This window comes from Streptosporangium sp. NPDC050148, assembly GCF_055586505.1.
On record NZ_JBVJIA010000051.1, the window covers coordinates 1 to 45476 of the forward strand.

Annotated in this window: 43 protein-coding genes and 1 riboswitch; of the genes, 18 read left to right on the forward strand and 25 right to left on the reverse strand. The window is 72.6% G+C overall.

The window, feature by feature from the left end:
• Window positions 1-147 precede the first annotated feature (147 nt).
• Window positions 148-1248: a sensor histidine kinase gene (locus tag ACZ6RT_RS35030; RefSeq protein WP_470158297.1), complete on the reverse strand. Its 1101-nt coding sequence runs from the start codon at window positions 1246-1248 to the stop codon at window positions 148-150.
• 157 nt (window positions 1249-1405) lie between these two features.
• On the opposite strand from ACZ6RT_RS35030, the gene ACZ6RT_RS35035 reads away from it, so the two are divergent.
• Together ACZ6RT_RS35035 and ACZ6RT_RS35040 are read left to right on the forward strand one after the other, a co-directional pair.
• Window positions 1406-2092, forward strand: a complete 687-nt coding sequence (locus ACZ6RT_RS35035) for an ABC transporter ATP-binding protein (protein ID WP_470158299.1) — start codon at window positions 1406-1408, stop codon at window positions 2090-2092.
• Window positions 2089-2823, forward strand: coding sequence for an ABC transporter permease (locus ACZ6RT_RS35040; RefSeq protein WP_399195873.1), 735 nt, complete (start codon window positions 2089-2091; stop codon window positions 2821-2823). The genes ACZ6RT_RS35035 and ACZ6RT_RS35040 overlap by 4 nt, the downstream gene beginning before the upstream one ends.
• Window positions 2824-2932: 109 nt before the next feature.
• On the opposite strand, the gene menD is transcribed toward ACZ6RT_RS35040, so the two are convergent.
• Both menD and menB read right to left on the reverse strand, forming a co-directional pair.
• The gene (menD, locus tag ACZ6RT_RS35045; protein ID WP_470158300.1) at window positions 2933-4591 is read right to left on the reverse strand and encodes a 2-succinyl-5-enolpyruvyl-6-hydroxy-3-cyclohexene-1-carboxylic-acid synthase; all 1659 of its coding nucleotides are present in this window, start codon (window positions 4589-4591) and stop codon (window positions 2933-2935) included.
• 118 nt (window positions 4592-4709) lie between these two features.
• Window positions 4710-5597 (reverse strand): 1,4-dihydroxy-2-naphthoyl-CoA synthase, encoded by an 888-nt coding sequence (menB, locus tag ACZ6RT_RS35050; protein WP_470158302.1) that lies wholly within the window; start codon window positions 5595-5597, stop codon window positions 4710-4712.
• A gap of 77 nt (window positions 5598-5674) precedes the next feature.
• Between menB and ACZ6RT_RS35055 the strand changes: the two genes are divergently transcribed.
• The 3 genes from ACZ6RT_RS35055 to ACZ6RT_RS35065 all read left to right on the forward strand — a co-directional run bounded on the left by ACZ6RT_RS35055 (window position 5675) and on the right by ACZ6RT_RS35065 (window position 8992).
• Entirely contained in the window at window positions 5675-6874 is a 1200-nt protein-coding gene (locus ACZ6RT_RS35055) for an AMP-binding protein (protein WP_399195947.1), read from the forward strand.
• 43 nt (window positions 6875-6917) lie between these two features.
• Window positions 6918-7280, forward strand: coding sequence for a hypothetical protein (locus tag ACZ6RT_RS35060; protein WP_344905892.1), 363 nt, complete (start codon window positions 6918-6920; stop codon window positions 7278-7280).
• 278 nt (window positions 7281-7558) lie between these two features.
• Window positions 7559-8992, forward strand: coding sequence for an RNA polymerase sigma factor (locus ACZ6RT_RS35065; protein ID WP_470158304.1), 1434 nt, complete (start codon window positions 7559-7561; stop codon window positions 8990-8992).
• Between the two features lie 179 nt (window positions 8993-9171).
• Here the strand turns inward: ACZ6RT_RS35065 and ACZ6RT_RS35070 are convergent, their stop codons facing one another.
• Both ACZ6RT_RS35070 and ACZ6RT_RS35075 read right to left on the reverse strand, forming a co-directional pair.
• The gene (locus ACZ6RT_RS35070; protein WP_399195884.1) at window positions 9172-9381 is read right to left on the reverse strand and encodes an MbtH family protein; all 210 of its coding nucleotides are present in this window, start codon (window positions 9379-9381) and stop codon (window positions 9172-9174) included.
• Window positions 9382-9786: 405 nt separating this feature from the next.
• Window positions 9787-10188 carry a hypothetical protein gene (locus ACZ6RT_RS35075; protein ID WP_399195886.1) on the reverse strand — a complete coding sequence of 134 codons (402 nt, stop codon included), beginning with the start codon at window positions 10186-10188 and terminating at the stop codon, window positions 9787-9789.
• 190 nt (window positions 10189-10378) lie between these two features.
• Here ACZ6RT_RS35075 and ACZ6RT_RS35080 point away from each other — a divergent pair, with 190 nt between their 5' ends.
• Window positions 10379-10969, forward strand: coding sequence for a TetR/AcrR family transcriptional regulator C-terminal domain-containing protein (locus ACZ6RT_RS35080; protein ID WP_470158306.1), 591 nt, complete (start codon window positions 10379-10381; stop codon window positions 10967-10969).
• A 542-nt stretch (window positions 10970-11511) separates the two neighbouring features.
• Window positions 11512-11703: a DUF5999 family protein gene (locus ACZ6RT_RS35085; protein WP_344908614.1), complete on the forward strand. Its 192-nt coding sequence runs from the start codon at window positions 11512-11514 to the stop codon at window positions 11701-11703.
• A 143-nt stretch (window positions 11704-11846) separates the two neighbouring features.
• Here the strand turns inward: ACZ6RT_RS35085 and ACZ6RT_RS35090 are convergent, their stop codons facing one another.
• The gene (locus ACZ6RT_RS35090; RefSeq protein WP_399195891.1) at window positions 11847-12440 is read right to left on the reverse strand and encodes an alpha/beta hydrolase family protein; all 594 of its coding nucleotides are present in this window, start codon (window positions 12438-12440) and stop codon (window positions 11847-11849) included.
• 145 nt (window positions 12441-12585) lie between these two features.
• Between ACZ6RT_RS35090 and ACZ6RT_RS35095 the strand changes: the two genes are divergently transcribed.
• On the forward strand, window positions 12586-12933 hold the full coding sequence (locus ACZ6RT_RS35095) for a hypothetical protein (RefSeq protein WP_399195893.1): 348 nt from the start codon (window positions 12586-12588) through the stop codon (window positions 12931-12933).
• A gap of 57 nt (window positions 12934-12990) precedes the next feature.
• Here the strand turns inward: ACZ6RT_RS35095 and ACZ6RT_RS35100 are convergent, their stop codons facing one another.
• The 8 genes from ACZ6RT_RS35100 to ACZ6RT_RS35135 form a co-directional block, all read right to left on the reverse strand.
• On the reverse strand, window positions 12991-13800 hold the full coding sequence (locus ACZ6RT_RS35100) for a tetratricopeptide repeat protein (RefSeq protein WP_470158308.1): 810 nt from the start codon (window positions 13798-13800) through the stop codon (window positions 12991-12993).
• A gap of 215 nt (window positions 13801-14015) precedes the next feature.
• On the reverse strand, window positions 14016-16871 hold the full coding sequence (gcvP, locus tag ACZ6RT_RS35105) for an aminomethyl-transferring glycine dehydrogenase (RefSeq protein WP_470158310.1): 2856 nt from the start codon (window positions 16869-16871) through the stop codon (window positions 14016-14018).
• A 173-nt stretch (window positions 16872-17044) separates the two neighbouring features.
• Window positions 17045-17136: riboswitch (glycine riboswitch) on the reverse strand.
• A gap of 15 nt (window positions 17137-17151) precedes the next feature.
• Window positions 17152-17772 carry a MerR family transcriptional regulator gene (locus ACZ6RT_RS35110; RefSeq protein WP_399195900.1) on the reverse strand — a complete coding sequence of 207 codons (621 nt, stop codon included), beginning with the start codon at window positions 17770-17772 and terminating at the stop codon, window positions 17152-17154.
• 144 nt (window positions 17773-17916) lie between these two features.
• Complete coding sequence (locus tag ACZ6RT_RS35115) at window positions 17917-18387, reverse strand: bifunctional nuclease family protein (protein WP_362808356.1); 471 nt, start codon at window positions 18385-18387, stop codon at window positions 17917-17919.
• A gap of 77 nt (window positions 18388-18464) precedes the next feature.
• Complete coding sequence (gene ftsR, locus ACZ6RT_RS35120; protein ID WP_344908555.1) at window positions 18465-19115, reverse strand: transcriptional regulator FtsR; 651 nt, start codon at window positions 19113-19115, stop codon at window positions 18465-18467.
• 26 nt (window positions 19116-19141) lie between these two features.
• Window positions 19142-19654 carry an FHA domain-containing protein gene (locus ACZ6RT_RS35125; protein ID WP_344908558.1) on the reverse strand — a complete coding sequence of 171 codons (513 nt, stop codon included), beginning with the start codon at window positions 19652-19654 and terminating at the stop codon, window positions 19142-19144.
• A 319-nt stretch (window positions 19655-19973) separates the two neighbouring features.
• Window positions 19974-22475, reverse strand: coding sequence for a sugar phosphate nucleotidyltransferase (locus ACZ6RT_RS35130; protein ID WP_470158313.1), 2502 nt, complete (start codon window positions 22473-22475; stop codon window positions 19974-19976).
• Window positions 22476-22478: 3 nt separating this feature from the next.
• The gene (locus tag ACZ6RT_RS35135; RefSeq protein WP_344908563.1) at window positions 22479-23075 is read right to left on the reverse strand and encodes a CDP-alcohol phosphatidyltransferase family protein; all 597 of its coding nucleotides are present in this window, start codon (window positions 23073-23075) and stop codon (window positions 22479-22481) included.
• A gap of 271 nt (window positions 23076-23346) precedes the next feature.
• On the opposite strand from ACZ6RT_RS35135, the gene ACZ6RT_RS35140 reads away from it, so the two are divergent.
• The 3 genes from ACZ6RT_RS35140 to ACZ6RT_RS35150 all read left to right on the forward strand — a co-directional run bounded on the left by ACZ6RT_RS35140 (window position 23347) and on the right by ACZ6RT_RS35150 (window position 25915).
• On the forward strand, window positions 23347-23964 hold the full coding sequence (locus ACZ6RT_RS35140) for a class I SAM-dependent methyltransferase (protein ID WP_399195907.1): 618 nt from the start codon (window positions 23347-23349) through the stop codon (window positions 23962-23964).
• Between the two features lie 272 nt (window positions 23965-24236).
• The gene (locus ACZ6RT_RS35145) at window positions 24237-25418 is read left to right on the forward strand and encodes an acyl-CoA dehydrogenase family protein (RefSeq protein WP_399195909.1); all 1182 of its coding nucleotides are present in this window, start codon (window positions 24237-24239) and stop codon (window positions 25416-25418) included.
• 68 nt (window positions 25419-25486) lie between these two features.
• Window positions 25487-25915 carry an SRPBCC family protein gene (locus tag ACZ6RT_RS35150; RefSeq protein WP_399195911.1) on the forward strand — a complete coding sequence of 143 codons (429 nt, stop codon included), beginning with the start codon at window positions 25487-25489 and terminating at the stop codon, window positions 25913-25915.
• Between the two features lie 146 nt (window positions 25916-26061).
• Here the strand turns inward: ACZ6RT_RS35150 and ACZ6RT_RS35155 are convergent, their stop codons facing one another.
• From ACZ6RT_RS35155 to ACZ6RT_RS35165, 3 genes are read right to left on the reverse strand one after another with little or no spacing between them, the layout of a single operon-like run.
• Window positions 26062-26844, reverse strand: coding sequence for an enoyl-CoA hydratase/isomerase family protein (locus tag ACZ6RT_RS35155; protein WP_470158316.1), 783 nt, complete (start codon window positions 26842-26844; stop codon window positions 26062-26064).
• Window positions 26841-27755: an alpha/beta hydrolase gene (locus ACZ6RT_RS35160; protein WP_470158318.1), complete on the reverse strand. Its 915-nt coding sequence runs from the start codon at window positions 27753-27755 to the stop codon at window positions 26841-26843. Before ACZ6RT_RS35160 ends, ACZ6RT_RS35155 begins: the two co-directional genes overlap by 4 nt.
• Window positions 27756-27787: 32 nt before the next feature.
• The gene (locus tag ACZ6RT_RS35165; protein ID WP_470158320.1) at window positions 27788-28474 is read right to left on the reverse strand and encodes a gamma-glutamyl-gamma-aminobutyrate hydrolase family protein; all 687 of its coding nucleotides are present in this window, start codon (window positions 28472-28474) and stop codon (window positions 27788-27790) included.
• A 489-nt stretch (window positions 28475-28963) separates the two neighbouring features.
• On the opposite strand from ACZ6RT_RS35165, the gene ACZ6RT_RS35170 reads away from it, so the two are divergent.
• A complete protein-coding gene (locus ACZ6RT_RS35170) occupies window positions 28964-30079 on the forward strand; it encodes a globin domain-containing protein (RefSeq protein WP_399195918.1) in 1116 nt (371 codons plus the stop codon).
• A 503-nt stretch (window positions 30080-30582) separates the two neighbouring features.
• Entirely contained in the window at window positions 30583-30891 is a 309-nt protein-coding gene (locus ACZ6RT_RS35175; RefSeq protein WP_399195919.1) for a hypothetical protein, read from the forward strand.
• A gap of 51 nt (window positions 30892-30942) precedes the next feature.
• Here ACZ6RT_RS35175 and thyX read toward each other — a convergent pair whose 3' ends face one another.
• The 3 genes from thyX to ACZ6RT_RS35190 all read right to left on the reverse strand — a co-directional run bounded on the left by thyX (window position 30943) and on the right by ACZ6RT_RS35190 (window position 36147).
• The gene (gene thyX / locus ACZ6RT_RS35180) at window positions 30943-32610 is read right to left on the reverse strand and encodes an FAD-dependent thymidylate synthase (protein WP_470158322.1); all 1668 of its coding nucleotides are present in this window, start codon (window positions 32608-32610) and stop codon (window positions 30943-30945) included.
• A gap of 103 nt (window positions 32611-32713) precedes the next feature.
• Complete coding sequence (locus ACZ6RT_RS35185; RefSeq protein WP_470158324.1) at window positions 32714-33847, reverse strand: amidohydrolase family protein; 1134 nt, start codon at window positions 33845-33847, stop codon at window positions 32714-32716.
• 158 nt (window positions 33848-34005) lie between these two features.
• On the reverse strand, window positions 34006-36147 hold the full coding sequence (locus tag ACZ6RT_RS35190; protein ID WP_470158326.1) for an anthranilate synthase component I: 2142 nt from the start codon (window positions 36145-36147) through the stop codon (window positions 34006-34008).
• 276 nt (window positions 36148-36423) lie between these two features.
• Here ACZ6RT_RS35190 and ACZ6RT_RS35195 point away from each other — a divergent pair, with 276 nt between their 5' ends.
• On the forward strand, window positions 36424-37425 hold the full coding sequence (locus tag ACZ6RT_RS35195) for a helix-turn-helix transcriptional regulator (RefSeq protein ID WP_470158328.1): 1002 nt from the start codon (window positions 36424-36426) through the stop codon (window positions 37423-37425).
• Window positions 37426-37546: 121 nt separating this feature from the next.
• On the opposite strand, the gene ACZ6RT_RS35200 is transcribed toward ACZ6RT_RS35195, so the two are convergent.
• The 5 genes from ACZ6RT_RS35200 to ACZ6RT_RS35220 all read right to left on the reverse strand — a co-directional run bounded on the left by ACZ6RT_RS35200 (window position 37547) and on the right by ACZ6RT_RS35220 (window position 40517).
• Window positions 37547-38461, reverse strand: a complete 915-nt coding sequence (locus ACZ6RT_RS35200; RefSeq protein WP_399195927.1) for an SDR family oxidoreductase — start codon at window positions 38459-38461, stop codon at window positions 37547-37549.
• A gap of 281 nt (window positions 38462-38742) precedes the next feature.
• Complete coding sequence (locus ACZ6RT_RS35205; protein ID WP_470158330.1) at window positions 38743-39171, reverse strand: SRPBCC family protein; 429 nt, start codon at window positions 39169-39171, stop codon at window positions 38743-38745.
• Window positions 39164-39520, reverse strand: coding sequence for an ArsR/SmtB family transcription factor (locus ACZ6RT_RS35210; protein ID WP_470158332.1), 357 nt, complete (start codon window positions 39518-39520; stop codon window positions 39164-39166). The genes ACZ6RT_RS35205 and ACZ6RT_RS35210 overlap by 8 nt, the downstream gene beginning before the upstream one ends.
• Window positions 39513-39902, reverse strand: a complete 390-nt coding sequence (locus tag ACZ6RT_RS35215; RefSeq protein WP_470158334.1) for a VOC family protein — start codon at window positions 39900-39902, stop codon at window positions 39513-39515. Before ACZ6RT_RS35215 ends, ACZ6RT_RS35210 begins: the two co-directional genes overlap by 8 nt.
• A gap of 99 nt (window positions 39903-40001) precedes the next feature.
• Window positions 40002-40517, reverse strand: coding sequence for a MarR family winged helix-turn-helix transcriptional regulator (locus ACZ6RT_RS35220; protein ID WP_470158336.1), 516 nt, complete (start codon window positions 40515-40517; stop codon window positions 40002-40004).
• 50 nt (window positions 40518-40567) lie between these two features.
• On the opposite strand from ACZ6RT_RS35220, the gene ACZ6RT_RS35225 reads away from it, so the two are divergent.
• The 4 genes from ACZ6RT_RS35225 to ACZ6RT_RS35240 all read left to right on the forward strand — a co-directional run bounded on the left by ACZ6RT_RS35225 (window position 40568) and on the right by ACZ6RT_RS35240 (window position 45288).
• Entirely contained in the window at window positions 40568-41593 is a 1026-nt protein-coding gene (locus ACZ6RT_RS35225) for an EamA family transporter (RefSeq protein WP_470158337.1), read from the forward strand.
• Window positions 41594-41808: 215 nt separating this feature from the next.
• Window positions 41809-42024 (forward strand): DUF3311 domain-containing protein, encoded by a 216-nt coding sequence (locus ACZ6RT_RS35230; RefSeq protein ID WP_470158339.1) that lies wholly within the window; start codon window positions 41809-41811, stop codon window positions 42022-42024.
• A gap of 4 nt (window positions 42025-42028) precedes the next feature.
• Window positions 42029-43624, forward strand: a complete 1596-nt coding sequence (mctP, locus tag ACZ6RT_RS35235) for a monocarboxylate uptake permease MctP (protein WP_399195941.1) — start codon at window positions 42029-42031, stop codon at window positions 43622-43624.
• 494 nt (window positions 43625-44118) lie between these two features.
• Window positions 44119-45288 carry a serine hydrolase domain-containing protein gene (locus tag ACZ6RT_RS35240; protein WP_470158341.1) on the forward strand — a complete coding sequence of 390 codons (1170 nt, stop codon included), beginning with the start codon at window positions 44119-44121 and terminating at the stop codon, window positions 45286-45288.
• The last annotated feature ends 188 nt before the right edge of the window (window positions 45289-45476 follow it).

Sequence of the window (45476 nt, forward strand, 5' to 3'; positions counted from 1 at the left end):
CCCCCCCCCCCCCCCCCCCCCCCCCCCCCCCCCCCCCCCCCCCCCCCCCCACTCCCCCCCCCCCCCCCCCCCCCCCCCCTCCCCCCCCCTCCCCCCCCCCCTTCCCCCCCCCCCCCCCCCCCCCCCCCCCCCCCCCCCACGGGCGGCTCACGCCGGAACCCGCAGGAGGACCTCGAAGCCCTCCGCGCCCGGCCGGGCGGCCAGCGACCCGCCGATCAGCTCGGCCCGCTCACGCATCCCCACCAGCCCGTACCCTCCCTCCGAGGGCACCGGCCGGTCCGGCGCACCTCCCGTGTCGCACACCCGCAGCTCGCACCAGTCGCCGGTACGGCGCAGCGCCACCGAGACCGCGGCGCCCGGCGCGTGCCTGCGCACGTTCGTCAGCGCCTCCTGGGCGGTCCTGGCCACCGCCAGCCGGGCCCCGGCCGTCAGCGAGCCGAGGTCGCCGGTGACCGAGACCGCGCAGGGCGCCCCGGTCGTCGACCGGAACTCCACGGCCAGCCGTTCCAGCCGCTCGGCCAGCGGCAGTTCCTGCCCGCGCAGCGCGTCGAGCGCCCGGCGGGTCTCCTCCAGCCCGGCCCGGGCCAGCCGCACGGCCCGGTTGACGCGGTCGAGGGCCGCGGCGGGGTCCTCGCCCCGCTCCAGCAGCAGCCGAGCCCCTTCCAGGTGGACGATCTGCGCCGACTGCGAGTGCGCCAGGATGTCGTGAACCTCCCTGGCCAGCCGTGCCCGGTCGGCCAGCACCGCCTCCCCCGCCCGCGCCTCGGCCAGCGCCGCGCCCTGCCTGCGGATCACCCTCATGTGCCGTACGAGGAACATGATGACGGCCGCGTAGGCCATCCCGAAGACGTTGCCCATCACCTCCCAGCCCTGCAGGCCTAACAGCAGGCCCAGGGCGGCCGTACCGGCGACCGCGACGACCACCAGCAGCACCGCGGGTCCCGTGCGGGCCCTGACCGGTGCGGCGAACAGCAGGGGGTAGAGCAGTCCCAGGCCGGTGTAGTGCTCGATCGCGTTCAGGGCGAGGCCCGCGGCGAGCGGGACCGCCAGCAGCAGGGCGGCGCGCCGCGGGTCGTCGTCCCGGAGCGCCCACAGGAAACAGCCGGTGGCGACCGCGCCGAGCACGAGGACCGGCGGTGCCCACGGCAGGCCGACCTGGACCGCGACCATGACCGGGCCGTACAGCAGGTACGCCCCCAGCAGGACGACAAGGAACCGGCGCACCGCGGGGCGACGGAGAAGGGTCACGAACGACAAGCTACCCGCGGCCTCCCCCGGGCGGCCATCGGCCCCGGGGTGGAGATCGTCTCCACCCCGGGCCCCCGGCCGCCTCCCCCGGGTGGACATCGCGCGGTCCACCCCCGGGACCGTGTGCTCCCACCCTCCTGGGGGCCATCGTCGAGGTATGTCAGCGATCAGTGTCACCCACCTCGGCAAGTCGTTCGGCGCGGTCCGCGCCGTGGACGACCTGTCGTTCACGGTGGAGCGGGGAACGCTCACGGCCTTCCTCGGCCCCAACGGAGCGGGCAAGACCACCACTCTCCGCATGATCCTCGGCCTGGTCACCCCCACCGACGGCACCACCGTGATCGGCGGCATGGCCTACCGCGACCTGGAGCGCCCCGTCTCGACGGTCGGGGCCGTCCTGGAGGCGACGGCCTTCCATCCCGGGCTCAGCGCCCGCACCCACCTGGAGGCGCTCCGGATCGCCGCGGGCCTGGAGGCCGGGCGCGTGGCGCACGTGCTGGAGCAGGTCGACCTCACCGACGCGGCCGACCGCAGGACCAAGGGGTTCTCGCTGGGCATGCGCCAGCGGCTCGCCCTGGCCTCCGCCATGCTCGGCGATCCGGAGATCCTCATCCTCGACGAGCCCGCGAACGGCCTGGACCCGGCCGGCATGCGCTGGCTGCGGGGCTTCCTGCAGGCCTGCGTCCACCGGGGCCGCACGGTCCTGGTCTCCACCCACGTCCTCGCCGAGATCGGGCAGATCGCCGATCAGGCGATCATCATCGGGAACGGCCGGCTCGCCTGGCAGGGCCCGCTCACCTCCCGGACCGACCTGGAGGAGCTCTACCTGGAGGTGACGCGATGAACCGCCTGATCCGCGCCGAGCTGCTCAAGGTGCGCGCGAGCCGCGTCACCTGGATCCTGGCCGCCCTCGCGCCCGTGATGTGCGTGGCCTGGGCGGCGCTGATGGTGGCCCTGCCCGGGGCGGAGGGCGCGCCGGCCGGCCGTCGGGCCGAGTCCGTGTACAGCATGGCCCAGCAGGCCTACGTCTTCGCCCTGCTGCTCGGCGTCCTCGGCATGGCCGGGGAGAACCGCCACCGTACGATCACCTGGCAGTTCCTGGTCAGCCCCCGGCGCGGCCGGGTGGTGGGCGCCAAGCTGGTCGTGTACGGGATCGTCGGGCTGCTGATCGGCGCCCTGTCCGCACTGGTCACGCTGGGAGCGGGCCTGCTCATGCTCGGGGCGGCCGACCAGCAGGTGTGGTCTTCCCGGGCGCCCGCGATCCTGCTCGGCTCGATGCTGGCCGTCACCCTGTACGGGACGTTCGGGGTGGCGCTGGGCGCGCTGATCCGCAACCAGGTCGCGGCGGTGGCGGTGGCGCTGATGTGGTTCATGTACGCCGACTACGTGCTCATCAGCCTCCTTCCCGCCCTGGGCAGGTGGCTGCCGACCGGGGCGGCCCGCGCGCTGAGCGGCATGCCCCTGCAGGGCGCCGAGCTCCTGCCCGTCTGGGCGGGCGGGCTGCTGTTCGCCGGCTACGTCGCGGTGCTCGTGCTCGCCGCCCGCGCCCTGACGCTCCGCCGCGACGTCACCTGAGCGGTGACCCCGCCCCCCGCGTCCCCGCGTCCCCCGCGTCCCCCGCGTCCTCGCCGTCCCGTACCGGACCCGGCGGGGACGTTCAGGACGTTCAGGACAGTCAGGATGTTCAGGACAGGGTGGCGCGGACGGCCGCCTGGGCCGCGTCGCGCATCGCGACGTGCAGCATCGCGTTGGACTCCCGGTCGGTCCGCACCTCGACCAGCCGCGGCCCCTCCCCGCGCAACGCCCGCTCCAGCCGCCCGGGCTCGTCCACGAACGTGTACGGCGTGCCGGTGGCCGCGGCCACGTGGCCCAGGTCCACCCCGTGCGCGGTGCCGAAGAGCCGCTCGAAGGGGTCGCGCAGCGCGGCCTGGGGCAGCAGCGAGAAGATCCCGCCGCCGTCGTTGTTCACCACCACCAGGCACAGGTCGGGGCGCGGCTCGCGGGGGCCCAGCAGCAGGCCGTTCTGGTCGTGCAGGAAGGTCAGGTCGCCCATCAGGGCGTAGGAGGGCCCGGTGTGGGCCAGCGCGGCGCCCATCGCGGACGACACCACGCCGTCGATCCCCGCCGCCCCCCGGTTCGCCATGATCCGCAGCCCCCTGCGGGGCCGCATCGCCTGGTCCAGGTCGCGGATCGGCATGGACGAGCCGGAGAACAGCAGCGACCCGTTGGGCAGCGTCTCGGCCAGGTCCCGGGCCAGGCGCGGCTCGCTCAGCCCGGAGGCGTCCATCACCTCGTCGATCGCGCCCCTGGCGGCCGACTCGGCGCGCCGCCAGGAGTGCAGCCAGGCGTCGTCGCCCGCGGCGACCGGGATCTCCACCACCTGGGCGACCTGGGTGGCCGAGCGGGTCGGGTCGGGCCAGCGGGTCAGGTCGGCGGCGACCACGATGTGCTCGCCGGCGTGCTTGAGCCAGTTCAGCAGGGGCCGCGACAGGCTCGGGCGGCCCAGGGTCACCACCACGTCCGGGCGGTGGGCGTCGGCGAACTCCGGCGTGCCGAGCAGGAAGTGGTAGGCCGACACGGCGTGGTCGCCGTAGCGGGCGCCGCCGCTGGGCTCCGACAGGACCGGCCACCCGGCCATGCCCGCGGCCGCCACGTACCGGCGCGTCCCGGTCGCGCCGTCGCCGACGACCAGCACGCCCCGCCGGGTCGGCGGCAGGTGCAGCGCCACCGGCGGCGAGGCCACCCGGGCGCGGACCCACGGGCCCTGGGCGTCGCCCTCCAGGGACTCGCACCAGGACTCGTCGCCGTCGGGGATCAGCGGCTCGCGGAAGGCCACGTTGAGGTGGACCGGGCCGGGGTCGTAGGGGCCCAGCGCGCGCTGGTAGGCCCGGCAGGCCAGCGACCGCCAGTAGGCGACCTGGCCGGGGCGTTCCTCGGGCACGCCGATCTCGCTGAACCAGCGCACGGCCGTGCCGTACATCTTGACCTGGTCGACGGTCTGGCTGGCACCGGTGTCGCGAAGCTCGGGCGGGCGGTCGGCGGTGAGCACCAGCAGCGGCACCCCCGACTCGTGCGCCTCGACGACGGCCGGGTGGAAGTTGGCGGCGGCCGTGCCGGAGGTGCAGATCAGGGCGACCGGGCGGCCGCCGCGGCGGGCCAGGCCGACCGCCAGGAAGGACGCCGAGCGCTCGTCCACCCGCACGTGCAGCCGGATGCGGCCGTCGGCGTGCACGGCCAGGGCCAGCGGCGTCGAGCGCGATCCGGGGGCGAGCACCACGTCGGTGAGACCGCAGCGGGCCAGCTCGTCGACCAGCACGGCCGCGAGCGCGGTCGCGGGATTCACCGCACCGCCTCCTTAACCCCCGTCCGGGGCGAGTCGCATCCGAAGGGCGCGCCGGGCCGGTCTCGTCCACCCGGGACGGCGCGCCGCAGGAGCGCGCCCTCCCGGATGCCCGTGACCGCTACGGACGGCGCGGGAACCTGCCGAAGTCGGGGGCGCGCTTCTCCTTGAACGCGTCGCGGCCCTCCTGCGCCTCCTCGCTCATGTAGTAGAGCAGGGTGGCGTCCCCGGCGAACTGCTGCATCCCGGCGGCACCGTCGGTCACCGCGTTCAGCGCGCCCTTGAGCATGCGCAGCGCCAGCGGCGACTTCTCCAGCAGCTCGCGGGCCCATTTGACCGTCTCGGCCTCCAGCTCGGCCAGCGGCACGACGGCGTTGACCAGGCCCCAGTCCAGGGCGGTCTTCGCGTCGTACTGGCGGCACAGGTACCAGATCTCGCGGGCCCGCTTGAGGCCGACCGTCTCGGCCAGCAGCCAGGAGCCGTAGCCGCCGTCGAAGGAGCCGACCTTGGGGCCGGTCTGGCCGAAGACCGCGTTGTCGGCGGCGATGGACAGGTCGCAGCAGACGTGCAGCACGTGGCCGCCGCCGATGGCGTAGCCGGCGATCATCGCGATGATCGGCTTGGGACAGCGGCGGATCTGCACCTGCAGGTCGAGCACGTTGAGGCGGCCGACGTGCGGGGTGGACTTGTCGACGTAGCCGTCGTCGCCGCGGATCTTCTGGTCGCCGCCGGAGCAGAAGGCCCGCTCGCCCGCGCCGGTGAAGATGATCACACCGACCTCGGCGTCCTCCTGGGCGACGTTGAAGGCGTCCTTGAGCTCGAAGAGCGTCGTCGGGCGGAACGCGTTGTGCCGCTCCGGACGGTTGATCGTGATCTTGGCGATGCCCTCGGCGGTCTCGTAGACGATGTCCTCGTACTCGCCGGACCTCTTCCAGTCGACCGTGACGCTCTCCCCGAGGGGCGTCCCCGCCCGCTCGTCCGCGCCCGGCCCGACCCGCTCCGTGCCCACGATCGCTTCACCCTCTCCGCTGCGCCGGGACCGTCCCCGGCCGTCGTCCGGCTTCCGGCACTAACCTTACGACCGTGATGACCGTTCCTGTGCACGAGGAGTGGCTTTCCGTGCCACGGGAGCTGCACGCCGTGGTCTCGGCGCCCGGACCGGAGCTGCTGCGGGCCGTCCGCGCGGCCCTGGACGGCGACGGCCCCGCCGTCCTGCCCCTGCCGCCCACCCTTCCGGCCCCCGCGCTGCGGGCGGCACTGGAGGCGCTGCGCCCCACCCACCTCGACGGGGTACGCCGGGCGGACGGGATCGGCGTCCCCGCCGGGGTGGCGGTGGTCATCGCCACCAGCGGCTCGACCGGCGCCCCCAAGGGCGTGCAGCTCTCCGCCGCGGCCCTGCGCGCCTCCGCGTCGGCCTCGCTGCGCCGCCTGGGCGCCCGGCCCGGCGAGCGGTGGCTGTGCTGCCTGCCGCCCTCCCACGTGTCCGGCCTCCAGGTCCTGGTCAGGTCGCTGCTGGCCGGGAGCGAGCCGATCGTGCACGAGGGCTTCTCCGCCGAGGCGGTGCTCGACTCCGGGGCCGACCACGTCTCGCTGGTGCCCACCCAGCTGCGCCGGCTGCTCGGCGCGGGGCCGTCCGGCCCGCCGGACCTGTCGAGGTTCGCGACCGTCCTGCTCGGCGGGGCCGCCGCGCCGCCGGACCTGCTCGCCGAGGCCCGCGCGGCAGGGGCCCGGGTGGTCACCACGTACGGCATGAGCGAGACCTGCGGCGGGTGCGTCTACGACGGCGAGCCCCTGGACGGGGTGGATCTGCGCGTCGGCGGCGACGGCCGGATCCGGCTGGGCGGGCCCGTGCTGTTCTCCGGCTACCGCCTCCGTCCCGACCTGACCGAGGCCGCCCGCGACGGCGACCTGTTCCTCACCTCGGACCTGGGGGTCGTGGAGGGCGGGCGGCTGCGCGTGCTGGGACGGGCCGACGACGTGATCAACACCGGGGGCGAGAAGGTGGTCGCCGCGGTGGTGGCCGAGGCGGTGGCCGCCCACCCCGCGGTCGCCGAGGCCGTGGTGGTCGGCCGCCCCGACCCCGAGTGGGGGCAGCGGGTGACGGCCGTCGTGGTCGCGGCGGACCCTCCCTCCCTGGCCGAGATCCGCGCCTTCGTCAAGGAGCGGCTGCCCGCCTACGCCGCCCCCGCCGAGCTGGTCGTCGTGCCCGGGATACCGCTTCTGGCCAACGGCAAGCCCGATCTGGAGGCCCTCCGTCATGGTCATGATCGGGAACCGTGGGGGTAGGGTCACACGTCCAAGGGACAGCCGAAGCAGGAAGGACCAGCCGATGAACGTCACGCACAGGACATGGGTCTCGGCCGGAGTCGTGGGCCTGGTCCTCGCCGGCGGCATCTCCGTCACGGCGGCCGCCGCGTCGGGCGGGATCGGCCGGACGGCCGAACCGGTGAGCACGCCCTCGAGCGAGCCGGCGCCGGTCGCCCCGCACGACCCCCTCCCGTCCGGCGACCCCCGCCCCTCCCAGGAGCCCTCGCCCACCGCGCCGGTCCCGCCCGCGGAGGACCACGTGGTCTCCAGGGAGATCAACCCCGACCCCGAGAAGATCGTCGGCTACTGGACCGAGGACCGGATGGAGGAGGCCGAGCCCTTCCCGATGCCGATCGTCGAGGGCCCGCTCGAGGTCGCCGAATAGGCTTCCGCGTCCGTTCTCCCCCGCACGTCCCCGCCCCGGGCCCGCACGCCGGAGACCTCGCCGGACGCGGGCCTGCGCGGCGGCCGGTCACGGGCGGACCCCCGGCCGGTCATGGAAAAAGGTGGTCCGCTCCCCGCATTTTCCCGGTCGAGCCGGGAACAGAAAGTTTCTCGCTGGGGTTATTGATACTGGTGCGCTGAGCGGCCCCCAGACCGCCCCACCCCACGACCGAGCAGACCGTTTCATTCAGACGACTCCGTGATGGAGGAGGTGTCCTCATGCCCCCAACCGCCGTGGCGACCTCATCTGAGGCCCCGTCGACCCTCGAACAGTTCCTCGACCGAGGGCGAGTCCAGGGCCATCTCTCACTCGCGGAGCTGCGCCACGCCTTCGCCGAGGCCGGTATCAGCCCCGCCGAGGGCAGGTCGATCCTGCGCGGCCTCACCGAGGCGGGCGTCAGCCTGGCCGCCGAGAACGAGCCCGCGCTCTCCTCGACCTCCGGCCGTAAGGCCAAGACCCCTCGCAAGACCGCCGAGCGCAAGGCCAAGGCCGCCCCCGCCAGGAAGGCCACGACCGAGCCGGCCGCGTCTCCCGCCAAGAGCAGGACCGCGACCAAGGCGGCCGACAAGGCCGCCGCGGGTACGGACAAGGCAGTCGAGGCCGTGGAGGCCGTCGACGGCGTCCCTGCCGACCTGGACGAGCTGAACGTGCCCGAGGCCGCCGAGCTGGAGGCCGTGGAAGCCGTGCAGGCCGTCGAGGAGCTCGAGGCGGAGCCGGCGCTGGACCTGGACGACCAGTCCTCGGTCATGGGCGACTCGGTGCACACCTACCTGAAGTCGATCGGCCGCCGCACCCTGCTCACCGCCGCCCAGGAGGTCGAGCTGGCCAAGCGGATCGAGGCCGGCCTGTACGCCGAGGCCAAGCTGGAGGCCGAGCCCGGCCTGTCCGCCTCCGCCCGCGACGACCTGGAGTGGATCGCCGAGGACGGCCGCCGGGCCAAGAACCACATGCTGGAGGCCAACCTCCGCCTGGTCGTCTCGGTCGCCAAGAAGTACACCGACCGGGGCATGGCCCTGCTCGACGTGGTCCAGGAGGGCAACCTGGGCCTGATCCGCGCGGTGGAGAAGTTCGACTACACCAAGGGGTACAAGTTCTCCACCTATGCCATGTGGTGGATCCGCCAGGCCATCCAGCGCGGTTTCGCCGACTCGGCCCGCACCATCAGGCTGCCGGTGCACGTGCTGGAGATGCTCTCCAAGCTCTCGCGCGTCGAGCGCGACATGCACCAGCGGCTGGGCCGCGAGCCCACGCCGGAGGAGCTGGGCGTCGAGCTGGACAAGACCCCCGACCAGATCGAGGAGCTGCTGCGCACCAGCCGCCAGCCGATCAGCCTCAACGCCACCATCGGCGACGACGGCGAGACCACCATCGGCGACCTGATCGAGGACGTCGACTCGCCCGAGGCGTCGGAGGTCGTCGACCGCCAGCTCCTTGGCGAGCAGCTCCGCGGGGTGCTCGGCAACCTCTCCCCCAGGGAGGCCAAGATCATGGCCCTGCGCTTCGGCCTCGTCGACGGCAAGCCCCACACCCTCGACGAGATCGGCAAGCACCTCGGCCTGACGCGCGAGCGCATCCGCCAGCTGGAGAAGGAGTCGCTGTCCAAGCTCCGCCACCCCAGCAACACCCGCCCGCTGCTCGACTGGGCGAGCTGACCGGCCAGCGGGTCGCCTGACCCGTCGCGAAGGGCGCCGCCGCGAGACCTCACGGTCCGCGACGGCGCCCTTCGTCGTGCACGGGGCCTCGTTGCGGCGATTCCCGTGCCCCCGGGGACCCCGGCCCTCGAGATCGTCGGGACCCCTCGGCGGTTTGGGTCCTGGTCCCGGAAGAGGCTCTAGCCCTCCATCCGGGCGACGAGGCTCCGGGGGCGCATGTCGGCCCAGGAGCTCTCGACGTAGGACAGGCATCCGGCGCGGGAGTCCTCGGCGTGGGCGACCTCCCAGCCCGCGGGGACGTCGGCGAACGCGGGCCACAGCGAGTGCTGCCCCTCGGCGTTCACCAGCACCAGGTAGGACGCGTCCTCGTCCTCGAAGGGGTTGGTCATCGGGTACCTCCGGCGACGGGCTCCCGGACGGCCGGGCCGGGGAGCGGGGGACGCGTACCCGGGAGAGGACCCCCGGGCACGCCATGGCGAAAGGGCACGGCGGCACGGTGAGGCCCGCGGCCCGCTTCTTCCGGCGTGACGCCGGGGTGAGCGGTCACGGGTTCGTCGTACCGTCGTTAGGAAAGGCTTACCTAAAATCGACCGGATCGACGTCGATGTCAAGGGTCCGCGCCATGAGCCGGATCACACCCCCCCGTGCCCGGTGCGGGAGACACCCGAAGCCCGGAGGGGACGCCGAGCGGTCGGGGCACGAAGAAGCCGCCCGCCGGCGCGGAGCGCGTGACGGGCGGCGAGGGATCGGACGACCCGGTCCCGCCGTCCGGACGGCGGGGAAAGGGGAAGGGGTCAGCGGGCCGAGGCCTGGACCGGGCGCGGGACCCGGGGAATGCCGGTCAGCCGGTTCTGCTCGCGCATGGTGCGCAGCCGGTTGACCTCGTCGGTCCACCCGGCCCCCTCGGGGGTGGCCCTGGCCCTGCGGCGGCGGATCCGGTCGTCGTAGGACCTGACCCCGAACGTCGCGCGCTGGTTGGCCTCGGCCGCGCGCAGGGCCTCGGTCAGCGCCCTGTCGAAGGCCAGACCGGCCGCCCGCACCACCTCGACCGGGGCCGCGGCGGCCTGCACCCTGCGCAGTTCGGCCTCGGCGGCGCGCGCCCTCTCCAGAAGCTCGGGGAAGCCCTTCCCGACCTCCTGGTCGGCGTGGTGACGAACCTCCGCCTCCCGGCTCACGCGCGGTCGGAAAAACGCCATCGTCCACCCTCTCTCACCGGCCGCCGGGCCCTTCTCCGGCAGATCACCGTTCGTAGCCTACGCCGTCCCGCGCCGGTCCACCGTCCCGGCCCGTCGTCCCGGCCCGCCCTCCCGACCGGCGCGGACGGAAGGCGGGACTCTCCGGCGCGCGGTCCTTTACGCAGTAAGGTGAAGGTGGCAGGATGATCACATGCCTGCCAAGCGACCACCCGTACCGCTCTCCCGGGAGCGCATCATCGACGCCGCCCTGCACATCGCCGACGGACAGGGGCTGCGGCGGCTGACGATGCGGCGGCTGGGCGACGCGCTCCAGGTGGAGGCCATGGCCATCTACCACCACCTGCCGCGCGGCAAGGACGCCCTGATGGACGCCCTGGCCGAGCACGTCACCACCGTTCACGTCGAGCCCGCGGCGAGCTGGCAGGAGAGCGCGAGGGCCTGGTGCCGGGCGAGCCGCGCCGCGCTCAGGGAGCACCCCGGGGTGCTGGCGCTGGCCCTGACCAAGCCTCCCAGGGGCCGGGCCGCGATCGCGATCAGGGAGCAGACCGACCAGCTGGCCGACGCCGGTCTCGCCGACGCCCCGGCGGCGGTACGCGCGCTGCGGGCCTACGTGTTCGGGGCGGTGGCGGTGGAGGTGCAGCAGTCGGGCTGGGCCGAGCCCGCCGACGATGACGACGAGCCGTGGCGCCCCCCGTCCCGGGGCGGCGGCAGCCCCGGCGCGGACGCCGACTTCGAGCACGGACTGGAGGCCCTGCTGGCCGGCCTGAGCGCCCGGGGATGAGCGTGACCCGGCCACCTCTCCCGACCGCCCCGGCCGTCCCCTGTCCGGTGCGGGCCCGGACCGGACCACGCCGATCCGGCCCCGGGACGAGGAGCACCGCCCGCACCGGTGCGGGCCCGGGCCCGCGGGAGAGGCCGGACGACGGGCCACCGGCGGGCTCCCCGGCGTGTCAGGAATCCGTCACCGATCGTTTACTCTCCGCTCGGCGTGTCACCCTTGGTCGAATGTCCTTATATCAGGCATGCTGTGTTATAGGTCACATCACGTGATACGGCCCTGAGGGACTGGCCCCCTCCGGTTCACAAACAGTCCTAACGGGCTATGTCGCCAAGGTGCGATCGATCGCACACTTGATCTGCTTGATGTACGGGCCTCGTTCTGTTACGAGCGCCTGTATGGTCATATGTCAACATTCAGATGCTCGTCCCCCGTCACACGTGGGAACGGAGTCCCATCGGTGACGGTGCCGCCGGATGTCCGATGCCCACTCCATGCCCGATGTGACCCGGGTGAGCCGACACGAGAGATCCGGAGGCACGCCGATGTGCCCGCACGAGCCGTCCTGTCCGTCCGCCGACGCGCTGGACCGCGAAGCCGCCCGCACCCTGGCGGCCCACCCCGAGCAGGGCTGGAGCCTGCTCTGCAACGGTGTGGTGCTGTTCGACGACACCGGCGAGCTCCTGCCCGACGGTGCCGTCATCGAGCCGCACCGGCCCCTGGTGGGCGTCGGCTGACCATCGGGTCACCCCGCCGGGCCGCCGGAGGGAGCCGGTTCGCACCGCGCCCGCCCCGGCAGGCCCTTCCCCGGGGGACGTGACGGCCGGATCCGGTCACAGGGACGGGTCACCCCGCCCCGGACCCCGTCGTCACCCCGCCGTCACCCCATCGTCGCGTCGAGCCACCCGGCGACCAGCTCTCCCACGCCCGCGGGATCCTTCGTGAGGTCGTGCCCCTCGCCCGGCAGTACCACCAGGCGGGCGGCGTCCGCCGCCTCGGGCACGCCGAACGGGTCGCGGTCCCCGTTCACCACCAGCACGTCGACCCCGGCCTCGCGCAGTTCCGCGGCGCGGGAGCGCTCCGGCTTCTTCGGCGGGTGCAGGGGGAACGCCAGCGCCACCACCGCGCGGGCCCCGACCGCCCCCGCCGTACGGCAGGCGACCCTGGCCCCGTTGCTCCGGCCGCCCTGCGCCAGCGCCAGCCCCGGGTAGCGCCCGCGCAGCTCCGCCACCAGTGCCCGCCACGCCTCGTCCTGCCTGGCGGCCGAGCCGGGCGCGCGAGCCCCCCGCATCCGGAACGGCTGCAGGACCCGGGCGACCGTCGCGCCGATCGCCGTCGCGGCGTCCCGTACGGCCAGCAGGTCGGGGGCGTCCACTCCCCCGGCCGAGCCGTGGGTCAGCACGAGCAGGAAACGCGGGTCGGCCACCTCGTCGATCTCCACCCGGGCCGGCCCGTGCGGGGTCGTGATCTCCATGGAGACCGTCCGGGGGGACGTGGCCCCGGGGACGTCGTCGTGGGACCCGGGAGGGACACCGTCGGGGGATGGGGGCCGGGAGACGGGCACGGATCTCGTCCTAACGACTGATGTCAGGCGGGCGGGCGGGGGCGACAATCGGAGCGTGCAGAATCATCACGATATCCGCCAGGACATGCGCGCCACCGTCGAGGCTCGCCGGGATCTCGGCCCGGAGTACGAGGCTGCGCTGATCGAGTCGTTCGTGTCGCGCCTCGACGCGACCATCGCCCAGCGGGTGCACGCGGAGGTGTACGCCGCCGAGGCGTCGAAGGCGCGGCGTCCGGGCAGGAACCCGTCGGTCGCGATCGCGCTGGGGTCGATGGGCATCGGCGTCCCGCTGACCGTCGTCGCGGCGGCCGAGGCGGGCACCGCCGGGCTGCTGCTGGCCTGGGCCGGCATCGTCGCGATCAACTTCGCCCACGCCGTGAACGGCTGGCGGGGACGCGACTGACGCCCCGGTCCGCCCCGCCGGCCGGCGCCGGCCGGTGCCGATCGGCGCCGGCCCGCCTCACAGGTCCCGGTCGAGCCGGAGCCTGACCTTCCCGGCCAGATCGGCGTCGGCGCTGTCGAGGCCGTAGCGCCAGACCCGCTCGGCGTCCTCGTCCCGTCCCCGCAACGGGAGCGTGCGGGCCAGCAGCTCGATGGCCAGCGCGCCGGTCTCCGTGTCGCCACCGTCGCCACCGTCGCCGTCGTCGCCGCCCTCCTCGACCGCGGCCGAGAACTCGGCGCACGCCAGCTCCAGGTGGGCGATGCCGAGCATCACCCTCAGCCGTGCCGCCTCGATCACCTCGGGCACCGAGAGGGCCTCCATGAGCACCCGTGCGGCCTCGCCCGGCTCGCCCTCCTCCAGGAACCCCTCGGCCAGCTCCTGGGCCGCGTGGGAGGAGATCTCCGGGTCGGCGGTGGCCAGGGCCTGGCGCAGCGAGCGCTCCGCCTCCTCGGCGTCGGTGGCGAGCCTGGCAAGGCCCATGTGCGCCGGGGGGACGTAGTCGGGGTGGCCGACGCCCAGGGCGGCCTGCCAGGCGGCGCGGGCCTGGGCGGTCAGGCCCTCCCGTTCGAAGCTCCCGGCGAGCAGGCAGGCGGCCTGGGCGGCGAACTCCGGGTGCCCGGTCGCCAGCGCGGTGCGCGCGGCCGCGCGGGAGCCGGGCACGTCCCCGCGCTCCTCGAGCACGACCGCGAGGCCCACCGCCGCCTGGGCGCGGTCGGGCTCGTCGGGGTCGGCGGCCAGCTCCGCGAAGATCGTGGCGGCGGCGTCGAGGTCGCCGGACTCGGCCAGTCTTCGCGCGGTGTCCAAGGGACGGGTGTCCACCTCAGGCATGCAGGGTCCTTCCCGGATACGGAGACGCCCCGAGCCTAACGACTCGGGGCGCCGTCCGTCCCGGCACATTCCGCGTGGATCTGCGGCCTGCACGGGGTTCGCGCGATCCGGGCCGGCTCCGCGCGGGGCCCGGACCGCTCACCGGGCGCCTTGCGGCGGAGCGCCCGAGAGGCCGCCGCATCCTCCGGGGACCGCCCCGGGACCGCGCGGGCGGATCAGTCCTCGTAGGACTCCAGCGGCGGGCAGGAGCAGACCAGGTTGCGGTCGCCGTAGGCCTGGTCGATGCGCCGGACCGGCGACCAGTACTTGCCCTCGCGCAGCGACGGCAGCGGGTAGGCCGCCTCGGTGCGGGTGTAGCCGTGCTCCCACTCGTCGGCGGTCAGGCTGTCGGCCGTGTGCGGGGCGTTGCGCAGCGGGTTGTCGGTCCTGTCGTAGTCGCCCGAGGCGACCTTGGCGATCTCGCCGCGGATGGCGATCATCGCCTCGCAGAACCGGTCGAGCTCTGCCAGGTCCTCGCTCTCGGTCGGCTCGATCATCAGCGTCCCGGCCACCGGGAAGGACATGGTCGGCGCGTGGAAACCGTAGTCGACCAGGCGCTTGGCCACGTCGTCGACGGTCACGCCGGTCTCCTTGGTGATCTGGCGCAGGTCCACGATGCACTCGTGGGCCACCAGGCCGCCGCGGCCGGTGTAGAGGACCGGGTAGTGGGGGCCGAGCCTGCGGGCCAGGTAGTTGGCCGACAGGATGGCCTGCTCGGTGGCCGCCTTGAGGCCGTCGGCGCCCATCATCCGGATGTAGGCCCAGGAGATCGGCAGGATGCCGGCCGAGCCGTACGGGGCGGCCGAGACCGGGCCGACGGTGGTGCCCTCGCGCAGCGGGTGGCCGGGCAGGTGGTCGGCCAGGTGGGCGCGGACCGCGACCGGCCCGACCCCGGGGCCGCCGCCGCCGTGCGGGATGCAGAAGGTCTTGTGCAGGTTCAGGTGGGAGACGTCCGCGCCGAACTCGCCCGGCCTGGCCAGGCCGACCAGCGCGTTGAGGTTGGCGCCGTCGACGTAGACCTGGCCGCCGGCCTCGTGCACCAGCTCGCAGACCCGGACGATCGTCTCCTCGTACACGCCGTGCGTGGACGGGTAGGTCACCATGATCGCGGCGAGCCGGTCACGGTGCTTGTCGATCTTCGCGACCAGGTCGCCGAGGTCCACGTTCCCCTCGTCGTCGCAGGCCACCACGGCCACCCGCATGCCCGCCATGACGGCGCTGGCGGCGTTGGTGCCGTGCGCGGAGGAGGGGATCAGGCAGACGTCGCGCTCGGACTCGCCGCGCGAGGCGTGGTAGGCGCGGATGGCCAGCAGGCCGGCGAACTCGCCCTGGGAGCCGGCGTTCGGCTGGAGCGACACGGCGTCGTAGCCGGTGACCTCGGCCAGCCAGCGCTCCAGCTCCGCGATCAGCTCCAGGTAGCCCCGGGCCTGGTCCTCGGGGGCGTAGGGGTGCAGGCCCGCGAACTCGGGCCAGGTGATCGGCTCCATCTCGGTGGTCGCGTTGAGCTTCATGGTGCAGGAGCCCAGCGGGATCATCGACCGGTCGAGCGCGACGTCCTTGTCCTGGAGCCTGCGCAGGTAGCGCAGCATGGCCGTCTCGGAGCGGTGGGCGTGGAAGACCGGGTGGGTCAGGTAGTCGCCGGTCCGCGCCAGCGCGTCGGGCAGCGCGTCGTGGGCGGCGGCGTCCAGGTCGGCCGGGACGACGCCGGCGACCTCGAAGGCGGCCAGGACCTGCTCCAGGTGCAGCAGCTCGGTCCGCTCGTCGCAGGTGATCCCCACGTGGTCGTCGTCGACCAGGCGCAGGTTCACCTCGTTGTCGCGGGCGGTGGCGACGATCGCGGCGGCCCGGCCGGGCACCCGGGCGAGCACGGTGTCGAAGAAGGTGTCGTGCACGACCTCGACGCCGCCCTGGCGCAGGCCCTCGGCGAGGACCACGGCGTGGCGGTGGGTGCGGCGGCCGATCCTGCGCAGGCCCTCGGGGCCGTGGTAGACGGCGTACATGCCGGCGATCACCGCGAGCAGGACCTGGGCGGTGCAGATGTTGCTGGTGGCCTTCTCCCGGCGGATGTGCTGCTCGCGGGTCTGCAGCGCGAGGCGGTACGCCGGGCGGCCGTCCGCGTCCTGGGAGACGCCGACCAGGCGGCCGGGAAGCTGGCGCTGGAGGCCGTCGCGGACCGCCATGTAGGCCGCGTGGGGGCCGCCGAAGCCCAGCGGGACGCCGAAGCGCTGGGTGGAGCCGATCGCGATGTCGGCGCCGAGCTCGCCGGGGGCGGCCAGCAGGGTGAGGGCGAGCAGGTCGGCGGCGGCGACCACCTGGGCGCCGCGGGCGTGGGCGGCCTCGGACACGCCGCGGAAGTCGCGGATCCGGCCGCTGGCGCCGGGGTACTGCACGAGCACGCCGAAGCAGTCGGGCAGCTCGCCGGCCAGGTCGCTCTCGACCAGCTCGATGCCGAGCGGCTCGGCACGGGTGCGCAGCACCGCCTTGGTCTGCGGAAGGGCGTCGGCGTCCACCACGAACACCTTCGACGGGCTGCGGCCCGCGCGCCGGGCCAGGGTCATCGCCTCGGCGGCCGCGGTGGCCTCGTCCAGCAGGGAGGCGCCGGCGACGTCCAGGCCGGTCAGGTCCGAGACCACGGTCTGGAAGTTGAGCAGGGCCTCCAGCCGGCCCTGGGAGATCTCCGGCTGGTAGGGCGTGTACGCGGTGTACCAGCCCGGGTTCTCCAGCAGGTTGCGGCGGATGACGGCCGGCGTGATCGTGTCGTGGTAGCCCAGGCCGATCATCGAGGTCATCACGGTGTTGCGCCCGGCCAGGACGCGCAGCTCGGCCAGGGCCTCGGCCTCGGAGGCGGCCGGGGGCAGGTTCAGCCGCTCGGCCGAGCGGATCGCCTCGGGCACGGCCACCGCGACCAGGTCGGCGACGGAGGCGAAGCCGACCGCCTCCAGCATGCGGGTCTGCTCGGCGTCGTCGGGCCCGATGTGGCGGGTCGCGAACGGTGGGGCGGCGAGCTCGCCGAGCGGGGACAGATCGGTCATGGAAAGCCTCCCAGACGGGGTGGAGACCGGCGCCGGGCGCGGGCGTGCGACCGGAGTCTCCCCCTCTGTCATCGCGGCCGGTGCCGCGACCTGAGAGCTTCACCTGCCCGTGACGGGAGGCTTGCACCGTCGGTGAGGCACACCTGGCCGGTGTGCCTGCTTTCCAGAGTTGCCTCGTCCGTGCGGTACAGGGTGCCTGAGAGATTCCGGGGAGGTTGCTCCTTCGGCGCCCCGGTCGTGCCGGGGACTCTCCCGCACAGGGTCAGTGGCGAGTCCGAGTTTACCCTGTTCGTCGTGCTCTGCGACGCCGGGCGAGCTCATCGGCGTGATGATCGCCTAAAGGGCCTCCGCCCGACTCCGCGCGTTCGCCGGGAAGATCCGCGAGGGAGCCCTCCACCTCCTGCCAGACCCGTCCGAGCGCTATGCCGAAGACTCCCTGACCGCCCTGGAGCAGGTCGATGACCTCGTCGGGCGAGGTGCACTCGTAGACGCTGACCCCGTCGCTCATCAGGGTGATCTGGGCGAGGTCGTTGACGCCCCGGTCGCGCAGGTGCTGTACGGCGATGCGGATCTGCTGGAGGGAGACGCCGGTGTCGAGCAGGCGCTTGACGACCTTGAGGACCAGGATGTCGCGGAAGCCGTACAGCCGCTGGGAGCCCGAGCCGTGCGCGGCCCGCACGGTGGGCTCGACCAGGCCGGTACGCGCCCAGTAGTCGAGTTGCCGGTAGGTGATCCCGGCCGCGGAACAGGCCGTCGGGCCCCGGTAGCCGAGGTCGGCGGGCGTGTTCACCGGTTCCCCGTCGAACAGCAGACCCTCTTCACCCGCGCGCTGACGTGCCGACTGGCGCCGTTCCGGGTCATCCTGATCGGCGTTTCTACCCTCGCCGCTGCTGACCGCCACGCGGACCTCCGGCTTTCTCTCATCCCACGGCCTGATCTGGGGGTTTACGCACGGCCGTGGGTTTCACTTGCACCGTAGGACTGGGGCCAAGTCCAGTCAACGACCCCACCCGGCGCGTCGTGAAGCGTAAATGCACCGAAATTCCTACCCCGCGCGGCCGAAGTCCTCGGGCGTGATCGTGTCAAGGAACTCCCTGAACTTCTCCACCTCGTCCTCCTGGTCGTCGGGAATGATCACCCCTGCCTCCCGGACCACCTCCTCACTCGCGAAGATACGTGCGCCGGTGCGCAGTGCCAAGGCGATCGAGTCGGAGGGACGCGCGCTCACCTCCACCCCGTTGGAGAAGACGAGATCGGCGAAGAAGATCCCGTCGCGCAGGGCGACGATGTTGACCGTGTTCAGCCGGACGCCGAGTCCGTCGAGCACGTCCCGGAACAGGTCATGGGTGAGCGGCCGAGGCGGTGGTTCCTCGGCCTGGGCCATGGCGATCGCCGTGGCCTCGGTCATGCCGATCCAGATGGGCAGGTAACGCTCTCCCTGCGCCTCCTTCAACAAGACGATCGGCTGGTTGGAGGGCATCTCGACTCGAACGCCCACGACCTCCATCTGCAACACGGGCTGCTCCGCTTCGCTGGATTCCGACCGGTTTGTTCAACGTAACACTCGTGGGGTACGAGTGCCTGGGCAGGTTCTCACCGGCCCAGGGCCCCACGAACGCCCGAACGCAGGAGCGAGGCGTGCAATTCCAGCAACAGGCCGGAGATCTCCCTGGCGGTCTCGTCGGCCTGGTCGATCGCGCCCGGCCCCCGGCGGCGCAGCAGCGGCGCCACGGCCTGCTCCACCAGCCCGGCCTCGCGTTCCGCGGCGGCCCTGACGGCCCTCAGGTGGCGGGCGCGCAGGCCGAAGGCGGCCAGGGCCCCGACGCTGCGGGCCACGGCGAGCGCCTCGGCGTCGTAGTAGCGGGCCACGGCGGCCAGCAGCCCGTAGTCCTCCAGCTCGGCCAGGGTCTCCTCGTCGAGCTCGGCGGCGCTCAGCAGCTCGTCGCGGGTGAGACGGATCTCACCGGGCCCCTCGTCCGGGACGGCCCGCGGGCGGGCCACGGGGCGCTCCTCGCGGTCGGCGGCCTCCAGCCGGTCCTTGATCACGCGCAGCGGCAGGTAGCGGTCCCGCTGCTCGCTGAGGATGTAGCGCAGCCGCTCGACGTCGGCGTAGGTGAACTTCCGGTACCCGGAGGGACTGCGCTCCGGTTCGATCAGCCCCTCGCCCTCCAGGAAGCGAATCTTGGAGATGCTGACATCGGGGAACTCGCCCTGAAGGAGGGCGAGCACCTCCCCGATGCTCATGTGCGCACGAGCGGCCTGCGAGCTCATCATCCTCCAGCGGCGCCGCGGGTGAGGAAGACCAGGCGGAACTTGCCGATCTGCACCTCGTCCCCGCCGTAGAGCGGGACCTCCTCGATGCGCTCGCGGTTCACGTAGGTGCCGTTCAGGCTTCCGACGTCGCGGACGGTGAAGACCCCGCCGCCGCGCCGGTAGAACTCCACGTGGCGGCGCGAGACCGTGATGTCGTCGAGGAAGATGTCGCTCTCGGGGTGACGGCCCACGGTGGTGAGATCGCTGTCGAGCAGGAAGCGGCTGCCGGCGTTCGGGCCGCGCATCGCCACCAGCAACGCGCTGCCCGGAGGCAACTGCTCCACGGCCTGCCGTTCGGCGAGAAGCGTCTCCCCGGTCTCCGCCTCGTAGGCCTCGATCCCGGAGAGGGAGATCGTCGACGTGCTGTCCCCGGGTGTGTCGGACCTGGTAAGCGGCGACCCGCATCGTGAACAGAAACGGGCATCCTCAGGATTGGCATGACCGCACTGCGTGCAGTAGACGCTCGGCATCGATCGGCTCGGCCTCCTACCGCGAAGACGCGGCAACGGTGCTCAGTGATGCGCGCGCCTCGCTTCTTCGCTTCTCAAGGGATTTCTCAGACTGCGAATGCCGCAACATACAGTGATGAGACGCGAAGGTCAAGGCTGACGCTGAACCGCGGGTACGGTCGGTGACAAAGTTACAGCGGGGTACGTCCCCGGTCCATGGTGCCGCGCTGTGTTTGTCGCATTCGCTCGGTCCACAACGCCCGACAACGGGACTAAAGCACCCTTCGTTCTTGATGTCCGGTTCTTTGGAGGCCCCCGGGGGAACGCCCCCGGAGGGCCGTCAGCCTCCGGCGGCCTCCTCGACCACCCGTGCCCAGCGTTCGATCATGACCTGGGCGGAGTCGACGTCGAAGCCCTCGGCCCACAGGTGGGTGACCGCCTCGGTGGGGTCGGGCAGCACCAGGGCCCAGCCGCCGTCCTCGGCGACCACCCGTACCCCGTCGGTGGTGTCGATCAGGTGGTGCTCGGCGGCCTCGATGACCGAGCGCATCACCGCGCCCTTGGCCGCCCACGGGGTCGGCACGGTACGGCGCAGCAGCCTGGCCTCGGGGATCCTGGCGTCGATCTGGCTGAGCGAGAGCCGGGTCCTGGCCACCAGCCCCAGCAGGCGCAGAAAGACCGCCAGGCCGTCCACGGTGGGCCCGAACTCCGGGACGATGAAGCCCCCGCGCCCGTCCGCGGCGAAGATCATCTCAGGGCCCCTGGCGGCTGCGGTGAGCGCGTCGGTCGCGGTGGCGGTCCACTCGGCCTGGACCCCGTGGAACCTGCAGACCTGCTCGGCCACCCGGGTGGTGGTGACCGGCAGCGCCACCCGGCCGCCGCGCCGCTCGGCCGCGACCAGGTCGAGCACCACCAGCAGGGCCCGCTCCTCGCTGATCAGCTGGCCCATCTCGTCCACCAGCGCCACCCGCTCCCCCACCGGGTCGAAGCGCACCCCGAAGGCCGCCCTGGAGGAGCTGACCAGCTCCGACAGGCGCTGCAGGTCGCGGCGGCGCTCGGCGAGGGTCTCGGTGGGCGAGGCGTCGTCCAGCCGGTTGTTGACGGTCAGCACGTCCACCCCGACCCGGCCGAGAAGGCTGGGCAGCACCAGCGAGGACGTCCCGCCCGCGCAGTCGACCACGACCTTCATGTCGGCGTCGCGGACCCCGCTGATGTCCACCAGGCGCAGCAGCTCGTGCGTGTAGTCCTCCACCGACCTGGCCGGAAAGCTCAGCTCGGCGATCTCGCCGGGGAAGGCGCGGCGGAACTCCTGGCGGGAGAAGACCCGGTCCAGCTTGCGCTGGGCCGGCGGGGACAGGTCCGCGCCGTTCTCGTCCATGAAGACGATGTCGACGCTCTGCGGGTCGCCCGGGGTGGTGCGCAGCGCGATGCCGCCCACCGCCTTCTCCCTGGCGGTGTGGAAGCGGGCCACCGGCAGCGGGGCCGCCTCCAGGTCGAGCACGTTGATCGCGCTGGCGTTCAGGGCGCTGATCACCGCCCGCTTCAGCGCCCGCGCGGCGCGGGAGGAGTCGCGGGAGGTGATGACCGAGGCGCCCTTCTTCAGCGTGGTGGCGTAGGCGCTGGCCAGCCGTACACACAGCTCGGGGGTGATCTCCACGTTGACCAGCCCGGAGACCCCGCGCGGGCCGAACAGGTTGCGCTGGGCGCGAGGCTCCCAGATGACGCTGTTGTTGATCACCGCCCCGGCCTCGATGGTCTTGAACGGGTAGATCTTGACCCCGGAGGAGATGTACGCCTCGGCCTCGATGATGCACTCGTCGCCGACGACGGCGCCCTCCTCGACCCGGGCCGCGGTCATCAGGTCGGTGTTCTTGCCGATCACACAGCCGCGCAGGTGGGCGCTGGGCCCGACGTAGACGTTGTCGTGGACGACCGCGCGGTGCAGGAACGCCCCCTCCCGCACCACCGCGTTGCTGCCCAGCACGGTGTACTCGCGCAGTTCGGCCCCGGCCTCGACCTTGGCGTAGTCACCGATGTAGAGCGGGCCCTTCAGGACGGCGTCGGCGTCCACCGAGGCGCCCTCGGCGACCCAGACGCCGGGCGAGACCTCGAAGGCGTCGATGTCGACCCTGACCCGTCCCGACAGGACGTCGGCCTGGGCCTTGAGGTAGCTCTCGTGGGTGCCGACGTCCTCCCAGTAGCCCTCGGCCACGTAGCCGTAGAGCGGGGCCCCGCGCTCCAGCAGCCGGGGGAACACGTCACCCGACCAGTCCACCGACTCCCCGGCCGCGATCTCGTCGAGGACCTCGGGCTCCATCACGTAGATGCCGGTGTTGGCGGTGTCGGAGAAGACCTGGCCCCAGGTGGGCTTCTCCAGGAAGCGCTCCACCCGGCCCTGGTCGTCGACGATGACGATGCCGAACTCCAGCGGGTTGGGGACGCGCTTGAGCCCGATCGTGACCATCGCGCCGTTCTCGCGGTGGAAACGGATCATGTCGGTCAGGTCGATGTCGGTGAGCGCGTCGCCGGAGATGACCAGGAAGCGGTCGTCGCGGAGCCGGTCGGCGGCGTTCTTGACGCTGCCCGCGGTGCCCAGCGGCGTGTCCTCGGTGGCGTAGTACAGGCTCATGCCGAGCTCGTCGCCGTCACCGAAGTAGTTGCGGACCAGGGCGGCCAGGAACTGCACGGTGACCACGGTCTCGGTGAAGCCGTGCCGCTTCAGCAGGCGCAGCACGTGCTCCATGATCGGCCGATTGATCACGGGCAATAGGGGTTTCGGCTGGTTCGCGGTCATCGGCCGGAGCCGTGTCCCCTCCCCGCCCGCCATGACGACGGCCTTCACAGATCACCTCTTAAGGCGTTTGGCCTCGCGTGCCAGCTGACGCACCTGTACCCAATACAGCACGCCCGACCACCAGTACAGGCCGGTGCCCCAGATGGCCAGGGACCAGCCGACGATCCCGGCGAACGTGGCGTACCAGAGGTCGTGGTAGGCGAGGAAGAGCAGGGGAAAGGCGTAGAGGAGGTTGGCGGTCGCGGCCTTGCCGAGGAAGTGCACGGGCAACGCCGGGCCGTACCCGAGACGGCGCAGGATGAGCGGGATGCCGAGCAGCATCACGTCACGCAGCGGGATGGCCAGGGCCAGCCACCAGGGAATGATCTCGCGCATGGCGAGGCCGAACAGGGTGGCCAGGATGTAGAGCCGGTCGGCCAGCGGGTCGAGCAGCCGCCCGAGCCTGCTGGTCTGGTTCCAGGCGCGGGCGATCTTCCCGTCCAGCCAGTCGGAGAAGCCCGCCAGCATCAGCAGCGCGACGGCCCAGCCGTCGGCCTTCGGGCCGAGCACCAGCCAGAGGAAGACGGGCACGCCCAGGAGCCTGGCCAGGCTCAACGCGTTGGGAACCGTCCAGATACGATCTTCGGCTCCCGATGCCTCCGGATTCACCGGCTGTCTCCCTCCCCCGCGCCTGATGCCGACCCTACCCGTGCGGGGCCCGCACGGCCCTACGGCCACCCCCGCTTCGTCCCCGGAACGGACGGGGACGCAGGGCCCCGCCGACGACGGAGGCGGGCGCCGGGCCGGGGGCGGGGAGCGGAACGGGAGGTGGGAAGCGGAAGGGGCCGATCCTCCGGAAAGGGGGCGATCCTCCAGGTACGACCGAAACAACCGTCAATGACGCGCCAGATCTCCCGCCCGACCCCTTAGCCTTCACACCATGACCAATGACACCGCGCTCTTCCTGAGGCAGTGGATCCGCTCACCGGGCACGGTCGGGGCGGTCGCACCGAGCTCGCGGCGGCTCGCCGAGACGGTGACCTCACCGGTCCCGCATCGGGGCGATCCCGTGATCGTCGAGCTCGGCCCCGGTACGGGGGCGTTCACCGCGGAGATCCAGCGCCGGCTGGGAGGGCGGGGCCACCACCTGGCCATCGAGATCAACCCGCGGATGGCCGACTTCCTGGCCTCCAGGAACCCGGGGGTGGAGGTCGTGGTCGACGACGCGGCACGGCTGCCGCAGCTGCTGCGGGAGCGCGGCCTGCCCGGCGCCGACGTGGTGGTGAGCGGGCTGCCGTGGGCCGCGTTCTCCGAGGAGACGCAGACCCTGCTGCTGGACGCGGTCACCGCGGTCATGACGCCGCACACGGCCTTCACCACCTTCGCCTACAGCTTCGCCAAGCGCCTGCCCCCGGCGCGGCGTTTCCGCAGGCGGCTGACGGAGACGTTCGAGGAGGTCGTGCCGGGCCGGACGGTCTGGCGCAACGTGCCCCCGGCCTTCGTCTACCACGCGCGCCGACCCCGGCTGGCGGCCTCGGCCGCGGGCTCACCGGCCTGACCGGGTGAACCGCGGCCCCGCGGGATCACGGGGCCGCGACGGCGCGGACCGGGGACGCCGCGGGGCCGCGACGGCGCGTGACGGGGACGGCGCGTGACGGTGAGGGGACCCGGGAACGGGAAGGCTCGCGGCCTCGCGGCCGGCCGGGCCGTGAAGGGGGCGGCCGGAAGGGCGCGTGACCCGGGAGACCGGGCGGAACGGGAGGCGCGCCCCCGGAAGGGAACCGAACCTGGTTCTATCATTGCGCCCCGACGAGAACGGAGTTGATCACCGTGGACTTCACCCTTCCGGAGAGCGCCCTCGCGGTCCAGCGCGGCGTGGGCGACATCTGCGCCCGCTACGACCTCGACTACTGGCAGCGCTGCGAGAACGAGAAGCGCTGGCCGGAGGAGGTGTGGCGGGACCTGGCCACGGGCGGCTGGCTCGGCCTGGCCGTCCCCGAGGAGTACGGCGGCGGCGGCCAGGGCCTGCTGGAGCTGGCCGTGGCCACCGAGACCCTCTCCGCCTCCGGCTCGGCCGGAGGGTCGGCCTTCACCTACGTGCTCACCCCCGGGTTCGGCGCGCTCACCCTGACCAGGCACGGCAGCGCGTGGCAGCGCGACGAGCTGCTGCCCTCCCTGGCCACCGGCGAGCTGGAGACCTGCTTCGCGCTCACCGAGCCGGACGCCGGGTCCAACGCCCTGGGCATCTCCACCTTCGCCCGCCGCGACGGCGCCGAGTTCGTCGTCACCGGCCAGAAGATCTGGATCACCGGCGTGCAGCGCGCCACCTGGATGCTGCTGGTCACCCGGACCGTCCCGGCCGCCGAGGCCAGGCCGCGCAGCAACGGCCTGACCGTCCTGCTGGTGAACGTCCCCGAGGCTGTCGCCGCCGGGCGGCTGTCCTTCCGGCCGATCCCCAAGATGGGGGCCAACACCACCCCGTCCAACATGGTCTTCATCGACGAGCTGCGGGTGCCCGAGCGCAACGTGGTGGGCGAGGTCGACCAGGGCGCGCGGGTGCTGTGGGACATCCTCAACCCCGAGCGCGTCCTGCTGGCCGCGTCCGCGCTCGGCGGCGCCGAGGTGGCGCTGCGGGTCGCCGTGCGGTACGCGAAGGAGCGCGAGGTCTTCGGCCGCCCGATCGGCGCCAACCAGGCCATCGCCTTCCCGCTCGCCCAGGTCAAGGCGAAGATCGAGCTGGCCAGGCTGATGCTCTACAAGGCCGCCTGGCTGTTCGACCGCGAGCTGCCCTGCGGCACCGAGGCCAACATCGCCAAGCTGACCGCCTCCCAGGCCGCGTGGGAGGCGGCCGACCACGCCTTCCAGACGCACGGGGGCATGGCCTACTCGCTGGAGTACCCGGTGGCCCGGCTGCTGGCCGACGCCCGCATCGGCAGGGTCGCCCCGGTGACCGAGGAACTGCTGCTCAACCACCTGGCCACCCAGGTGCTCGGGCTTCCCCGGAGCTTCTGACCGGTTGCCGGGCGGAGCGGGCGGGCATGACCACGGTCGGTATCCGGGCGAGCACGAAGGAGTGGCCCATGTCCGCGTACGCCAGCACGGTGGTCGACGCCTCCGCCGACGAGGTGTGGGGTTACCTGAGGGATTTCGGCAACGTGGCCGAGTGGCTGCCGGGGATCGACCGCTGCGAGGTCGAGGAGGGCGACGGCTCCCGGCCCGGCACGGTGCGCAGGCTGGAAGGGCTCGGCGGGGTCTTCAGGGAGCGCCTGCTCACCCTCGACGACGACTCCCGTTCGGCGACGTACGAGATCCTGGAGGGGCCGCTGCCGGTCAGCGACTACCGCGCGGTCTACCGGGTGTCGCCGGTCACCGACAGCGGCCGGGCGTTCGTGGAGTGGTCGGCCACCTTCGCCGCCGACGACGTGGCGAAGATGAACCGCGTCATCGTCAAGGGCGTCTTCGAACCCGGGCTGACCGCCCTGCACGGGCGGTTCCGTCCCGGCACCTGACCGGGTCCCGCATACCCCGTTCCGGCACCTGACCGGGTCCCGCGTGACCCGGTCCCGCACAACGACCCGGGCACAACGCCCCGGCCCCGCACATGACCCGGCTCCGCGCGACCCCGGGCACGTGACCCGGGGCGCGTGCTCCCGGCTCAGCCGAAGGACGGCGGGCGCTTCTCGCGCAGGGCGCGCACGCCCTCGGCCACGTCCGGCCCGGTGAAGCCGAGGAACTCCATGGCCAGCGAGGCGTCGAAGGAGGGACCGGCCAGGCGGAGCCAGTTGTTGAGGGAGTACTTGGTCAGCCGGATCGCCTCGGCGGAGCCCTCGGCCAGCCGGACCGCGATCTCCAGGGCCCGCTCGTGCACCAGGTCGTCGTCGACGCAGAGGCTGACCAGGCCCATCGCCTCGGCCTGCTCCCCGGTCACCGGCTCGCAGAGCAGCAGGTGGTACTTGGCCTTGGCCAGGCCGCACAGCAGCGGCCAGACGATGGCGGCGTGGTCCCCGGCCGCGACCCCCAGCCGGGTGTGGCCGTCGATGATGCGCGCGGTGCGGCCCGCGACCGAGATGTCCGCCAGCAGGGCGACGGCCAGCCCGGCCCCCACCGCAGGGCCCTGGATGGCCGAGACGACGGGCTTGGAGCAGTTGATCACGTTGTAGACGATGTCGCGGGCCTCGGTGAAGACGCGCATGCGGACGGCGTGGTCGCGCGTCATCTCCTCGATCATGGACAGGTCACCGCCCGCGGAGAACGCCTCGCCCTCGCCGCGGACGAGCACCGCGCGCACCTCGTCGTCGCGGTCGGCCTCGCGCCAGATCTCGGCCAGCTCGCGGTGACCGGTCATGTCCACCGCGTTGAGCCTGCGCGGCTCGCTGATCACGACCCTGAGCACGCCGGGGGCCGCCCAGTCGCACCTGAGCTTCTCGTACTCCCTCACCGGAACGCCTCCTTCAGCCGGGCCGCGGCGTACTCGCGCGCCTCGGCGGCCTGGTCGAAGAAGCCGGGCAGGCCGAAGAAGCCGTGGACGGCGCCCTCGTACCTCCTGGTCTCGACCGGCACCCCGGCCTCGGCGAGCCGGGCGGCGTAGGTCTCCCCCTCGTCGCGGAGCGGGTCGCACTCGGCCGTGATCACCGTCGCCGGGGCCAGCCCGCCCTTGTCGGGCAGCCGGACCGGCGCGAGCCGGGGATCGGCCGGGTCCCCACCGTACTGGGCGATGAACCAGGCCATCTCGTCGGCGCCGAGGCCGAAGCCGGTGGCGTAGTCACGGTAGCTCGGGGTGTCCATCGCCACGTCGGCGATCGGGTAGACGAGCACCTGGTGGACCAGCCGGAGCCCGGCGTCCCTGGCCCGCCAGGCGGCCACGGCCGCGAGGTTGCCCCCGGCGCTGTCGCCGCAGACCGCGACGCGGGCGGGGTCGGCCCCGTAGGCGTCCGGGCGCTCGAACACGTCCCGCACGACGCTCCAGGCGTCGTCGGCCGCGGCCGGGAAGGGGTGGTCGGGGGCGAGCCGGTAGTCGGCCGAGACCACCACCGCGCCGGTGCGCGCCGCGAGGTCGCGGCCCAGGGCGTCGTTGCGGTCGACGCTCCCGAAGACCCAGCCTCCGCCGTGCAGGTAGACGAGCGCGGGAAGGGGGCGGTCCCCCTCCTCGGGCCGGTAGATCCGGACCGGGACGCCCGCGGCCACGTCGTCCCTGACCCGCGGGAGGGGGGCGATCGGGCCGCGCTGCTCGGCGAAGGCGTCCATCGTCCGCAGCTGCGCGATCGTCTCGGGGGTGAGCGTCGACAGGGGAACCCCGAGGTCGGTCCGGAAGGCGTTCAGGTAGGCCTCGGCCTGCGGGTGCAAGGGCATGGAGGCACCCTACCCGCCTGATCCGCGCGCGGTCAGGGACGGGCGGCCCGCAGCAGCGCCTCGACGAGCCGGTCGTCCCCGGTGCGCCCGGACGGCCACTGCACGCCCACGCAGAAGCGGTGACCCTGGAGCTCGACGCCCTCCACGATCTGGTCGTCGGCCCAGGCCACGGCGAGCAGCCCGGTGCCCAGCCGCCTGATCGCCTGGTGGTGCGGGGCGGTCACCTCGATGCGGTCGCCCAGCGCCGTGCCGAGCCTGCTGGAGGCGCCGATCCGGACGAGGTGCGCGCCGGGGGCGGCGTGCCGGTCGTGGCCGACCACGTCTGGCAGCCAGGGGATCAGGGTGCCGCCCTGGGCGACGTTCAGCACGTGCATGCCCCGGCCCACCGCGAGCAGCGGCAGGCCGTCCCGTACGGCGGCGCGGGCCAGTGCCAGCTCGAAGCGGTCGCGGTGCGGCTGGGGGGCCTCGACGCGTTCCTCGCGGGCGGCCCCGTACAGGACCGGGTCCAGCTCGCCCCCGTCGGCCAGGATCACGCCGGACAGGCCGCGGACGTGGTCGTCGGCCGTGGCCGGGCCGAGCGGGGGCAGCAGCACCGGCGCGCCGCCCGCCTTCTCCACGGCCCGCGCGTACGACGCCGGCGACAGCACGGCCTCCCTGACCCAGTCACCCCAGCGGGCGGCCTCCAGGTGGGCGGTGATACCGATCAAGGGTCGGGACATGCGTTCTCCCCAGGGCCGTACGCGAGCCGGTACCCCTGTTTCGGACGGTACCGATCCCATCTCCAGCAGATCCCCTATCATGGCGCACCGCATTTCGGTCATGTCATGTATCCGAGGTATCAGTGTCGTCTCGCCCGGAGCCCTTGACCGTCACCCCGGGGCGCGTTCACCCCTCCGGCCACCGGGAACGCGGGGACGACAAATTCCCTTACGACCTGTAAAGACGTCTGTAAAGTTGAACGTGATTCCTTTTCAAGTTTATCGGCGAGCCGGATTCGGTAATGACACAAAATAACTTCTCAATTACGGAAAGTTAGATTTCCCACTATATTGACGAGAAACGGTTGTGACAGTCGCATGGTGATGGAAGACTCAAATATCGAGTGACCAGGTGCGCCGGGGCCGCCGGTCGCTCGTCACCCGGAACCGTCAGGGAGGTGGATCTTCATGGTCGGACGCTGATCCGATCAATTAGGGTGGGTTCGTTAAATGTCATTGAATCCGCGTCTCGTCAAGGAAAGCTTCGCCCTCGTCGAACCCGTCGCGGGCAAGGCCGCGGCGTACTTCTACGGGCGCCTGTTCGCCGAGAACCCGCACCTGCGGGCGATGTTCCCGCCGGCGATGGACGTCCAGCGCGACCGCCTGTTCGGGGCGCTGACCAGGATCGTGTGGAGCCTGGACAGCCCGGACGGCATGGCCTCGTTCCTCGGCCAGCTCGGCCGCGACCACCGCAAGTACGGGGTGCTCCCCGAGCACTACACCGCCATCGGCAACGCGCTGCTGGCCACGGTCAGGCGCTTCGCCGCCGAGGTCTGGGACACCGAGGTGGAGGCGGCCTGGGTGTCCGCGTACACCGCCGCGGCCAACCTCATGATCGAGGCGGCCGAGGCCGACTCCGGGGTGTCACCCGCCTGGTGGCCCGCCGAGGTGATCGACCACGAGCGCCGCACGCCGGACATCGCGGTGATCACCCTGCGGCTCGCCCAGGAGATGCCCTATCTGCCCGGCCAGTACGTCACGGTGCAGACCCCGCGCTGGCCCCGCGTCTGGCGCACGTTCTCCATCGCGAACGCGCCCCGGCCGGACCACACCGTACGGCTGCACGTCCGAGCGATCTCCGGCGGCTGGGTCTCCACCACGCTGGTCCAGCACACCAGGATCGGGGACACCCTGACCCTGGGTCCCCCGATCGGCACCATGGTGCCCACCGACTCCGGCCGCGACCTGCTGTGCGTGGCGGGCGGCACCGGGCTGGCCCCGCTCAAGGCGATCGTGGAGCACGTGATCGCCTCCGGCCGCCGCCGGAACGTGCACCTGCTGCACGGCGCCCGTACCGCCCGGGAGCTCTACGACCTGGCCGACCTGACCCGGATGGAGGAGGGCTTCCCCTGGCTGCGGGTGATCCCCGTGGTCTCGGACGAGCCCGGCTACGACGGCATGCGCGGCCAGGTGGCCGAGGTGATGGAGCGCTTCCACTCCTGGGCCGACCACGACGCCTACGTCTGCGGCCCGCCCGCGATGGTCCGCGAGACGGTCCAGCGGCTCGTGCGCGGCGGGATGCCGCCGGCGAACATCCACCGGGACGTCACGCACGACGAACCCTGAGCGGGCTTGCGGACCGGTCCCCGGGCGGACCCCGCGCGATCGGCGGCGAGCGGCGAGCGGCGACCCCGCGCCCCCTGAGCGGCGACCCCGCGCCGGCGCTCCCGAGCGGTGACCCCGCATCGTGAGTCCCAGGCGACAATCAGGATCAACACCGCGAATCGATCACGCAAATTTCGCAGAGCCCGGCGAGACGCGGCACGGCATGGCAGCATGAGGCCCAATCCGAAAGGAGATGGTCATGCGCCAGGGCCCCCCTCCCAGCCCGTGTCCCCCTCACGACCGCCATCCGCACGGATCCGCCGGCCGCCCGCACCGGGCCCCGGCGGGAGGCGTTCCACCGCGTGCGCCCGTCCCCGGATCCCCGCGGCGACGACCCGCGCGCGACCGGGGCCTCCCCCTCCCCCGGTACGCGCCGCCTCGCGGCCGTCGCACCCGCCCGGCGGGCCCGTCGCCCGTCCCGCCCGCTCCGGCGCGCTGAGCCGATGGCCCGTCCCGTCACGCTCGTGACCTTCGTACTCCCCGTCGCGCTCCGGCACTGGGCGGGCGAGAGCACCGAGATCCGCGTCTTCGCCGTCGCCGACCGGGAGGGCGGCCGGCCGACGCTGGGCTCGGCCCTGGACACGCTGCGCCGCGTCCACCCGTCCCTGGAACAGCGCCTGCGTGACGACTACGGCGGCATCCGCCGCCACATCACCATGTTCGTCTGCGGCGAGAACGTCCTGCACATCGGCGGCCTCGACTGCGCGCTGCCCTCCGCCGCCGAGATCTTCGTCCTGCCCGCCCTGTCCCGCCGCCAGGAGACCACCGGCTGACCGGGCCCCCGCCCGCGCCCGGCCCCGGTCGCACGAACGCCGTACGGAACCCTAGGGGGCGACCCGGCCGGCGGCCACGAAGGCCGCGTGCGTGAGGGGCATCAGCTCCGCCCAGGCGGCCTCCATCTTCTCGGCCACCATCTCGATCTCGCGCTGCGGGAACGAGGGGACCGCCGACTGCTCGTTCCTGGTGCGCAGCGACAGGAAGTGCATCAGCGAGCGGGCGTTGCAGGTGGCGTACATCGAGGAGAACAGGCCGACCGGCAGCACGGCCCTGGCCACCTCCCGGGCGATCCCGGCCTCCAGCATCTCCCGGTAGGCGGCGTAGGAGGCGCGGTAGGACCCCTCCATCACCTCGGTGACGAGCTTGTGCTGCCCGGCGTCGCCCTCCACGAAGACGTACTGCCCGGGCTTGCCCTCCTGGACGAGCTTCCGCTCCACCCCAGGAACATAAAAATTGGGCTGAAGCTCACGGTAACGTCCACTTTCCTCGTTATACGAGTTGTGGACGACGATTCCATTGGCCAGGAAGTTGTGCCAGGGGCCCTCCACGGAAAGGTCGTAGGTCATCTCCTCGCCCCCGTCCTCGACCGAGGTGATCACATCCGGCTTGGCGACGGAGATCTTGCCGCCGCGCCTGGCCAACGCCTGCTCAGCGTTGCTCTTCTCTCGGTGGCAGGGCAGGCAGGCGGGTGCGAGATTGCGTTCGTCGAGCGCCTTCAGCAGGTCGGCGGCGACAGGGACCACGTGATCGAGTGCCAGATCCTCTCTCGCGAAGGTGCCGGAACAGAGGTGACACGTATCGGTCTCCCCGATCAGCCGTAGCCGCTGCATAGAGGTCCACACACCGATCCCGCTACGCAGGGACGGGGGGATCAGCGCCTCGGAGGGGCGAACGACGGTTCCCCCGATCATCAGCGCGTCCCCGGCCCTCAGCTCCCCGGCTTTCCTCCATCCGTCGGGGGTGAGGATCGCATGGTCGACCGAGCACCTCAGCTCGCGCCCGCTCGCGGTGGTCAGGCGAATCAGCCGCTGGACCCCGGATTCCATGACGTCCAGAATCCTGGCTCGTGAAGCCTTCAACGTGACCTCGTCATAACAGCGGACGTGGTTACGGTGGACGGAGTCGAGCTTCCGCAGGCGTCGGGAAGGATTCTCCGCCCTGAACGCGGCCACCGCCCGCTCGGCGGAGTCGCGGGTGTCGTGTAGCCCCAGATGGCGTGACCGGTTCATATGTTTGACCTGGGCGGTCCATTTTCCCGCTTTTTTGTGCCATGACACTCCTCCCCCGGTCCGGGGCAGGGTGTCCTCGACACCGTGGTGCCAGAGCCGGTACAGCTCCCCGATCGTCCGTCGACGGAGATATCCCTTCTCGCTCACCAACGTGATCTCGGAATCACCCGCGAGACACCAGCCGGCCCTGTGACGGTGGAACTCGCGGAAGACGAAGATCGGCGCGGAGACGAGGAAGGTCATCGAGTTGTGCTCGAAGGGGCTGCCGTGCCGGTCGCGCATCAGGAAGTTGATCAGGCCCTTCGAGCGCGCCGGGTCCTTGCCGATCTCCTCCAGCGACTGCTCCCCCGCGGTCGAGACCCGCGCGGCCCAGAGCACGTCGGAGTCGGAGGCGCTGTGCTTGACCAGCTCCACGCTCACGTCGTCGAGGAAACGTGCCTGTGTGCCGTCGCCCGTCTCGTCGCCCGCCACCTGGGTCCCCCTCATCACGTCGTCGGTCGCGCCATATCGTAACCGGGCCGGCCCGCGGGCCCGGGAAGACCCCCGGATCCGCGCGTCCCCGCGATCCGCGGGCTCCCCGGGGGAGCCGTCACAGCCGGTAGAGCCTGCGGGCGTTGCCGGAGCCGATCATCTGGGCCACCCGGGCGGCGTCGGCGACGCTCCACTCGCCGTCGGCCAGCCGCGCGGCCAGCGCCCCGGCCAGGCCGCGCCGGTAGTGCAGGGCGCCCAGGTGGCAGGTCTCCGCCACGCCGTGGCCGCCGGAGCCGAACACCTGCCGGTGGAACGGCACCGACTCCAGCAGTTCCGCCATCACGGTGGCCGAGCCGGTGGCGCCGCGGGCCGGCGCGGCTCCCACGTCGACGTAGACGTGCGGAAGGGTGCTCGCCAGGTGGGCGGCGCGGCGGTGGAAGGGGTGGCAGCGCAGCAGGACGACGGGCACGCCCATCGGCTGCACGGCCACGACGAATCCGGTGCCCGAGCCGGTGGGCCCGGCGTGGAACTGCAGCGGCCGCCCGTACTCCCTGGCCACGTCCACGGCCGTCCACAGCAGGTGGCGCAGCAGCACCGGGTCGGTGAGGCGCTCCCCGGGACGGGCCAGCCTCCGGGCCGCCGCCGCGATGACCGTCCCCCGGCTCGGCCTGGCCTCGTCGGTGTGCGCACCGGCGCGGTGGGCGGTGACCGACTTCAGGGCGACGGCGCACGCGGCGCGGGCGGCGAGGTCCTGGGCGAGGGCCGAGACGTAGGCGACCGCGGAGACCGCGCTCGCGGCCACCTCCTCCTCGGCCCGCTCGATCCGCGCCACCGCGACGGTGCCCGCCCCGCCCGTCCGGCCCATCTCGTCCGGAGGCAGCACCTCGGGCCCGCCGGGGGCGGCGGAGTCGTCGAACAGGAAGGTGGCGATCCCGGCGGCGCCCAGCAGCCGCCGGTTCACCTCGGCGGCCCCCAGCTCGGCCCGGCGGGCCAGGTAGACGGCCGGCGGCACGTGCGGGGGAAGGTCCAGGACGGGCGCGCACCAGCGGCGGACCGCGGCGCCTGCCGGGGTGTCGAAGTGCGTGGTGCCGGGGGGTGCCGGGACGCCCGTCTCGGACAGCAGCGTCTCGAACCGGGCCCGGGTGAGGTCGTCGCGGCGTACGCCGTGGCAGCTCTGGTCGACCAGCGGCGCCAGCAGCGCCTCCCGGACGACGTCGGGCAGCTCGACGGGCAGCACGCCGTCCGGCCTCATGCCCGCTCCTCCCCGCCCGCGGCGTGCCGCCGCATCCCGCAGGATCCGCCGGTACGCCCGTCGTCCCCGCCCGGGCCCCGCCCGGCTCTCGTCCGGGAGAACTCTACGGTCGCCCCGGGCGAGGGCCGGGCGGGGAAGGGACGGGCTGTACGGGTTCTTTACCCGGGCGTGCGGCAGAGCCGCAGGACGTTGGCGATGATCTTCGCTCCGGCGTCCCCCTCGGCGGTGAGGATCGACTCGGGGTGGAACTGCACGGCGAAGCGGCGCCGCTCCACGTCCTCGATCGCCATCACCGCGCCGTCCGGGGTCAGGGCGGTGGCGGTGAAGCCGAGCACGCCCGGCTGCTTGGCGTGGACCGAGTGGTAGCGGGCCGCGGTGAACTCCTCGGGGAGCCCGTCGAGCAGCGCGCTGGCGCCCAGCCTGCGCACCCTGCCGCGCTTGCCATGCTCGGGGTAGGAGAGCAGTTCGAGCTCGCCCCCGGCCTGCTCCACCATGCCCTGCAGGCCGAGGCAGACGCCGAACACCGGAAGGTCGCGCTCGTAGAGCGCGCCGACCAGGCCGGGCAGGCCGAAGTCGGAGGGCCAGCCGGGGCCGGGCGAGAGCACCACGAGGGACGGGTCGATCTCGTCGATCATCTCGGCGGGGAAGCCGTGGCGGAGGGTGACGACCTCGGCGCCCTGCTGGCGGAAGTAGTCGGCGAGGGTGTTGACGAAGGAGTCCTCGTGGTCGACGAGCAGCACCTTCATCCCGGCGCCCGGAAGCTCGGCGGCCGGGGCGGGCGCGGCCTGCTCCTGCGGGGCCGCGCCGACCGCCGCCAGGGCGCCGAGCAGGGCGCTGGCCTTGAGCTCGGTCTCGCGCTCCTCGGCCTCGGGGTCGGAGTCGAACAGCAGCGTGGCCCCGGCCCTGACGGTGGCGATCCCGCCGCGGATCTGCGCGGTCCGCAGGGTCAGGCCGGTGTTCATCGAGCCGTCGAACCCGATGTAGCCGACCGCCCCTCCGTACCAGCGGCGGGTGGTGGCCTCGTGGTCCTCGATGAACTGCATCGCCCAGGTCTTGGGCGCGCCGGTGACGGTGACGGCCCACATGTGGGTGAGGAAGGCGTCGAGCGCGTCGAACCCCGGCCGCAGCCGGCCCTCGATGTGGTCGACGGTGTGGATCAGGCGGGAGTACATCTCGATCTGACGGCGGCCGATGACCTGGACCGAGCCGGGCACGCAGATGCGGGACTTGTCGTTGCGGTCCACGTCGGTGCACATGGTCAGCTCCGACTCCTCCTTGACGCTGGACAGGAGGGTACGGATCGCGTCGGCGTCCTCGACCGGGTTGCCGCCCCGGGCGATGGTGCCGGAGATGGGGCAGGTCTCGACGCGGTCGCCGCTGACCCGGACGTACATCTCCGGGGAGGCGCCGACCAGGTGCTCGCCCTCGCCGAGGTTGAACAGGAACTCGTACGGCGCCGGGTTGACCTTGCGCAGTCCCCGGTAGAAGGCGGCCGGGTCGGCGCAGGGGGCGTGGAAGACCTGGCCGGGGACGACCTCGAACAGGTCACCGCGGGCGAACTTCTCCTTGGCCGCCGCGACCACCTCGGCGTAGGAGCCCTTCACGGGGTCGGCGGGGAGCTCGGACGGCGCCGGGGGCAGCGGCACGACCTCTCCCTCGCGGGCCAGCCCGTGCGTGGAGACGCCGTCCACGGTGAACTCGTAGCGGAACTCCTTGCTGGTCTCCCGCTTCCGGTCGATCACCATGATCCGGTCGGGCAGGTGCAGCACCAGGTCGCGCTGGTCGGCGGCCCGCGGCAGGACCTGCCGGATCGGCTCGAACTGGAAGGCCAGGTCGTAGCCGAAGGAGCCGTACAGGCCCAGGTGCTCGTTCTCGCCGCGGAAGGCGGCGATGACCTCACGGATCGCGGTGAAGACCGTGGGCCGGCGGCTGCGCATCTCCTCGGGGAGGATCTCCTCGGACTCGGCCACGTGAACCTCGACGTGGTCGGCGGTCGGCTCCTCGACCGGCTTTCCGGCCGCCAGCAGGCAGGAGACGATGGCCGGGAGGACCACCCTGCCGCGGGCGTTCAGCGCCCTGGCGGAGATCCTGCGCCCCCGCGCGACGATCTCCAGACACGGGTCGACGTAGGCGAGATGCCATCTGCTGTAGCGGCCGGGATACTCCATCCCGGAGGAGAGCACGCCGCCACGGCGTTCCCCGAGGGTCGTGACGACGTCCTCGAGCACCGTCTCCGGCACGTCGGACGCGGTGACCTCGACCCCTATGCCGCCGGCGGTGGTATATCGGCTCGTCTCCACTGCGGTATCGCCCCTTTGATCTACTGATGCCCAGAGGGAGCGGACGCAGAAAAGGCCGCCTCTCCGGGCGGCCGTCTGTCTGCTCGCGAAAATGCGAAACCTGCGCCGCCTAGAAGCGGCGCCACCACTGCTGGGTGAGAGGGTGTCGCATGGGGCCAGGGTACCCGCGTCAGCGGTGATCATGCAAGGTGGCCGCGCCGTTCCGCGCCGCGGCACCCGGCCGGGCCCCGGCGCTCCCCCGCTCGTGCGCGGGGCGCGCCGCGTTAGGGTCGGGGGATGCGCGCGGCCAGGTTGATGTCGTTGGTGCTGCTGCTCCAGGCGCGCGGCCGGATGAGCGCGGCGGAGCTCTCGCGGGAGCTGGAGGTCTCCGAGCGGACCGTCCACCGTGACGTGCTGGCCCTGTCGGAGGCGGGCGTGCCGGTCTACGCCGACCGCGGGCGCGGCGGTGGCTACCGGCTGCTGGACGGGTACCGCACCCGTCTGACCGGGCTCGACCGCGCCGAGGCCGAGGCGCTGTTCCTGTCGGGCGTTCCGGAGGCCCTGCGGGAGATGGGACTGGGCGAGGTGGCCGCCACGGCACGGCTGAAGGCCTCGGCCGCCCTGTCCCCCGGCCTGCGGGACGCCCCCGCGACCGCGGCGCAGCGCTTCCACCTGGACGCCCCGGGCTGGTTCGTGAGCGAGCGGCCCCCGCCCGCGGCACTGGCCCCGCTGGCCAGGGCGGTCTGGGGCGACCATCCGATCACCGCCGCCTACCGGCGTCCCGTCCGGGACGGGACGGCCGCACCGGCGACGGCCGCCGGGCACCGTGAGGCCGACCGGCGGCCCATGGAGCCGTACGGGCTCGTGCTCAAGGCGGGGGTCTGGTACCTGGCGACCCGGTTCGCGATCTACCGGGTGGATCGCTTCGGCGAGATCGAGATCCACTCCGACCGGCGTTTCGAGCGGGACGACACCTTCGACCTGGCCGCGTTCTGGAGCGAGAGGGCCGCCCGGTTCGCCGGTTCCCTGCTGGCCGAACGGGTCGTCGTGCGGCTCAGCCCGGCCGGGCACCGCCTGCTCCCGATCTTCGCCGACCCCGCGGCCCTCGGCGAGGCGCTGGCGTCCGCGGGCGAGCCCGACGGGCAGGGATGGATCACGATCCGCCTGCCCGTCGAGTCACTGGAGGTCGCCTTCGGCCAGATCCTCCGCTTCGGCCCGGAGGCTGAGGTCCTCGGCCCGCCCGCCCTGCGCGCCCGCTTCGCCGACGCCGCCACCCGCCTGCGCGACCTGTACGGCTGACGGGGTCGTCACGGCCGGCGGCGCCCGGGAAGCGGTGGGGCCGTGGAACCGGCCAGGCAGGCAGGGTCGGTGGGCCCGGTGGGCCCGTCCGTCCGGCAGGGCCGGTGGCGCCGGTCGCCGGTCAGCGGTAGCCGGTCGCGTCGGCGGGCTTGCCCTTGCTCTCCACCTCCTCGATGTAGCGCCAGGCGTCGGGCCTGCTGCCGTCGAGGTCGGTGAAGCCGTACACCTGGGCGAGCTGACCGCTGGACACGGCCTGCCCGGACCAGCGCAGCCGGTCCTCGTCGGTGGCCAGGGCGACGACCGCGCGGCCGGTGTAGGCGGGCGACTCGGAGATCACGAAGTGCGGCTGCGCGACCGTGGCGTCCCGCCAGTTCTCCTCGGTGACGCCGAAGCCCTCCAGCATGCTCTCCGAGCGGAGCCAGCCCGGGGTCAGCGAGACCGCGCCGCACCCGTGCGGGCGCAGCTCGTGGTGCTGGATGAACGCCAGCCGGTTCACCGAGAGCTTGGCCAGGTCGTAGTAGGCACAGAGCCGGTAGTTGGCGAGGTTGTACTCCAGGGTGCCGTCGGTCACCTCGACCACCAGGCCGCCGGGGTTCTCGATCAGCAGGGGCAGCGCGTGGTGGCTGGTGATCAGGTGGGTGTCGACGGCCAGCCGGAGGATCCGCAGGCCGTCGTCGAGGGAGTGGCGCCAGACGGGGACGTCCCACTCCGTCAGCGGGTCCCCGCCCCAGATGTCGTTGACGAGCAGGTCGAGCCTTCCCCGCTCGCCCCTGATCCGCTCCACCAGGGCGCGCACCTGCTCGCTCTCCAGATGGTCCACCTGGACCGCGATGCCCTGCCCGCCCGCGCGGGTGACCAGCTCGGCCGTCTCCTCGATCGTCTCCGGCCGCTTCATCTCCGAGGACCCCTGCCGGGTGCTCCTGCCGGTGCAGTAGACCGTGGCGCCCGCCGCGCCCAGCTCGACCGCGATCCCCCGGCCCGTCCCCCGCGTCGCCCCCGCGACGAGGGCGACCTTTCCTTCCAGCGTTCTGTTCATGCGGCGAGCCTGGCAGGAAAAGGGGACATCTCTTGTCATGTTTTCGCGGGCTTCCGGGAAGGGCGTCTTTCCGGGTCTTCGGGGAGAGCGTCTTTCCGGGTCTTCGGGGAGGGCGGCTTTCCGCTGCCCCCTCCCGGGGAGGGCATCTTTCCGCGGTGCCCACGGCCGACGCCCTCCCCGGGAGCCGCGGCCTCCCGGAGTTCACGGCCCTTCGAGAGCCCGCGGCCCGTGCTTCCGGGAAGAGAAAGCCCTCCCCGGAAGAAGAGGTCACGAGGAGGGACTCAGGCGTCCGCCAGCACCTTCTCCATCCGGCTCAGGACGTGCGAGCGCCAGCCCCCGTCGAGGATGACGTAGGTGCTCTGCTGGATCGGGTCGTCCGGGTCGAACCCGGCGTGTTCCAACAGGAGTCGGGTGCCGCGCCCCTCGGCCTCCAGCGTCCAGGTGACCGTGGTGTCGAGCCCTCCGCCGCACCAGGAGATCCGCATCAGCCGTTCCGGTTCGAGATCCAGGACCTCGCAGTGCACGACGCCGTCGAACCCCCGGTTCGGCCGGGGCTCGGTCCGGAACGTGAACCGGTGGCCGACGACCGGCTTGAAGTCGCCGGGCATCAGCCAGCGCGCCAGCAGGTCGGGGTCGGTGAGCGCGCGCCAGACCTTGCGCGGCGGGTGGGCGAGGTACTGGTCGGTCCTGATCAGTGTGGGGTCAGACATCGCGGTCGTCGTCCTCGGTGCTCGAAAGGCCGTCATCGTCCTCGGCGTCCAGGAGGTCGCGAAGGCTGGAGAGTCTCTCCCTCCAGAAGCGCTCGTACGGGGTGAGCCAGGCGGACATCTCCCGCAGCGGTTCGGGGCGCAGGGAGTACAGGCGCCGCCTGCCCGCCCTGCGTTCGACCACCAGGCCCGCGTCCTTGAGCACCTTGAGGTGCTCCGACAGGCTCGGGCGGCGCATGTCGAAGTGCTCGGCCAGTTCCTGGACCGGTTTCGGCCCGTTCTCCAGGAGCAGCCCGAGGAGCCTGCGCCGGGTGGGGCTGGCCACCGCGGCGAACACGTCCGCCTCAGCCACGGGCGGGCGCGTCCACCGCGGTGGCCTGCAGCACGATCCCGTTGCCGTCGGGGTCGTCGAAGGTGACGTAGCGCCCCCACGGTGACCGCTGGATGTCGCCCTCGACGGCCACGCCGCGGTCGTTCAGCGCGGCCACGTCGCCCTCGAGGTCGTCGGTCTCCAGCACCAGGCCCTTGAGGGAGCCGGGCGGCATGGTGTCGAACCAGTTCACGAGCGTGATCGAGGTACGGGCGCCCTTGGGGGCCACCTGTACCCAGCGGCGGTCGGGGCCCATCGGGTTGTCCGAGACGAGGTCGAAGCCGAGGGCGTCGACGTAGAAGCTCTTCGCCCGGTCCTGGTCGGTGACGGGCAGGGAGAGCAGCTGGACATGGGTTATCGTCATGCGCCGACAATAGGTAGGAAATGTCCTACCGGTCAAGGCGCACGGGAGAGGCGGGCCGGGCGGGGGCGAGGAGGCGGGGCCCGGCCCCGGCCGGCGCGGTCAGCCGGGCCCGTCGGAACCGGCCGCCGCGAGCAGGTCGCGCAGCAGGTCGGCGAGCCGTTCGCGGCTGCGGGCCGGGAGCCGGTCGAACAGCTCGCGCTGGACCGCCAGGCCGGCCACCACCGCCTCGTCGGCCACCTCGCGCCCGCGGCCGGTCAGGGTGATCACCAGGGCGCGCCGGTCGTTCGGGTCGGGCGAGCGGGTGACGAGCCCGGCGTGCTCCAGCCGGTCGAGCCGTCCGGTCATGCCGCCCGAGGTCAGCATCAGCGAGGCCGACAGCTCCTTGGGCGAGAGCTGGAACGGCTCCCCCGACCGGCGCAGGGTCGCCAGCACGTCGAACTCCCCGCGGTTGATCCCGAACCGGGCGTACACCTCTTCCTGGAGGTCACCGGCGATCCGGGCGAGGCGGTTGATGCGGCCGAACACCTCCATCGCCCCGGTCTCCAGCTCCGGGCGCTCGCGCGCCCACTGCATGACGATGCGGTCGACGTCGTCGCGGGCCGTGTCCCCTGCCATGCCGACATGTTAGCTTGCCGATGATTAGCTTAGTGCTAAGATACTTATTCATGAGAGACATTAGGCCGATCGTCGCCAGCGCCGTCGCCCCGATGGTGTGGGGCACGACGTACCTGGTGACCACGGAGCTGCTGCCGGCTCACCGCCCGCTGCTGGCGGGCGCGGTCAGGGCGCTGCCCGCCGGGCTGCTCCTCTGCGCGGCCGTCGCCGTGCTCGCCGGGCGGCTCGCGCTGCCGCGGGGGGCCTGGTGGTGGCGCTCGGCCGTCCTCGGCACCCTCAACATCGGCCTGTTCTTCGCCCTGCTCTTCGTGGCGGCGTACCGGCTGCCCGGCGGGGTCGCGTCCGTGCTGGGCGGCCTGGCCCCCTTCGCGGTCGCGGCCCTGGCGTTCCCGCTGCTCGGGGAGCGTCCGGCCCCCCGGGCCATGGTGGCCGCGGTGATCGGGGTCGCCGGGGTGGCCCTGCTGGTGCTGCGCTCGGCCGTCACCCTCGACCCGCTCGGGCTGATCGCCGCCGTCGGCGGGGTCGTCACCATGTCGCTGGGCACCGTCCTGGGCCGGCGCTGGGGCACCCCCGCGGGGTACGCGAGCCGGAGCACCGCGCTGCTGGCCCTCACCGGGTGGCAGCTGGCCGCCGGAGGGCTGCTCCTGCTGCCCGCCGCGCTCGTCGTCGAGGGCCTGCCGCCCGTCCTGACGGGGACGAACCTCGCCGGTTTCGGCTACCTGACCGTCGTCGGCACGGCACTGGCGTACTTCCTGTGGTTCCGCGGGGTGACCTCCCTGGCCCCGGTCCGGCTCACCCTGCTGGGGCTGCTCAGCCCGGTGGTGGCCGCCGGGCTCGGTTGGGCGGTGCTCGGGCAGGCCCTGTCCGCCGGTCAGCTCGCCGGGGCGGCCGGGGTGCTCGGCGCGGTCCTGCTCGGCGCCTCCGCGCGACCGGCGAGGACCGACTCGGCGGGGGACGTCCGACCGAGTGCCGCCGTCGCGGCCGGCGGACGAGGCGCGGAAGATCGCGATCCGGTGTGGCCTGCGCTTTCGGGACGCCTGCTCCCGCGTCAAGACGTGGGATCACCCGTGCGGTGACCGGTAGGAATCCATCGCCGAGCCGCAGGTGCTCACCGGCCGAGGCCGCTGTGACGTCGGCAAAGGGCGGAATGTGATGACTCACCTACCGCTCGTCGCGTGAACCGATCCGCTCGGCGCTCGGTGACCTCAATGAAATGGTCGTGTAATTACGCTGCCGGTCAGCCGAACGGGACGATCCTGTCCGGACGTCCCTTCTCCACTACGAGGAGACCGTGTTGACCACTCCAGACGGTGGTCGGAGCGATCGCAGCCCATGGAACTGGCTGCTCATCGTACCGATCATCCTACCTTTGTTGCCGTTCCTGTATAACTCCGATGAACCACGGCTTCTCGGCTTCCCGCTGTTCTACTGGCTCCAGCTCGCCTTCATCCTGATCGGCGTCACCTGCACCACGATCGTTTACCAGATGACGAAGCGGCGGCGGTGACCCGATGGAAGCGCATCTGACTGAGATCATCGTTTTCTCGGCGCTGTTCCTGCTGGTCAGCGGCATGGGTTTCATGGCCGCGCGCTGGCGGCGCCCGAACGACCTGGCCAGCCTCGACGAGTGGGGCCTGGGCGGCCGGAACTTCGGCTCCTGGGTCACCTGGTTCCTGGTCGGTGGCGACCTCTACACCGCCTACACCTTCGTGGCCGTGCCCGCCCTGCTCTGGGGCGCGGGCGCGATGGGCTTCTTCGCGGTGCCGTACACGATCGTGGTCTACCCGATCGTGTTCCTGGTGCTGATCCGTCTCTGGTCGGTCTCGCACGTGCACGGCTTCGTGACCCCGGCCGACTTCGTACGGGCCCGGTTCGGCTCGCCCACGCTGGCGCTGCTGGTGGCGATCACCGGCATCGTGGCGACCATGCCCTACATCGCGCTCCAGCTCGTCGGCATCGAGGCCGTGCTGAAGTCGATGGGCGTGACCGGCCACCTGCCGATCATCATCGCGTTCGCGATCCTGGCCGCGTACACCTACCAGTCGGGCCTGCGCGCCCCGGCGCTGATCGCGTTCGTCAAGGACACGCTGATCTACATCGTGATCCTGGTCGCGATCTTCGCGATCCCCGCCCAGATCGAGGGCGGCTGGTCCGGCATCTTCGACGCCGCCCAGGCCAAGTTCACCGCCAGCCCCGCCCCCGGTGACGGCATCCTGCTCAACGCCAACAACCAGCTCCAGTACGTCACGCTGGCCCTGGGCTCGGCGCTCGCGCTCTTCCTGTACCCGCACAGCATCACCGGCGTGCTCGCGTCCAAGAACCGCGACGTCATCAAGCGGAACATGTCGGCGCTGCCCGCCTACAGCCTGCTGCTCGGCCTGATCGCGCTGCTCGGCCTGATGGCCATCGCGGCCGGCATCACGCCGATCGGCAAGGACAACAACACGATCGTGCCGCAGCTGTTCGACAAGATGTTCCCCGACTGGTTCACCGGCGTCGCGTACGCCGCGATCGGCATCGGCGCGCTGGTCCCCGCGGCCATCATGTCCATCGCCGCGGCGAACCTGTTCACCCGGAACATCTACAAGGAGTACCTGAAGCCGGACGCGAGCGACGCCGACGAGGCCCGGGTCTCGAAGATCACCTCGCTGCTCGTCAAGGTCGGCGCGGTGCTGTGCATCCTGTTCCTGGACACCGGTTTCTCCATCGACCTGCAGCTCATCGGCGGCGTCATCATCCTGCAGACGCTCCCGTCGGTGGCGCTCGGCCTCTACACCCGCTGGTTCCACCGCATCGGCCTGATCGCCGGATGGGCCGCGGGCATGGGGGCCGGCATGCTCATGCTCTACAACATCGGCAACCCGGCCACCGGCAAGCTGCACTTCGCCGGGTCCGCGTTCCCGCTGGAGAAGCTGGGCCTGGACACCAAGATGACGATCTACGCGGGCATCGTCGCGCTCGCGGTCAACCTGGCCGTCGCCGCGATCGGCACGCTCATCGCGCGCGCCGCCAAGGCGCACGACGGGGACGACACCACCAAGCCCGACCACTACTTCGCCGACGAGGGCGACCCCAGGATCAAGGACCTGGATCTCGCTCCCCACTGACGCGGTCTCTCCCAAGGCCCGCGCCACTGACCGCGGTCTCTTCCAAAGCTCGCGCCACTGACCGCGGCCTCTCCCGGGGCTCGCGTCCGGAACCTGGGGCCCCTGCGCCCGGGGCCTCAGGTTCCCGTGTCCGCGGCCCCGGGCTTCTGCACCGGGCCCTCGGGTTCCTGTGCGCGGCGCCTCGGGCCGGGGGCCATCCGGGTCCCGTGTCGGGGTGACCCGGGTCCCGTGTCGGGGTGACCCGGGTCCCGTGTCGGGGTCACCCGGGTCCCGTGTCGGGGTGACCAGGGTCACGAACACGAGGCCGGAGTCACCCGGGGTCACGCACACGGGCCTTCCCGCCGCCTCACCGCCGCCTCACCGCGACGGGGAGGCCCCGTGCCGGTTCACGGGAGCCGTTCCGCTCCTCCGCTCCACCGCGATGTTCCCTTCCGGTCGGCGGGCTTGTACCGTCAGGACCTCGACGGTGCGGGGGTACGGGAAGGGGACATCGGATGCGTGCGGCCCTTCTGGGCGCGATCTCACTGGTGATCGCGGTGACCGCCTGCTCCCCTTCCACCCGTACGGCCGCGCCCGCCGCCCCCGGCACGCCACAGCCCTCCGGCGCGCCACGCTCTCCCTCGGCCGGCTCTCCCGGAGCGGCTTCCGAGGTCCAGGCCGTGGCGGACGACCTGGTGTCGTCCGGGTCCCCCGGAGCCGTCGTGCACCTCCGTGACGACGGAAGGATCCGGGAGGCCGCCGCCGGGTTCGCCGACCTCGCGACGAGGACTCCCATGCGGGTCGATCACCGATTCCGGATCGCGAGCGTCACCAAGACCTTCACCGCCGCGGTCGTGCTGCAGCTGGTACGCGAGCGGCGGCTGGCTCTCGGTGACACGCTCGGGAAACTCCTCCCCGGTGTCCTTCCCGGCGCGGACAGGGTGACCGTCGAGCAGCTGCTCACCCACACCAGCGGAATACCGGACTACCTCACCGACTCCCGCTTCACGGACGCCGTCGTGGACCGTGGCCTGCACACCCGTGACTGGCCGCCGCGCGAGCTGCTCGGCTACGGCGGAAGGCCCGGCAAGCGGGGGGTCAACCGCTACTCCAACAGCAACTACATCCTTCTCGGCCTGGTCATAGAGAAGGTCACCGGTAAGAGCTACTCCGAGGCGCTGTCCGAGCGCATCACCGGCCCCCTGCGGCTGCGTGACACCGAGCTCCCCCGGGAGCTCCTGCCACAGGGACTCGCCCGGGGCAGGCAGGGCGACGGCCCCGGGTCGACGACCGTGAGCTCCTCCATCTTCTGGGCCGCGGGAGGCCTGGTGTCGACCACCCGGGACGTGGGCACCCTCTACGAGGCCCTCTTCGGAGCAGGCTCGGGTAAAGGCACGGGTCCGTCCTCCGGCACACGGACGCGGGCCCCCGGCAAGGGGACGGTCGAAGGGGCGGCAGCGGGACGCCTGCCTGCGGGGGCCGACTTCAAGCGTGCGGGCGGGATGGGCGTGTACGCCGACAAGCTGACCTGCGGCACCCAGGTGTGGAACCACTCCGGGCTGATCTACGGGTACTCCGGGATCGCGATGACCAGCGAGGACGGTCGCCGGCAGGTGGTGATCCAGCTCAACTCCCCGGCGGTGGGACAGGCCATCGCCGCGGCGGGAAGACTCATGTGCCGATGAGCGGCGTCGGATGTCTGACGTCGATTCCGTCGGCGTACTTGTTTTCGCGTCGGCGTTCCTGAGGTCTTCGCTGCCGTCGACGGGCGGAAGGCGTGACGGCTGAGAGCACGCCAGGGGCCCGCAGGAGAACAACCCCACCAAGGCCAGAAGAACCACCCGGGAAAGAACCCTCGGGAAGCAAGAAAGCA

What these genes read in the sequence shown, in the direction of transcription:
- ACZ6RT_RS35035 (WP_470158299.1), top strand. Translation starts at nt 1,406, where the DNA reads ATGTCAGCGATCAGTGTCACCCACCTCGGCAAGTCGTTCGGCGCGGTC.
- ACZ6RT_RS35040 (WP_399195873.1), top strand. Translation starts at nt 2,089, where the DNA reads ATGAACCGCCTGATCCGCGCCGAGCTGCTCAAGGTGCGCGCGAGCCGC.
- ACZ6RT_RS35055 (WP_399195947.1), top strand. Translation starts at nt 5,675, where the DNA reads ATGACCGTTCCTGTGCACGAGGAGTGGCTTTCCGTGCCACGGGAGCTG.
- ACZ6RT_RS35060 (WP_344905892.1), top strand. Translation starts at nt 6,918, where the DNA reads ATGAACGTCACGCACAGGACATGGGTCTCGGCCGGAGTCGTGGGCCTG.
- ACZ6RT_RS35065 (WP_470158304.1), top strand. Translation starts at nt 7,559, where the DNA reads ATGCCCCCAACCGCCGTGGCGACCTCATCTGAGGCCCCGTCGACCCTC.
- ACZ6RT_RS35070 (WP_399195884.1), bottom strand. Translation starts at nt 9,381, where the DNA reads ATGACCAACCCCTTCGAGGACGAGGACGCGTCCTACCTGGTGCTGGTG.
- ACZ6RT_RS35075 (WP_399195886.1), bottom strand. Translation starts at nt 10,188, where the DNA reads ATGGCGTTTTTCCGACCGCGCGTGAGCCGGGAGGCGGAGGTTCGTCAC.
- ACZ6RT_RS35080 (WP_470158306.1), top strand. Translation starts at nt 10,379, where the DNA reads ATGCCTGCCAAGCGACCACCCGTACCGCTCTCCCGGGAGCGCATCATC.
- ACZ6RT_RS35085 (WP_344908614.1), top strand. Translation starts at nt 11,512, where the DNA reads ATGTGCCCGCACGAGCCGTCCTGTCCGTCCGCCGACGCGCTGGACCGC.
- ACZ6RT_RS35090 (WP_399195891.1), bottom strand. Translation starts at nt 12,440, where the DNA reads ATGGAGATCACGACCCCGCACGGGCCGGCCCGGGTGGAGATCGACGAG.
- ACZ6RT_RS35100 (WP_470158308.1), bottom strand. Translation starts at nt 13,800, where the DNA reads ATGCCTGAGGTGGACACCCGTCCCTTGGACACCGCGCGAAGACTGGCC.
- gcvP (WP_470158310.1), bottom strand. Translation starts at nt 16,871, where the DNA reads ATGACCGATCTGTCCCCGCTCGGCGAGCTCGCCGCCCCACCGTTCGCG.
- ftsR (WP_344908555.1), bottom strand. Translation starts at nt 19,115, where the DNA reads ATGAGCATCGGGGAGGTGCTCGCCCTCCTTCAGGGCGAGTTCCCCGAT.
- ACZ6RT_RS35125 (WP_344908558.1), bottom strand. Translation starts at nt 19,654, where the DNA reads ATGCCGAGCGTCTACTGCACGCAGTGCGGTCATGCCAATCCTGAGGAT.
- ACZ6RT_RS35140 (WP_399195907.1), top strand. Translation starts at nt 23,347, where the DNA reads ATGACCAATGACACCGCGCTCTTCCTGAGGCAGTGGATCCGCTCACCG.
- ACZ6RT_RS35150 (WP_399195911.1), top strand. Translation starts at nt 25,487, where the DNA reads ATGTCCGCGTACGCCAGCACGGTGGTCGACGCCTCCGCCGACGAGGTG.
- ACZ6RT_RS35160 (WP_470158318.1), bottom strand. Translation starts at nt 27,755, where the DNA reads ATGCCCTTGCACCCGCAGGCCGAGGCCTACCTGAACGCCTTCCGGACC.
- ACZ6RT_RS35165 (WP_470158320.1), bottom strand. Translation starts at nt 28,474, where the DNA reads ATGTCCCGACCCTTGATCGGTATCACCGCCCACCTGGAGGCCGCCCGC.
- ACZ6RT_RS35170 (WP_399195918.1), top strand. Translation starts at nt 28,964, where the DNA reads ATGTCATTGAATCCGCGTCTCGTCAAGGAAAGCTTCGCCCTCGTCGAA.
- thyX (WP_470158322.1), bottom strand. Translation starts at nt 32,610, where the DNA reads ATGAGGGGGACCCAGGTGGCGGGCGACGAGACGGGCGACGGCACACAG.
- ACZ6RT_RS35185 (WP_470158324.1), bottom strand. Translation starts at nt 33,847, where the DNA reads ATGAGGCCGGACGGCGTGCTGCCCGTCGAGCTGCCCGACGTCGTCCGG.
- ACZ6RT_RS35195 (WP_470158328.1), top strand. Translation starts at nt 36,424, where the DNA reads ATGCGCGCGGCCAGGTTGATGTCGTTGGTGCTGCTGCTCCAGGCGCGC.
- ACZ6RT_RS35200 (WP_399195927.1), bottom strand. Translation starts at nt 38,461, where the DNA reads ATGAACAGAACGCTGGAAGGAAAGGTCGCCCTCGTCGCGGGGGCGACG.
- ACZ6RT_RS35205 (WP_470158330.1), bottom strand. Translation starts at nt 39,171, where the DNA reads ATGTCTGACCCCACACTGATCAGGACCGACCAGTACCTCGCCCACCCG.
- ACZ6RT_RS35215 (WP_470158334.1), bottom strand. Translation starts at nt 39,902, where the DNA reads ATGACGATAACCCATGTCCAGCTGCTCTCCCTGCCCGTCACCGACCAG.
- ACZ6RT_RS35220 (WP_470158336.1), bottom strand. Translation starts at nt 40,517, where the DNA reads ATGGCAGGGGACACGGCCCGCGACGACGTCGACCGCATCGTCATGCAG.
- ACZ6RT_RS35225 (WP_470158337.1), top strand. Translation starts at nt 40,568, where the DNA reads ATGAGAGACATTAGGCCGATCGTCGCCAGCGCCGTCGCCCCGATGGTG.
- mctP (WP_399195941.1), top strand. Translation starts at nt 42,029, where the DNA reads ATGGAAGCGCATCTGACTGAGATCATCGTTTTCTCGGCGCTGTTCCTG.
- ACZ6RT_RS35240 (WP_470158341.1), top strand. Translation starts at nt 44,119, where the DNA reads ATGCGTGCGGCCCTTCTGGGCGCGATCTCACTGGTGATCGCGGTGACC.